The 57671-nt window shown below is 47.9% G+C and carries 56 protein-coding genes and 3 tRNA genes (1 of these 59 running past the window's edge); 48 read left to right on the top strand and 11 right to left on the bottom strand.

The window, feature by feature from the left end:
- Nucleotides 1-7 precede the first annotated feature (7 nt).
- From ACFVS2_RS02710 to ACFVS2_RS02810, 21 genes are all read left to right on the top strand, one after another.
- Nucleotides 8-84: transfer RNA gene (locus ACFVS2_RS02710), tRNA-Asp, on the top strand.
- Nucleotides 85-127: 43 nt separating this feature from the next.
- Nucleotides 128-203: transfer RNA gene (locus tag ACFVS2_RS02715), tRNA-Thr, on the top strand.
- Between the two features lie 7 nt (nt 204-210).
- A tRNA-Leu gene (locus ACFVS2_RS02720) sits at nt 211-297 on the top strand.
- 180 nt (nt 298-477) lie between these two features.
- Nucleotides 478-1524 (top strand): NAD(P)/FAD-dependent oxidoreductase, encoded by a 1047-nt coding sequence (locus ACFVS2_RS02725; protein ID WP_390230590.1) that lies wholly within the window; start codon nt 478-480, stop codon nt 1522-1524.
- Nucleotides 1525-1683: 159 nt separating this feature from the next.
- On the top strand, nt 1684-2313 hold the full coding sequence (locus ACFVS2_RS02730; protein WP_390230593.1) for a VanW family protein: 630 nt from the start codon (nt 1684-1686) through the stop codon (nt 2311-2313).
- A 133-nt stretch (nt 2314-2446) separates the two neighbouring features.
- Nucleotides 2447-2992, top strand: a complete 546-nt coding sequence (locus ACFVS2_RS02735; protein ID WP_390230596.1) for a hypothetical protein — start codon at nt 2447-2449, stop codon at nt 2990-2992.
- A gap of 59 nt (nt 2993-3051) precedes the next feature.
- On the top strand, nt 3052-3678 hold the full coding sequence (locus ACFVS2_RS02740; RefSeq protein WP_390230600.1) for a fumarylacetoacetate hydrolase family protein: 627 nt from the start codon (nt 3052-3054) through the stop codon (nt 3676-3678).
- A gap of 301 nt (nt 3679-3979) precedes the next feature.
- Nucleotides 3980-4876, top strand: a complete 897-nt coding sequence (locus ACFVS2_RS02745) for a C40 family peptidase (RefSeq protein WP_173617836.1) — start codon at nt 3980-3982, stop codon at nt 4874-4876.
- A gap of 205 nt (nt 4877-5081) precedes the next feature.
- Nucleotides 5082-5687 carry a TetR/AcrR family transcriptional regulator gene (locus tag ACFVS2_RS02750; RefSeq protein WP_173617835.1) on the top strand — a complete coding sequence of 202 codons (606 nt, stop codon included), beginning with the start codon at nt 5082-5084 and terminating at the stop codon, nt 5685-5687.
- Nucleotides 5688-5720: 33 nt separating this feature from the next.
- A complete protein-coding gene (locus ACFVS2_RS02755; protein WP_390230605.1) occupies nt 5721-7247 on the top strand; it encodes an o-succinylbenzoate--CoA ligase in 1527 nt (508 codons plus the stop codon).
- Between the two features lie 10 nt (nt 7248-7257).
- Nucleotides 7258-7674, top strand: coding sequence for a MaoC family dehydratase (locus tag ACFVS2_RS02760; protein WP_173617833.1), 417 nt, complete (start codon nt 7258-7260; stop codon nt 7672-7674).
- Entirely contained in the window at nt 7671-8717 is a 1047-nt protein-coding gene (locus ACFVS2_RS02765; protein WP_390230609.1) for a 3-oxoacyl-ACP synthase, read from the top strand. Before ACFVS2_RS02760 ends, ACFVS2_RS02765 begins: the two co-directional genes overlap by 4 nt.
- A gap of 67 nt (nt 8718-8784) precedes the next feature.
- The gene (locus ACFVS2_RS02770) at nt 8785-9954 is read left to right on the top strand and encodes a substrate-binding domain-containing protein (RefSeq protein WP_390232374.1); all 1170 of its coding nucleotides are present in this window, start codon (nt 8785-8787) and stop codon (nt 9952-9954) included.
- 12 nt (nt 9955-9966) lie between these two features.
- On the top strand, nt 9967-10737 hold the full coding sequence (locus ACFVS2_RS02775; protein ID WP_390230612.1) for an ABC transporter ATP-binding protein: 771 nt from the start codon (nt 9967-9969) through the stop codon (nt 10735-10737).
- Nucleotides 10721-11422 (top strand): ABC transporter ATP-binding protein, encoded by a 702-nt coding sequence (locus ACFVS2_RS02780; RefSeq protein WP_390230615.1) that lies wholly within the window; start codon nt 10721-10723, stop codon nt 11420-11422. Before ACFVS2_RS02775 ends, ACFVS2_RS02780 begins: the two co-directional genes overlap by 17 nt.
- A 27-nt stretch (nt 11423-11449) precedes the next feature.
- Nucleotides 11450-12310 (top strand): branched-chain amino acid ABC transporter permease, encoded by an 861-nt coding sequence (locus ACFVS2_RS02785; protein WP_173617829.1) that lies wholly within the window; start codon nt 11450-11452, stop codon nt 12308-12310.
- Between the two features lie 7 nt (nt 12311-12317).
- Entirely contained in the window at nt 12318-13316 is a 999-nt protein-coding gene (locus ACFVS2_RS02790) for a branched-chain amino acid ABC transporter permease (RefSeq protein ID WP_390230619.1), read from the top strand.
- A gap of 137 nt (nt 13317-13453) precedes the next feature.
- The gene (locus ACFVS2_RS02795) at nt 13454-15037 is read left to right on the top strand and encodes an acetate--CoA ligase (RefSeq protein WP_390230622.1); all 1584 of its coding nucleotides are present in this window, start codon (nt 13454-13456) and stop codon (nt 15035-15037) included.
- A gap of 105 nt (nt 15038-15142) precedes the next feature.
- On the top strand, nt 15143-15958 hold the full coding sequence (locus ACFVS2_RS02800; RefSeq protein ID WP_390230625.1) for a transglycosylase domain-containing protein: 816 nt from the start codon (nt 15143-15145) through the stop codon (nt 15956-15958).
- Between the two features lie 157 nt (nt 15959-16115).
- Nucleotides 16116-16364 (top strand): YuzF family protein, encoded by a 249-nt coding sequence (locus ACFVS2_RS02805; protein ID WP_390230628.1) that lies wholly within the window; start codon nt 16116-16118, stop codon nt 16362-16364.
- 70 nt (nt 16365-16434) lie between these two features.
- Nucleotides 16435-17328 (top strand): manganese catalase family protein, encoded by an 894-nt coding sequence (locus tag ACFVS2_RS02810; RefSeq protein WP_390230631.1) that lies wholly within the window; start codon nt 16435-16437, stop codon nt 17326-17328.
- A gap of 69 nt (nt 17329-17397) precedes the next feature.
- Here the strand turns inward: ACFVS2_RS02810 and xerS are convergent, their stop codons facing one another.
- Nucleotides 17398-18510, bottom strand: a complete 1113-nt coding sequence (xerS, locus tag ACFVS2_RS02815; protein ID WP_007724823.1) for a tyrosine recombinase XerS — start codon at nt 18508-18510, stop codon at nt 17398-17400.
- A 146-nt stretch (nt 18511-18656) separates the two neighbouring features.
- Here xerS and ACFVS2_RS02820 point away from each other — a divergent pair, with 146 nt between their 5' ends.
- The 5 genes from ACFVS2_RS02820 to ACFVS2_RS02840 all read left to right on the top strand — a co-directional run bounded on the left by ACFVS2_RS02820 (nt 18657) and on the right by ACFVS2_RS02840 (nt 23627).
- The gene (locus tag ACFVS2_RS02820) at nt 18657-19034 is read left to right on the top strand and encodes a (2Fe-2S) ferredoxin domain-containing protein (RefSeq protein ID WP_026043057.1); all 378 of its coding nucleotides are present in this window, start codon (nt 18657-18659) and stop codon (nt 19032-19034) included.
- Between the two features lie 293 nt (nt 19035-19327).
- Nucleotides 19328-20521, top strand: a complete 1194-nt coding sequence (locus ACFVS2_RS02825; protein WP_173617823.1) for a glycine C-acetyltransferase — start codon at nt 19328-19330, stop codon at nt 20519-20521.
- Nucleotides 20518-21480, top strand: a complete 963-nt coding sequence (locus ACFVS2_RS02830) for an L-threonine 3-dehydrogenase (protein WP_390230636.1) — start codon at nt 20518-20520, stop codon at nt 21478-21480. Before ACFVS2_RS02825 ends, ACFVS2_RS02830 begins: the two co-directional genes overlap by 4 nt.
- A 151-nt stretch (nt 21481-21631) precedes the next feature.
- Nucleotides 21632-21790 (top strand): hypothetical protein, encoded by a 159-nt coding sequence (locus ACFVS2_RS02835; protein WP_390230639.1) that lies wholly within the window; start codon nt 21632-21634, stop codon nt 21788-21790.
- An 805-nt stretch (nt 21791-22595) separates the two neighbouring features.
- The gene (locus tag ACFVS2_RS02840) at nt 22596-23627 is read left to right on the top strand and encodes a Cfr family 23S rRNA (adenine(2503)-C(8))-methyltransferase (protein WP_390230642.1); all 1032 of its coding nucleotides are present in this window, start codon (nt 22596-22598) and stop codon (nt 23625-23627) included.
- 226 nt (nt 23628-23853) lie between these two features.
- Here the strand turns inward: ACFVS2_RS02840 and ACFVS2_RS02845 are convergent, their stop codons facing one another.
- Entirely contained in the window at nt 23854-25455 is a 1602-nt protein-coding gene (locus tag ACFVS2_RS02845) for a glycosyl hydrolase family 18 protein (protein ID WP_390230645.1), read from the bottom strand.
- 149 nt (nt 25456-25604) lie between these two features.
- Between ACFVS2_RS02845 and ACFVS2_RS02850 the strand changes: the two genes are divergently transcribed.
- Entirely contained in the window at nt 25605-26582 is a 978-nt protein-coding gene (locus tag ACFVS2_RS02850) for a YpdA family putative bacillithiol disulfide reductase (protein WP_390230648.1), read from the top strand.
- Between the two features lie 10 nt (nt 26583-26592).
- Here ACFVS2_RS02850 and ACFVS2_RS02855 read toward each other — a convergent pair whose 3' ends face one another.
- Both ACFVS2_RS02855 and ACFVS2_RS02860 read right to left on the bottom strand, forming a co-directional pair.
- Nucleotides 26593-26931 (bottom strand): histidine triad nucleotide-binding protein, encoded by a 339-nt coding sequence (locus tag ACFVS2_RS02855; RefSeq protein WP_007727375.1) that lies wholly within the window; start codon nt 26929-26931, stop codon nt 26593-26595.
- 70 nt (nt 26932-27001) lie between these two features.
- The gene (locus ACFVS2_RS02860; RefSeq protein ID WP_390230652.1) at nt 27002-28291 is read right to left on the bottom strand and encodes an acyl-CoA thioesterase/bile acid-CoA:amino acid N-acyltransferase family protein; all 1290 of its coding nucleotides are present in this window, start codon (nt 28289-28291) and stop codon (nt 27002-27004) included.
- A 155-nt stretch (nt 28292-28446) separates the two neighbouring features.
- Here ACFVS2_RS02860 and ACFVS2_RS02865 point away from each other — a divergent pair, with 155 nt between their 5' ends.
- On the top strand, nt 28447-28887 hold the full coding sequence (locus ACFVS2_RS02865) for an Rrf2 family transcriptional regulator (RefSeq protein ID WP_390230655.1): 441 nt from the start codon (nt 28447-28449) through the stop codon (nt 28885-28887).
- A gap of 72 nt (nt 28888-28959) precedes the next feature.
- Here ACFVS2_RS02865 and ACFVS2_RS02870 read toward each other — a convergent pair whose 3' ends face one another.
- Both ACFVS2_RS02870 and ACFVS2_RS02875 read right to left on the bottom strand, forming a co-directional pair.
- Nucleotides 28960-30423, bottom strand: a complete 1464-nt coding sequence (locus ACFVS2_RS02870; protein ID WP_390230658.1) for an MFS transporter — start codon at nt 30421-30423, stop codon at nt 28960-28962.
- Between the two features lie 21 nt (nt 30424-30444).
- Nucleotides 30445-31539 (bottom strand): bifunctional transcriptional activator/DNA repair enzyme AdaA, encoded by a 1095-nt coding sequence (locus ACFVS2_RS02875; protein WP_390230661.1) that lies wholly within the window; start codon nt 31537-31539, stop codon nt 30445-30447.
- Between the two features lie 266 nt (nt 31540-31805).
- On the opposite strand from ACFVS2_RS02875, the gene ACFVS2_RS02880 reads away from it, so the two are divergent.
- The 15 genes from ACFVS2_RS02880 to ACFVS2_RS02950 all read left to right on the top strand — a co-directional run bounded on the left by ACFVS2_RS02880 (nt 31806) and on the right by ACFVS2_RS02950 (nt 43985).
- Entirely contained in the window at nt 31806-32180 is a 375-nt protein-coding gene (locus tag ACFVS2_RS02880) for a response regulator (RefSeq protein ID WP_007727358.1), read from the top strand.
- A 138-nt stretch (nt 32181-32318) separates the two neighbouring features.
- A complete protein-coding gene (locus ACFVS2_RS02885; protein ID WP_047069121.1) occupies nt 32319-33680 on the top strand; it encodes an ethanolamine ammonia-lyase subunit EutB in 1362 nt (453 codons plus the stop codon).
- Nucleotides 33681-33700: 20 nt separating this feature from the next.
- Nucleotides 33701-34534: an ethanolamine ammonia-lyase subunit EutC gene (gene eutC, locus ACFVS2_RS02890; protein WP_173617814.1), complete on the top strand. Its 834-nt coding sequence runs from the start codon at nt 33701-33703 to the stop codon at nt 34532-34534.
- Nucleotides 34535-34610: 76 nt separating this feature from the next.
- The gene (locus tag ACFVS2_RS02895; protein WP_007727355.1) at nt 34611-34820 is read left to right on the top strand and encodes a hypothetical protein; all 210 of its coding nucleotides are present in this window, start codon (nt 34611-34613) and stop codon (nt 34818-34820) included.
- Nucleotides 34821-35197: 377 nt separating this feature from the next.
- Complete coding sequence (locus ACFVS2_RS02900; RefSeq protein ID WP_390230666.1) at nt 35198-36127, top strand: helix-turn-helix transcriptional regulator; 930 nt, start codon at nt 35198-35200, stop codon at nt 36125-36127.
- Between the two features lie 82 nt (nt 36128-36209).
- Nucleotides 36210-36704 (top strand): GyrI-like domain-containing protein, encoded by a 495-nt coding sequence (locus ACFVS2_RS02905; RefSeq protein ID WP_390230669.1) that lies wholly within the window; start codon nt 36210-36212, stop codon nt 36702-36704.
- A gap of 2 nt (nt 36705-36706) precedes the next feature.
- On the top strand, nt 36707-36844 hold the full coding sequence (locus ACFVS2_RS02910; RefSeq protein ID WP_390230672.1) for a hypothetical protein: 138 nt from the start codon (nt 36707-36709) through the stop codon (nt 36842-36844).
- Nucleotides 36832-37416: a TVP38/TMEM64 family protein gene (locus tag ACFVS2_RS02915; protein ID WP_390230675.1), complete on the top strand. Its 585-nt coding sequence runs from the start codon at nt 36832-36834 to the stop codon at nt 37414-37416. Before ACFVS2_RS02910 ends, ACFVS2_RS02915 begins: the two co-directional genes overlap by 13 nt.
- Before the next feature lie 11 nt (nt 37417-37427).
- The gene (locus ACFVS2_RS02920; RefSeq protein WP_007727348.1) at nt 37428-38117 is read left to right on the top strand and encodes a response regulator transcription factor; all 690 of its coding nucleotides are present in this window, start codon (nt 37428-37430) and stop codon (nt 38115-38117) included.
- 7 nt (nt 38118-38124) lie between these two features.
- On the top strand, nt 38125-39471 hold the full coding sequence (locus ACFVS2_RS02925; RefSeq protein ID WP_390230678.1) for a sensor histidine kinase: 1347 nt from the start codon (nt 38125-38127) through the stop codon (nt 39469-39471).
- Nucleotides 39472-39551: 80 nt separating this feature from the next.
- Nucleotides 39552-40178 (top strand): LysE family translocator, encoded by a 627-nt coding sequence (locus ACFVS2_RS02930; protein WP_111914513.1) that lies wholly within the window; start codon nt 39552-39554, stop codon nt 40176-40178.
- 216 nt (nt 40179-40394) lie between these two features.
- Complete coding sequence (locus tag ACFVS2_RS02935; protein ID WP_390230681.1) at nt 40395-41606, top strand: MFS transporter; 1212 nt, start codon at nt 40395-40397, stop codon at nt 41604-41606.
- A gap of 78 nt (nt 41607-41684) precedes the next feature.
- The gene (locus ACFVS2_RS02940; protein WP_390230684.1) at nt 41685-42659 is read left to right on the top strand and encodes an LLM class oxidoreductase; all 975 of its coding nucleotides are present in this window, start codon (nt 41685-41687) and stop codon (nt 42657-42659) included.
- Between the two features lie 28 nt (nt 42660-42687).
- On the top strand, nt 42688-43017 hold the full coding sequence (locus ACFVS2_RS02945; RefSeq protein ID WP_173617806.1) for a winged helix-turn-helix transcriptional regulator: 330 nt from the start codon (nt 42688-42690) through the stop codon (nt 43015-43017).
- 14 nt (nt 43018-43031) lie between these two features.
- Complete coding sequence (locus ACFVS2_RS02950; protein WP_390230687.1) at nt 43032-43985, top strand: NADP-dependent oxidoreductase; 954 nt, start codon at nt 43032-43034, stop codon at nt 43983-43985.
- Nucleotides 43986-44123: 138 nt separating this feature from the next.
- Here the strand turns inward: ACFVS2_RS02950 and ACFVS2_RS02955 are convergent, their stop codons facing one another.
- Nucleotides 44124-44279, bottom strand: a complete 156-nt coding sequence (locus tag ACFVS2_RS02955) for a hypothetical protein (protein ID WP_173617804.1) — start codon at nt 44277-44279, stop codon at nt 44124-44126.
- Between the two features lie 258 nt (nt 44280-44537).
- Nucleotides 44538-45767 (bottom strand): MFS transporter, encoded by a 1230-nt coding sequence (locus ACFVS2_RS02960; RefSeq protein WP_390230690.1) that lies wholly within the window; start codon nt 45765-45767, stop codon nt 44538-44540.
- A 347-nt stretch (nt 45768-46114) separates the two neighbouring features.
- Here ACFVS2_RS02960 and ACFVS2_RS02965 point away from each other — a divergent pair, with 347 nt between their 5' ends.
- The 4 genes from ACFVS2_RS02965 to ACFVS2_RS02980 all read left to right on the top strand — a co-directional run bounded on the left by ACFVS2_RS02965 (nt 46115) and on the right by ACFVS2_RS02980 (nt 52454).
- Complete coding sequence (locus ACFVS2_RS02965; RefSeq protein ID WP_390230693.1) at nt 46115-47296, top strand: P1 family peptidase; 1182 nt, start codon at nt 46115-46117, stop codon at nt 47294-47296.
- A gap of 198 nt (nt 47297-47494) precedes the next feature.
- Nucleotides 47495-49240 carry an ABC transporter ATP-binding protein gene (locus ACFVS2_RS02970; protein WP_173617802.1) on the top strand — a complete coding sequence of 582 codons (1746 nt, stop codon included), beginning with the start codon at nt 47495-47497 and terminating at the stop codon, nt 49238-49240.
- A gap of 25 nt (nt 49241-49265) precedes the next feature.
- On the top strand, nt 49266-50048 hold the full coding sequence (locus tag ACFVS2_RS02975) for a Fe-S oxidoreductase (RefSeq protein ID WP_390232378.1): 783 nt from the start codon (nt 49266-49268) through the stop codon (nt 50046-50048).
- Nucleotides 50049-50171: 123 nt separating this feature from the next.
- The gene (locus ACFVS2_RS02980) at nt 50172-52454 is read left to right on the top strand and encodes an EAL domain-containing protein (protein WP_390230697.1); all 2283 of its coding nucleotides are present in this window, start codon (nt 50172-50174) and stop codon (nt 52452-52454) included.
- A gap of 27 nt (nt 52455-52481) precedes the next feature.
- Here ACFVS2_RS02980 and ACFVS2_RS02985 read toward each other — a convergent pair whose 3' ends face one another.
- From ACFVS2_RS02985 to ACFVS2_RS02995, 3 genes are read right to left on the bottom strand one after another with little or no spacing between them, the layout of a single operon-like run.
- Nucleotides 52482-52619: a hypothetical protein gene (locus ACFVS2_RS02985; RefSeq protein WP_007720983.1), complete on the bottom strand. Its 138-nt coding sequence runs from the start codon at nt 52617-52619 to the stop codon at nt 52482-52484.
- Between the two features lie 7 nt (nt 52620-52626).
- On the bottom strand, nt 52627-55485 hold the full coding sequence (locus tag ACFVS2_RS02990) for a DEAD/DEAH box helicase (RefSeq protein ID WP_390230700.1): 2859 nt from the start codon (nt 55483-55485) through the stop codon (nt 52627-52629).
- Nucleotides 55482-57086: an SWIM zinc finger family protein gene (locus ACFVS2_RS02995; protein ID WP_390230704.1), complete on the bottom strand. Its 1605-nt coding sequence runs from the start codon at nt 57084-57086 to the stop codon at nt 55482-55484. The genes ACFVS2_RS02990 and ACFVS2_RS02995 overlap by 4 nt, the downstream gene beginning before the upstream one ends.
- Before the next feature lie 237 nt (nt 57087-57323).
- Here ACFVS2_RS02995 and ACFVS2_RS03000 point away from each other — a divergent pair, with 237 nt between their 5' ends.
- On the top strand, nt 57324-57671 hold the beginning of the coding sequence (locus tag ACFVS2_RS03000; RefSeq protein ID WP_390230707.1) for a DMT family transporter. It continues 507 nt past the right edge of the window; 348 of the gene's 855 nt are visible here — the first part of the coding sequence; its start codon is at nt 57324-57326; its stop codon lies off the right edge, out of view.

Raw genomic sequence — 57671 nt, forward strand, 5'->3', positions numbered from 1 at the left:
ACTACATGGAGCTGTGGTGAAGTTGGAGTTCACGCCGGTCTGTCACACCGGAGGTCGCGGGTTCGAGTCCCGTCAGCTCCGCCATTCTATCTTTAGAATGTGCGAATTACATAGTTTCTCGTAATGTGCCGGTATAGCTCAATTGGTAGAGCACCTGACTTGTAATCAGGGGGTTGTGGGTTCAAGTCCTATTGCCGGCACCATTTTTATGCGGTCGTGGCGGAATTGGCAGACGCGCTAGATTCAGGTTCTAGTGGTGGCAACACCGTGGAGGTTCAAGTCCTCTCGACCGCACCATATGGTAAACAATAGGTTCGTAAATTGGCTGATGAAGCTAATTACGAGCCTTTTTATTTTTTCTTGAATGTTGAATCCTCCTCCATTTTCCATTACAATCACATTGTGATAATGAATCTCATTTTCATCATCGCTTTTGATGATTCATAAACAAACAAGCAAGACAATGGAGGGGTAGTTGTGGAAGAACAGTTGGAACTGTTTGATGTAACCATTATTGGCGGTGGCCCTGCGGGGATGTACGCTGCCTTTTATAGCGGAATGCGCGATATGAAGACGAAACTCATAGAAGCGAAAGAAGAGCTCGGTGGACGAATGTTGATCTATCCAGAAAAAATGATCTGGGATGTTGGCGGTGTACCACCACAACTATGTGAAAAGTTGGTTGCTAATCTGGTGGAGCAAGCGAAGACATTTGATCCCACCATCGTGCTGGGCGAGGCGATCATTGGACTGGAGCCACAAGAAGACGGCACGTACATACTCGTTGCAAAATCGGGGAGACGGCATTGGACCCGCACGATCATATTGGCTTTGGGCCGGGGTATTTTGAAAATGGCGAAGCTGGAGATCGAAGGAGCCGAGCGCTACGAGGTGACAAATCTTCATTATACAGTGCAGGAACTGGAGCCATTCCGTGGTAAGCACGTCCTCATCTCAGGGGGCGGGGACTCCGCGGTCGATTGGGCAAACGAACTGGTGCAAATCGCAGAGTCTGTAACTGTCGTGCATCGCCGTGATGTATTTGGTGGACATGAGCGGAATGTGAAGCGCATGAAAGAGTCATCTGCGATCGTTCGCACTCCATATGCGGTCACGCAATTGCAAAGCTCAGACAAAGAAACGATCGATAAAGTGACGATACGTCATCTGGAGACGGACGAGACGGAGCAAATCGATGTAGACGCCATCATCGTCAATCACGGATTGAAGGCCGATTTCACAGGGATTAAAGAGTGGGGCTTGGATATGGATGAGTGGAACGTGTTTGTTAGTCCTCGTCTGGTAACGAATATGCCAGGGATTTTTGCGGCAGGCGATTTTGCGAGCTTTGACAGCAAGATTACGCTGATCGCGGGAGCATTCACCGATGCTGCTGTGGCCGTAAACAGTGCCAAATTACACATAGACCCGGTAGCAGATCGGATGGCCTATGTTTCTTCCCATAACCAGCGTTTTAAAGAAAAGAACAAAGCCCTCGGGGTTATCGATGAGGATGACGAGTAGAACCTGATGTAGGACAAAAAGCCCAACATTTGCAGGTTGATTGTCGCTTTTCCCATACGGTACATTGTTAGAGGCAACGTGTAATAACAATGACCGTCAATATAAATAGGGAACTTCGCGTCAGTAAACCGATCAACAAATGTGGGAGAGGAAGTAGAAATGAAAAAAGTTCGGCATTGGCCGATCAGTATGGCGACAGTGGTCCTCGTGTTCTCGCTCGGTATGAACTACGCGCCTGAGCGTGCAATGGCGTTACAAGTGGATCCGTTATCTCCTGCTCTCGAGTTGCAGGAAAAGCTACAGGAAAAGTATGTGGAGAAGATGGACCTCAAGGAAGAGGAGGTTCTCGGCTTTTACTACTCATCGATGAAAGACAGCACAGATGCGCGTAAACATAACATCAGGCAAGCATTGAGCAAGCTTCATAATGAAAAAATCAAGCCGCAACAGGTGTTTTCTTTCAATGAAATAGTGGGAAACTCGAATTTGCCGGAGGATGGCTGGCAAAAGGCTGGGGTTATTCAGAAAGGTCAACTCGTCGATGACTATGGAGGCGGGATTTGTCAAGTTTCTAGCACGCTTTACAATGCAGCTGCTGAAGCGGGGATGATCATGATGGAACGGCATAACCACAGCAAATCAGTGGGATACGTGCCAATGGGTCAAGATGCCACAGTAGCGTATGGCTATAAGGATTTTAAATTTACCAACTTGTATGATTTTCCTGTGAAAATCAAAGCAAAATCATACGATGACGAACATGTTGTGATTGCGATCATACGTGCGTAGCTTAGAAGGAATAAAGGGGGCATCCTATGGATGAACCCTGTTTTTTTCGGTATTTTGTCAGGAAAAAAATGGATGGTCATTTAGTTTTGAGTCATGCATTCCTGACCATACTGTTTTAGAGGGAGGTGCCGTGATGTTCGTTCAGGTGACAGGTGATTCACACAATCAAGAGGTTCTCGTCATGGGAGAACGGTTAGATCGCCAGCAGGATGGTTACTATCTTTTGCCTGGGAGGCTTGTTCACGCATTGAAGCCACATGATTTGCCGGTAGGAATCCCATTCAAGCTCTCAGGTGCGCTGCCCTCTGGCTACGGGTTTTATCGGGAGGACTCTGTTATTTTTCGGCGGACGAATGATACTCCCTCCCTGTGGATTGATGTTACTTCTACATATATGGTTGCTGAATGGGATGGTTTGTTCTCGGTAGAAGCGACGGTTGAAGCCCGAAAGCATGTCGTGGAACAACAACAGCAGTTTGCGTTTGTCCTCTCCGAAGCGACAGAGCAGCAAGTGATTTTCCATTACGAATTTTCCTGGAGCACTGAGCAAGAGATGGACCTGGAGAGTGCGTTGGAATCCATTTGTGATACCGTGATTGAAGTAGAAGCAAGAGGGAATGCCCGTCTTTGGCCTGGCTATCGTAACTGCATGGAAGAAGGCGAACAAGACAAGCTGTAATACGCCGTACAGCCATGATATAGTGAAAAAAAGAGACAGCCACCAAAGGAGAGGACAAAATGGAGTCAGTCAAAAATATTTACTGTATCGGTCGCAACTATCGATTGCATGCTGCGGAGTTGGGGAACGATGTGCCAACCAAGCCAATGATCTTTGATAAACCAACACATGCGCTTGCAATGGCAAATGGCGAGGCCATTGAGCTTCCGGCATCGCGTGGAGAGCTCCATTATGAGGCAGAGCTTGTGATTCACTTAGCGAGACCGTATGAGGTTGGAGCTACACTTGACGATATGATTGACAAAATAGCACTCGGGATCGACTTTACTTTGCGGGATGTTCAAAGTGAACTGAAGAAAGCGGGGCATCCATGGCTGTTGGCAAAAGGGTTTAAAAATTCAGCAATTTTGACGTCTTTTCATCCTTTTCCTGGTATCCATGAGCTGAACCAAACCGATTTCTCCTTGCTGAAAAATGGAGAGCAAGTGCAACGCGGCAATCTCCGTGATCTGATTTTTGATTTGGAAACCATTATGGCCTATATTTCCGAATATCTAGGCCTGGATCAAGGGGATATCATTTACACGGGGACGCCAGCGGGGGTAGGACCTGTTGCGGATGGAGATGTCCTCACTCTCAACTGGGGAGAAGAGACCTGGGGGCAGTTTACGGCGAAAATGAAATAGGTACGAGTGGAGAACCATCTTCTGACAGAAACATGCAGAAGATGGTTTTTGTTTGGAGTTCGGGCCATCAATATAGCCGTTTTTTGCGACGAAAATCACCTTTGATACCGTTTTGTAACTTTTATGGTTCCATGGAACTAAGAGGTAGCAACCACCTACGTTACACCGTGTTTTCAGACTAGTCCCATGCTACCAATTCCATCATTGGAAAATTTTACGGTCTTATCCTCCTGTTTCCTCCTGCGCTATTCTGTCCATGTACCCAAGACGGGTGCCACAACATGACAAGGAGGAAAAGAAAGTGACGAAACGAGATTGGGTAATGAAGTCAACAGTAGCAGTCATGCTGAGTACGTCCCTGTTAATGGGTGGTCAAGCTGGAGTAGTGGCCGCTAAGACACAAGATTCAAAACAGTCAGAGGTTGCAAATATTGCTACTTCTTTGATCGGGAAGGATTACGAGTACAAAGCAAAGGGACCGAAGCAATTCGGATCAGCGGAGCTGGCTACGTATGCGTACAAACAAGTAGGGATTTCCATCGGGAGCACAATCTCTAGCCTGTACAAGACTGGGACGAAAGTATCCGAAAAAAGCGTGGCGCCAGGAGATTTGGTGTTCTTCGCCTCTAGCGGAAGCGGCAGCCCAACTTTTATGGGAATATACATAGGCAGTGATCAATTCGTTTATTCTTCGAAAGGGGAAGACGAGGTAGTTGTAAAAAAATATTCGAAGTACAGTGACAAATTTGTAGGGGCTCGTCGTGTTATTGATTCCTCGGGGAATACGCCTAGCAAGCCAGAACAGCCTGTAAGCAAAACTGCCGATCAGGTCATTAAAAATGGTGAAAAGTATATGGGCACAAAATACAAATACGGCTCAAGCAGCAGTACGACCAATACATTCGACTGCTCTTCCTTTACACAGCGCGTGTTTAAAGAAGCGGGCATTACATTGCCGCGCGATTCCCGCCAGCAATCTACTGTGGGGAAATCTGTTTCCAAGAGCAATCTGCAAAAAGGTGATCTGATCTTCATGAAGGCATCGGTAACCAGTTCTTCTGATCGGATTACACACGTAGCTATTTATGCAGGGGATGGGAAAATCCTGCACACTTACGGTAGTCCTGGTGTGACTTATTCCAAGTACGATGGAACGAATTGGGAAAAGCGCACAGTTCAAATCAAGCGCGTCATTTAAGCATCAAATCCATTTCAGCTCTCGTGCATTCGCATGGGAGCTTTTGTACTATATATGACGCTTGTTCTCACAGATCGTTTCGCGTCAATTTCTGCCAATATGGCAAAGGGAATCATGCCGTTCTCCGTTCGCTGAAAATGAACAACAAGAAATATGTTGTAATATTTAGAATTATACATATAATAAAAACTGAGAGGTGATTCAGGTGTCAGAAAATAGTCTGCCTACCCCTGTTTTAACCAAGAAAGGACAGGAAACCCGCAAAAAAATACTGGATGCCGCAGAGCATGTGTTTGGTGAGCTGGGCTATTATGATGCGTCCATCGTCTTGATCACACAGCATGCACAGGTATCTCAAGGAACGTTTTACAATTATTTCGAGTCGAAGAAAGCGATTTATGATGAATTGATCAGGCAGCTGAGCAGAGAGCTTCGTTCGACGATCAAAGAAGCGATCATGGCAGCAACCACGCAAGAAGAGAATCTGCGCCTAGGATTTCTGGCCTTTTTTCGTTGGATCAAACATCATCGCAACATGTACAGCATTATTCAACAGGCTGCGCTCGTCGACCAGGAGCTGTATCGCTGGTATTACGCCAAACTGGCAGCGGGGTACGTACGAAGTCTGAAGAACGCCATGAACGAAGGTGCGTTTCGAGAGATGGATCATGAGACGCTGGCTTATTGTCTCATGTCGATCGGACAATTCATCGGGATGCGTTGGGTTTACTGGGAAAATGAAGACGTACCGGAAGAGGTGTTAGAAACAGCTATGTCGATGATTATGAAAGGGATTGCTGCCAAGCCGTAACCGATCCATTTTATAGGCAAAGGAGTAGAGTTCATGAACGGAATTGCTTATTGGATTGAAAAGCGAGCCCGAATCACTCCGACGCGGATCGCAGTGATTGCCAACGATCAATCACTTACGTATCAGCAAATGAATGAACAGATCCAACGTCTTGCCAACTATTTACGACATGAGCTACAGGTCAAAAAGGGGGACAGGATCGGCATTTTGTCCCAAAATAGTTTGGAGTATGTGCTTCTGTTGTTTGCCATCGCCAAACTCGGTGCGATTGCCGTCCCCTTTAATATCCGTTTGACCCCTGCCGAATTAGACTATCAGTTTGAGGATAGTGGTATCCGCGTGTTATTTGCCCAGCCCGAGTTTGGTGCCACCATTGAATTGATTAAGGCGAAAGCCAGTGTTGCGCACATGATATGGCTGGAACCGGGAGAACTCCCGTGGAGCCAGGATGGCCCGAATGAGTCATCCCAGCACAGTAGGACCGAGGCAGATGACGGCAGTGGAGATGATCCATACATCATTTGCTATACATCAGGAACGACAGGAAAGCCCAAGGGAGCAGTGCTCACCCAAGAAAATATGTTTTGGAACGCCGTACACAATGTAGCCGCGCTTGATCTCACCTCAGAAGACTGCTCGATCGTATTATTGCCACTCTTCCATATCGGGGGAATCGGACTGTTTGCCTTCCCTACATGGCTTGCTGGCGGACGCGTCGTTGTCGCCGGGAAGTTCGACGCTGATAAAGCGATTCAATTAATTGAAACACACCGAGTCACCATCGTTATGGGTGTGCCTGCCATCCATGAAGCCATTCGTCAATGTCCCTTATTTGCTACCACATCATTCGATTCCGTCCGTTGGTTTTACAACGGCGGCGCTCCATGCCCCATGGAACTCATCCAGCATTTTCAGGAGCGAGGCCTCCCTTTTGGACAAGGATACGGCCTGACAGAAACATCCCCCACCGTGTTTATGATTGCGAAGGAAGATGCAAAAAGAAAAGCTGGCTCAATCGGCAAGCCCGTTATGTTTTGTGAAGTCCGCCTGATCTCGGATGACGGAAAAGACGTAGGGCAGGGCGAAATCGGAGAACTGCTCGTCAAAGGTCCGAATGTGATGAAGGAATACTGGAACAGACCAGAAGAAACAGCCAAGACCATCCGGGATGGGTGGCTATACACAGGGGATTTGGCATGTTTTGATGAAGAAGGGTTCGCCTATATCGTAGGCAGGCGCAAAGACATGATTATCTCAGGCGGGGAGAACATTTATCCGCTAGAGCTGGAACAGGTCATCGGCGAGCTAGATGACGTTCAGGAAGCCGCAGTCGTCGGTGTACCCGATGAAAAATGGGGAGAGGTCGCGAAGGCGTTTATCGTGGCCAAATCAGGTGTCGTCATCACCGAAGCACACATCAGAGCGCACTGTGAGCAAAGACTGGCGAAGTATAAAATCCCGAAGTCATTCGTGTTTTTAACCGAGCTGCCACGCAATGCAACCGGGAAAATCATCAAACAAGCATTGACCAGATTGAAAAGCGATTCCATTACGCAATGAGGTGATTCGCATGGCGAGATTTGCAATAGGGGAGCAAGCATCTTTTAGCAGAACGATTACGGAAACAGATATCGTCCTATTTGCGGGAATGAGTGGGGATTACAATCCAGTGCACATCGACCAACAGTACGCAAAAGACACGCGATTCGGCCAGCGTATCTCACATGGACTGTTGACGGCGAGCATGTTTTCCAGATTGCTCGGGATGCAGCTACCTGGCATCGGTTCCATTTACAAAGACCAGACCATTCAGTTTACGGCTCCGGTATTGATCGGAGATACGATCACTGCGACCGCCACCGTGCTGGAATATCAGGAAGAGCGGGGCATAATCCGATTGCTTACGGAATGCACGAATCAGCATGGAAAAGTAGTTCTGACTGGAACAGCGACGATGCTCGTACCGAAGGAAGGAGCGAAAGTATGAATCATTTTGCAGCGAATACGGTCCACGAGCAGACCATCGGAGTGGAAGCGACGTCTGTATTTTTTCCGGAGGGAGTAGAAACAGCTGAGCGATTGGCTGAAAAGACAGGAATCCCCACGCGAGTCATTATCGAAAAATTCGGTCTATACCAAAAGCATGTCGCAGATGACACCCTTCATGCATCAGACCTCGCTGTGCTCGCTGCCCAACAGCTGACCGACTCGGTGATCGATCCATCTGAGATTGACGTGATTATTTACTTCGGCAGTCCGCACAAAGATTACTATGTATGGTCCAGCGCACCGAAGATTACATACGAACTAAAAGCGACAAACGCATACGGTTTCGAGATGATGAACGTCAGCTCATGCTTTCCAATCGCCTTGAAGGTTGCCAAAGATATGCTGACGGCAGATGCATCCATTGAAAACATTTTGCTGGTTGCTGGCTGTAAAGAATCACAAATCGTCGATTACGACAATCCTCGCTCGCGCTTCATGTTTAATTTTGCAGATGGGGGGACAGCGGCTCTCGTAAAGCGTGGTGCTACAAAGAGCAGAATTCTCCACAGTTGTGTGATTACCGATGGTTCTTTTCACGATGATATAAGGGTTCCCGCAGGCGGCTCTAAGCAACAACCTAGTCATGAAACGGTGGAAAACAGACTCCACTACATCGATGTGCCGAATCCGAGCGATATGAAAGAACGACTTGATCCCATCTCGATACCGAACTTTGTCCATGTGGTAGAGCAGGCATTGGCAAAAAGCAATCGTTCCTTACGCGATTTGAAGCTGCTACTTCCTTTGCACACAAAGCGTTCGATGTTCTTAGAGCTGTTGGAACGATTGCAACTTAGCGAGGAGCAGGCCGTCTATCTCGATCATTATGGGCATTTGTCTGCACTTGATCCGTGTATTGGACTTCATGTCGCACAGCAAGAGGGACGTCTTGCCCCAGGGGATATTGTCGTAGCTGTCAGTGCTGGAACAGGATATACGTGGGCTGCAACTGTACTGGAATGGTTAGCCGAATCGCAATGAACATTTTGACTCTTAAGGAGGAACGGGTGTGAAAAAAAGAGGATGGAAAATGTTGCTCCCGCTAGCGATGTCTGTCGTGCTTGTTGTTGGTTGCAGCCAAAATGAAAGCGCTTCATCTGGTGGTGGTAATACGGTCAAGGTAGGCGTACTCGCTTCGCTCACGGGGCCATTGGAGAGCTACGGAAAGCAGACGGCGCGAGGTTTTGAGCTCGGACTCGATTATGCAACAGAGGGCAAGCGAGAGATCGCTGGCAAAAAGATCGAGTTCGTCGTGGAGGATACGGAGACGAAGCCGGATGTTGCCGTCCAAAAAGCGACGAAGCTCCTGGAGACCGACAAGGTAGATTTTCTCGTAGGCTCTTCGAGTTCAGGCGATACGCTGGCTGTCCTTCCCCTAGCAGAAGAGTACAAAAAAATCATGGTCGTAGAACCGGCTGTAGCAGATAGTATCACCGGGAAAAACTGGAACAAGTACATTTTCCGCACGGGTCGAAATTCTTCGCAGGACGCAGTTGCTGGCGCTGCGGCGATTGCTTCCAAAGGAACGAAGATCGCGACGATGGCTCAAGACAGCGCCTACGGTCGAGAAGGAATCGAAGCCTTTAAGACCGCGGCTGAAAAATTAGGGGCAGTCATTATCGAAGAACAATATGTGGACACGAACACGACTGATTTTACAGCCAACATCCAAAAAATCATTAGCGCCAAACCCGAATATGTTTTCATCACGTGGGCAGGCTCCAACTCCCCTTGGAAACAGCTTCAAGATATGCAGGTTCAGCAAAAAGGCATCAAGGTATCTACGGGAGCACCTGATATCGCTGCCTTGAAAACGATGGAGGCAATGATCGGAATGGAAGGTTTCTCGGTGTATTACCATTCGCTCCCGAAAACGAAAATGAACGACTGGCTCATCGATGAGCACAAAAAGCGTTTTAATGGCGAGATCCCAGATTTATTTACGGCAGGCGGGATGACGGCAGCCGTAGCGATTGTGGAAGCATTGAAAAAGACGAACGCCGATACAGATTCGGAGAAGCTGATTGCTGCGATGGAAGGCATGACCTTTGATACGCCGAAGGGCCAGATGCAGTTCCGGGCGGAGGACCATCAGGCACTGCAAACGTTGTACGCGATCAAGCTGGAGAAAAAAGACGGAGTCGATCATCCTGTGCCTGTACTCGTCCGGGAGATGACGATGGAAGAGACAGCACCACCTGTCAGGAACCAGAAGTAGAGGAGGTGTGTGATGAGTTACTTGTTGGAAACGGTTGACCTCAGCGTAGCATTCGGGGAGCAAACGGTCATAAACAAGGTATCGCTACGCATACCGAAGCAGCGATTTACTTCGATCATCGGACCGAATGGAGCCGGAAAGACGACGTTGTTTAACTTGTTGAGCGGGCAGCTTACTCCATCGCAAGGAACGATCCAGTACAAGGGGCAAGATATTACACACTTGCCCCCAGCAGCACGAACGAGATTGGGTATTGGTCGATCGTTTCAATTGACAAACTTATTTCCCAAGCTAACGGTGCGGGAAAATATTCGATTGGCAGTACAAGCAGCACAGGGAGTTCGGTTTCGTTTATGGATTTCCCAGGCAGATCAGATGCGACAGGCAGAGGAAGTTGAGCGATTGCTGCATCTGGTATTGCTCGAGAAAAAGGCGAATGTGCTTGCGAGCCTACTGGCGCACGGGGAGAAACGAAAGCTGGAGCTGGCCATGCTCCTTGGACTGCGTCCAGATGTTCTATTACTCGACGAACCGACGGCGGGGATTTCGTTGGAGGAAGTCCCAGCTGTATTGAAGGTGATCGAATCGATTAAGGAAAGCAATTCGTGCACGATCATCCTCATCGAACACAAGATGGACATGGTCAAATCACTCTCCGATCACATGGTCGTTCTGTTTCATGGAGAGCTATTGGCTGAGGGGACACCGGCCGACATGATGCGAAATGAACAGGTGCAGTCTGCCTACTTGGGAGGGTTGTATAAGCATGATGCTGCAACTTGATCAGATTGAAACGTACCTCGACCAGTTTCACATCTTGCAGGGTGTCTCGCTATCCGTGCAAGCCGGCAGTATTACTGTTTTGTTTGGTCGAAACGGAGCGGGAAAAACAACGACGCTTCGTTCCATCATGGGGCTTGCTCCGATCCGTCATGGCCAAATTCGCTATCTAGGAGAAGAAATCGGACATCTGCCGACCTATTCCATCGCGCGTAAGGGGATTGGCTATGTGCCCGAGAATCAAGGGATTTTTCATGATTTTACGGTAGAAGAGACATTCCGGCTCGCCATGCAAAAAAATGACGACGAACAAAAAGAAAAGCTCGCGTGGATGCTGGATCTATTCCCTGACCTGCGTCACTACTGGAAAAAGAAAAGTGGGCACTTAAGTGGAGGTCAAAAGCAAATGCTGGTCATTGCTCGAGCTTATGTGAACAGCAACGGACTCCTGTTAATTGACGAGCCGAGCAAGGGACTGGCGCCCATCATGGTTGAAAAGCTCATGTTCCACATCGAATCGATGAAGCAGAAAACGACCGTGCTTTTAGTCGAGCAAAACTTTATGATGGCGAGCATGATCGGCGAGCAGTACTACTTGATGGATGAAGGAAAAATTGTCCGCGGTGGCGCGATGCAGGAGTTGAAGGATGATGCAGATACGCGACAAAAATATTTGGGCATTGCCTGAGCGTATAACAGGGAGGGGGAGGATGAAATGGATGTCGCGATTAATTTGCTTGTAAATGGACTGGCGACAGGCATACTCATTTTCTTGCTCGCTTCCGGGCTCACGCTGATCTTTGGCTTAATGAGTGTGTTGAACTTTGCCCATGGTGGATTGTTTGCCTGGGGAGCCTTTGCTGGTGTATGGCTTTTCGGATTGACGGATAGCTTTCTTCTGGCCATTGTAGGTGCTGTCGTCATCGGGATGCTGCTCGGTTTCGTTTTAGAGCGCGTGCTGATCCGTCCCGTATACGGTGATCATATTCAGCAACTGCTCGTGACATTGGGCGGGATGCTTGTGATAAGTGAATTGCTCAAGGTGTTTTGGAGTCCCAATCCCATTCGGGCAGTATTACCGGATTATTTGCAAGGGAGCATCGAGCTTGGCGACATCATACTGATCACCTATCGCTTGTTTGTCATCGCAGTGGGAATCGTTGTGTACGTCGGGTTGCACCTGTTGTTAACCAAAACCAGACTAGGCTTGATCGTCCGAGCGGGTGTGATCGATAAGGAAATGGTGCAGGCACTCGGCATCAATATTAAACAAGTGTTTACATTCGTCTTTTTGCTGGGAGCAGGCATGGCTGCGCTCGGAGGAAGTCTGCTGGCACCGTATTCTGGGGTTATTTTTGCGGAAATGGGTATGCAGTATGCGATTCTGGCATTCATCGTCGTCATTGTTGGTGGGATGGGAAGCGTTCAAGGCTCTATGATTGCGGCGGTTTTAGTAGGGGTGCTTGGCTCGTTCATGGCTTACTTCGTTCCAGAGCTTTCACTGGCAGTGAACATGCTGCTAATGCTGGCAGTGCTGCTTATCAAACCATCCGGCCTGTTTGGAGCGAAGGGGTGATCATGCGTTGACTACATCTGGATTGTTGAACCATCGATTTATTGTGTTTGTCTTTCTAGCCTTGGCGGTTTTGCCGTTTCTTTCAGACTCGCGAAGCATGTACATCTTGTTCACCCAAATTTTTATCTTTGCGATTTTTGCGATGAGCTTTGATTTGTTGCTTGGCTATACGGGGATCGTCTCGTTCGGGCACTGTATGTTTTTCGGAATAGGTGCGTACTCCGTGTCTTTATTCCTGAAAAACTTTGACGCGACGATCAGTTATTTCTTGCTTGGCGTACTTGTTGCCATCGTGCTCTCCGGTATTCTCAGCTATTTGATCGGGATGCTGTCCTTGCGATTGAAAAGTCATTTTTATGCGATGCTGACCTTGGCGATTTCCCAGCTACTATTCGTATTGGCAGAAAAATGGCGATCGTTGACGATGGGTGGGGATGGCTTCACTTTCCCTGTGCCTGAGCTGTTTCGTGACCGTTTGTCCTTTTACTATGTATGCCTGATCCTAATGGTCATGCTGTTCGTCATCTTGCGAGCGTTTACGCACTCTCCACTCGGCAAGGTCTTGAAAGCCATCGGTCAAAATGAACAACGTGTGGAAGCGTTAGGCTATCAAATTCTTCATTATAAGGTAATCGTCAGCATTGTCGCTGGAGTGGTTGCTGCGATTAGTGGAGGCTTGTACGCAGTCATGCTACGCTTCGTGAACACCCAAGTGTTTTCGATTGAAACGACGCTAGATGCACTCTTGATGAGCATGATCGGTGGGCTGGGAACGCTATTTGGCTCCATTTGGGGGTCGGGAATCGTAGAGCTGGCGCATCACGGGCTGACTGAGTTGGCGAAGCTTCACCCGATATTCGAGAGATGGGTCATCTTCCTCGGTTTGCTCTATATTTTGGTCGTGCTCTGCTTTCCGAGCGGAATTGTCGGTAGCTTTCAAGAGTGGAGGGAAAAAAGAAAACAGCGTTCCGTTCAGGCAGCAACAATCTCGGAGCAAGTAGAGTGATAGGAATGAAAGAAGGGAGGTCAACCGATGCAAAAGGTTGGCCTTTTTTTGTCCCATTTTTGTCGAAAGAAAAAGGTGAGAATTATAGTGATGTCGAATTATTATTCATCAATCTTAGAAAAGGTGGAGATGTGCCTATGGAACTAAACATGCCAGTGAACTATAACTTCGCTGCCCAGGTGGACGAATGGGCAAAAAAACATCCGGAGAGACGAGCGGTTTGGGAGTTAGATGAACAAGGTCAGGAACATATCCTTTCGTACGGAAATTTGCGCCAATATTCAAACAAAATTGCGAATGGTTTAGGGTCCATTGGAATCGAGCATGGGGATCGGGTACTCGTCCTGGTTTCCCGAGGAACATTGGCTTATGGTCTCTATTTGGCACTGCTGAAGATGGGGGCAGTGATATTGCCAGGGTCTGAGATGCTGCGTTCCAAAGATATCGAGTACCGGATCAATCATGCAAAAGTCAAGGCTGTGGTCAGTTTCGGGGGAGCAATGAGTGAGGTTGATCTGACGAGAGGCAACTGTTCTACCTTGCAACACTACATCACGACGGGAGAAGAGAAAGAAGGCTGGATTTCGCTTGAAGGCTTGCTCCAGGGGCAGGACACAGAATTTGAGGTAGTAAACACGAAATCGGATGAGCTGGCCTTCCTGTCTTATACATCAGGTACAACTGGGGGACCAAAAGGGGTTATGCACGTTCACGGTTGGCCGTTTGCGCATTTGGCTGTGGCCGCTACGCAGTGGCTGGACGTTCGCGAAGGTGACGTGGTTTGGGCAACGGCTGGGCCTGGTTGGGCCAAGTGGATCTGGAGCCCGTTTGTCTCAACGTTAGGGCTGGGAGCGACCGCGTTTGTTTATAAAGGAAAGTTTTCTGCGGATAATTATTTGACGATTCTGCAAAATTATCCGGTTTCTGTCTTGTGTGCGACACCAACCGAGTACAGAATCATGGCAAAAGTAACGGATTTGGAACAATACAAGCTGTCCACCTTGCGCTCCGCATGTTCCGCCGGTGAACCACTCAATCGGGAAGTGATCGACACATTCCGCCGCGTGTTCCAGTTGACCGTGCGAGATGGATATGGACAGACAGAGAACACGTTGCTGGTGGGTACCTTTGTCGGCATGGAGCCAAGGCCAGGTTCAATGGGCAAGCCATCGCCAGTTGTGAGGAGCGCCATTATTGACGAAGAAGGAGCGGAGCTGCCAGTAGGCAAAGTGGGCGATATTGCCATTGATCGCCATATGGTAGCACTGTTCAAAGGCTATCTGGATGATCCCGAACGAACTGCCAGAGCGTTTCGCGGCGACTGGTACGTGACGGGTGACCAAGGTCGCATGGACGAAGATGGCTACATCTGGTTCGAAGGACGTTCGGACGACATTATCATCTCTGGCGGATATACGATTGGTCCATTTGAGGTCGAGGATGCGTTGGTGAAGCACGCGGCAGTAGCGGAATGTGCAGCGGTTGCCAGTCCAGATCCAGAGCGTGGGCATGTGGTAAAAGCCTTTGTCATCCTGAAAAAAGGGAATGAGCCATCCGAAGAGTTGATCGTGGAATTGCAAAATCATGTCAAGCAATTAACCGCTCCTTATAAATACCCGCGCAAAATTGAATTTGTACAGGAGCTGCCGAAGACGACCTCCGGTAAAATCAGACGGATCGAGCTGCGGCAGCAGGAGGTACAGCAAAATCAGCATTCGTGATAGTTTGTCTTACGAAATTGTAAGATTGCTGTAAGTGGATTCGATGGGACGAAATACGTGCATCCCCTACAATGTGAGTAGAAGCAAGGCAAGGGGGAATGCAGTATGAACCACCTTCCAATCCCATTAGGAAGAAACACCGACTTGTATGAAGCGGCGAGCATGCCTAAAAGCATCAAAAAACTTGGTGTTCGTTGGAAAAAACGACTGCGTATCTGTTTTCTCGTGATCATGATGGCAGCCATCTTGGCGCCGATCGTGCTTGCGTGGACAGGGAATATATGGATAGATGAAAAAAAGCTGGCTGCTATACAGCAATCCGACAGCTATGTAAAGCTGGACGAAATGCCTGATCATGTGTGGAAGGCGTTCGTTGCGATAGAGGATCATCGGTTTATGCAGCATCCAGGAGTAGATCCGATTGGATTGAGCCGAGCGATCTGGGTGGATATCAAGGAAGGTGCCTACGTGCAAGGCGGAAGTACGATTACCATGCAGTTGGCGCGGAACCTGTTTCTGACGAACGACAAAACGATGACCAGAAAAGTGAAGGAAATCGCGATCGCTTTGCAATTGGAACAGCGATACAGCAAAAAAGAACTGCTCGAAATGTACCTCAACGTCATTTATTTCGGGCACGGAAAATACGGGATTGGCAAGGCTGTTCCCTTTTACTTCGGAAAAAAAGCAACAGAAACTGGAGATCGAGCGGTAACACTGGGAGAAGCGGCAATGCTGGCTTCTTTACCGAAAGGACCAGAGCGTTACTCACCGGTAAAGAACTGGGACCGAGCCAAAGAACGGCAAGCGGTTGTGTTGAATCGGATGAACGAATTGGAAGTGATCGATCAGAGCGAGAGTACATTGGCAAAGAATGAGCAGATATCCGTTGTTCCTACTGCCAAACGCGCAGCTAATTAATCGAATGTGCTAGAATCCCCTGTCTGGATGGCAGGGGGTTTTTGCTATGGAACAGAACAAGCATGCAGAATGGTAAGCCACTTCCTGTGCACTCACCCATCCCAGCCCTTTTGCATAAAATACAGGGAGGAACTACAGGAAGGAGTCCAAAAACGTTATGAGTTCGTATCCTTTTCAGACACAAGCACAACCAGCGTCGAGTACCCCCTCTATGAATTCCTACATTGACCCTTATTTGTACCAGACGTTGCAAAGTGTCATACGGCGTGAAGTTGCCATTCAAACAACCCAAGGGAATGTCCGTGGAAACGTTGTCGATGTGCTACCTGACCATGTGGTACTACAGACGGGTGGTTCTACGTTTTTTGTACGCATACAACAGATCGTCTGGGTCATGCCGTTTTAAACTGGTATGAAACAACCCTTCGCCCACATAAAACAGTACAGGTAAGTGCAAAATGGGGGAGGGAAGTAGGTTGTTTACTCGTATCAATAGGTTGGCAATTGAGTTGCCAGAACCGGCTTACGGAGATGCCAACGCCGCTGCGGCCGTCCAGGAGCTATTGGGCGGTCGCTTTGGTGAGATGTCAACGCTAAACAATTATTTGTTCCAATCCTTCAACTTTCGCGGCAAGAGCAAACTAAAGCCTTTTTATGATTTGGTCGCCAGCATTACGGCGGAAGAAGTCGGGCATGTGGAGCTGGTCTCCAATGCAATCAATTTGTGCATGAAAGGCATTACACGGCCGGGGGACCCTGATACGACTCCACTGAATAACGGATTGAATAAGCGCAATACGTACCATTTTATTGCGACCGCACAAACCGCGATGCCAGGCGACTCCATGGGAAAATCATGGACAGGTGATTACGTATTTTCGAGCGGGAATCTGGTGCTTGATCTTTTGCACAACTTTTTTCTCGAGTGTGGGGCGCGTACTCATAAAATGAGGGTGTACGAAATGACGGATCATCCCACAGCTCGGGCCATGATCGGTTACTTGCTAGTCAGAGGGGGCGTCCATATCGTAGCGTACGCCAAAGCCTTGGAGATCGCTACGGGTGTGGATATGACGAAAATGCTGCCTGTTCCCAATCTGGATAACACACAATTCGATGCGACTCACCCGTATATCGAGATGGGATTGAATCGCAAGCTGTTTACATTCAGCTATCAGGACTATCAGGATATTGCCATGATTTGGCGCGGCCCGTTGCCTGATGGTGGAACAGCGGAAGTCATTCAAGGCGTCCCGGATGGCGGCCCTGTTCCGGACTTAGATGAACTGCCAGAAGAATTTGCGCCAGGTATATCGCGGGAAGACTTTATGAAAATCGCGGAGCGCTTGCAAAGGTCAGCGGGGATGTAGATGGAATGGAAAAAGCACGAAAAAAGTGACCAGTCCGCAGATTGGTCACTTGTTCTTGTTGAGGCAGTCTTACGTCGTTCGGTTCACAGCCTTACCCAGAGCATCTTCTAGTACATGGGCATACTGCATGGTCGTTTCGATTTTGGAGTGCCCCAGTTGTGCTTGGAGCTGATGGGGGTCAGGATTCAAGCGGAGAAACTGTGTAGCAAAGCTGTGACGAAGCTTATGGACAGACAAATCGGGGATGCCGAATGCTTTGGCATACTTTTTGACCAGTTTTTGGACAGACCGCACTTCAATGCGATGCCCATTCGGATTGGTCGGGGAAACAGCGAGAAAAACAGCGTCCTCTTGCGGTTCGGGATTGTATTTGTCACGTAGCTGCAAGTATTTGGCTAAGTACTCCTTGCCCCAGTCACTGAAAAAAGGAGCGTCCTCTTTCTTTCCTTTGCGGATCAATTTCAACTGGTTTTTTTCCATAATAATGTCGGATAGATCGAGACTGACGATCTCTGACACACGGAAGCCACCGGAGAGAATCATCGCGATCAAGGCAGTATCCCGGTCGCGGTTTTGCATGTGATACTGCTTCTTTTTTTCCGTATCACAATGGGCCAGATATCCGTTGTAGACAAAATCGACGAACTGATAGATTTCGTCGTCAATCAGGATTTTTGCCCGAATGGCGTGGGCGCGTGCGAGGGGAGTCAGCTCCGTGATCTCCAGTTCGATTTTGGCGAGTACATTCCGTGTCAAATACGACTCCCCATTCTCATCCTCAGCGAGGGCAGACAAGTAATGAAAAAGCGATTTCAGGCTCGATATTTTTCTGCTGATGGTGCGGTCGCTATACTCTTTTTTCGCGCTTTTGGTAGGGTTCGAGAGCAAAACGGATCGCTCATATAGATGCGACTCCTGCAAGTATAAAATATAGCTTTCTACCGTTTCCTTCTTCAAGTCATTCAAATCGCTTAACGGAATGTCCTTCATATCCGTCGCGGTACTCAATCCTTCTGTCATCATCCAGCGAAAGAAAAAAGAGAAATCGCGGAGGTATCCAAGCAAGGTGGAGGGTGAATTCTTTTTTGCTTTTTTATGCTCAATAAACTTTTCGACATACCATGGGTAGGAGCCCACTGTTTGCAAAAGCTGCAAGGCATCGCGCTGTTTAGTAACGGACATGCTTTCACCACCAAAATCTTTTTGTAAAACGTATACGAACATATATTCTATCAAAAACCAAACGTTCTGGGAATTGCAAATTGAACAAGAAACCGTCATGATGGGGAGAGTGGATGGATGTTGGACAAGAACGGAGTGGATATGTAGTGGCAACATGGGACTTATCTCAGACAAAGCATCATGTGCTGATCTGTAATGGTGGAAGCTGTATGCGCAAGGGTGGCGAAGAGGTTACGGTAGCGATACGCGAAGCGATTACCAACGCAGGTTTGGATGACTATGTACATACAACCCGCACGCGTTGCAACGGGCGATGTGAGGACGCATGCGTGATGATCGTGTACCCCGAGGGAATCTGGTATGAAAACGTGACGCCAGAAGATGCACAGCTGTTAGTGGAAGAGCATTTTCAAAACGGTAGACCAGTAGAGGCCTTGATGACGCATCGCTTCGAAACGAACGGTTTTGTGCGTACGATAGACACCAAGCCTGGTATCTTAAAATCACAAAAGGCAAAAAAATGAGGAAATGGCCACGATCTGCTCACATGAAGCAAGAGAGTGGTTTTTTCATTTTCGGGAGTCTACGAATTAGGACAAAAGGAGAAAGTAGGAGAGATGACATTATCGAAAGGAAAATGATTGAAAGCGTTAACAATATGTCTTTGTGATGTGGACGTTTTAAGTAAATGGTGGTAAAATGTCTGTAGATTAAGTTGATTTTATGCGAATTTTATCAAAATGATGTGTCCATACAGCGTGAACAATTGTTTTTGTGGAACTTACTAATCGATGGCTGAATAATGGAGGGATTCTCGTTGGCGAGCAAAACACTTGAACATTTTTTACATGAAAATCTGGCAGATTTGAAGAGCAAGGGACTGTACAACGTCATAGACCCATTGCAAAGCGCGAACGGTCCTGTCATTACGATTGCAGGAAAAGAACTGATCAACCTCTCCTCCAATAACTATCTGGGCTTGGCTACTGATCAACGTCTTGTGGACGCTGCGATTGCAGCAGCAAGCAAATACGGCGTAGGGGCAGGGGCTGTTCGTACAATTAATGGTACCTTGGACTTGCATGTGAAGCTGGAAGAAAAGCTCGCTGCCTTCAAGCACACGGAAGCCGCTATTGCCTACCAATCTGGTTTTAACTGCAACATGGCTGCGATCTCTGCTGTCATGGACAAGGACGATGCGATTCTTTCTGACGAGTTGAACCACGCCTCCATTATTGATGGATGCCGCCTGTCTCGTGCACAAATTATCCGTGTGAATCACTCCGATATCGATGACTTGCGTGCGAAAGCGAAGGAAGCGAAAGAATCTGGCAAATATAAAAAGTTGATGGTCATTACTGACGGCGTATTTTCGATGGATGGCGATGTTGCCAAGCTGCCGGAAATCGTAGAGGTAGCCGAACAATATGACTTGATTACGTATGTAGACGATGCCCACGGCTCTGGTGTTCTCGGTAAAGGGGCAGGAACGGTTAAGCATTTTGGCCTGTCTGATAAAATCGACTTCCAAATCGGAACACTTTCCAAAGCAATTGGGGTAGTCGGCGGTTATGTAGCGGGACGCCAGGATCTGATCGACTGGCTCAAAGTACGCAGCAGACCGTTCCTGTTCTCGACTTCGCTGACTCCAGCGGATGTGGCTGCTTCCATTGCGGCTATCGATATTTTGATGAACAGCACCGAGCTGCACGACAAGTTGTGGGATAACGGACATTACCTCAAAAAAGGCTTGAAAGAACTCGGCTTCAATATCGGGGAGAGCGAAACGCCTATCACTCCTTGCATTATCGGAGACGAACAGCAGACTCAAGAGTTCAGCAAGCGACTGTATGAAGAGGGCGTGTACGCGAAAGCGATCGTGTTCCCGACTGTACCAAAAGGAACCGGCCGTGTACGGAATATGCCAACAGCGGCACATAGCAAAGAAATGTTGGATCGTGCCCTTAGCATCTACGAAAAAGTTGGGAAAGAAATGGGGATCCTGAAATGAAAAAAATTCTGGTAACCGGGGCGTTAGGACAAATTGGTTCCGAACTCATCATGAAATTACGCGATATTTACGGAGCGGATCAAGTCATCGCCACAGATATCCGGAAAAACGAAGACGATCCTGTCGTGCAATCGGGTCCATTCGAAGTTCTTGATGTCACTGACGGGAACCGGATGTTTGAGCTGGCGAAGATACATGGCGTGGATACCATTATGCATTTGGCTGCCCTGTTGTCTGCAACAGCTGAAGCAAAGCCTCTCTTGGCATGGAACCTGAACATGGGCGGGCTGGTAAACGCTCTGGAAGCAGCACGTGAGTTGAACTGCCAGTTCTTTACGCCGAGCTCGATTGGTGCATTTGGTCCAACTACACCAAAGGACAACACGCCGCAGGACACGATTCAACGCCCTACGACCATGTATGGTGTAAATAAAGTATCCGGTGAGTTGCTCTGCGATTACTATTATCAAAAATTTGGGGTAGATACGCGCGGCGTACGCTTCCCAGGTCTGATCTCGTATGTAGCGCCTCCAGGTGGTGGTACGACTGACTACGCAGTAGACATTTACTACAAGGCGATCCAGCATGGAGCGTATACGTCTTACATCGGCAAAGGCACGTACATGGATATGATGTATATGCCTGATGCGCTGAATGCGATTGTTTCCCTGATGGAAGCAGATTCCTCCAAGCTCATTCACCGCAATGCGTTCAACGTGACTGCGATGAGCATTGAGCCAGAAGATGTAGCAGCAGCGATCCGTAAACACATTCCTGAGTTTACGCTCTCTTATGAAGTCGACCCTGTGCGTCAGGCGATTGCCGACAGCTGGCCGAACTCCATTGATGCTACGGCTGCCCTGCAAGAGTGGGGCTTCAAAGCGGAGTACGACTTGGACAAAATGACTGAGGACATGCTCGCAAAATTGCGGGGAAAGTTGCTCCAACAAGTCGGATAAACGAAGAGTGAAAAAGAAAACTGCCATTTCTTCTTGTACGTGATACGAGAGAGGTGGCAGTTTTTTTGTTTTCCAATCACATGCACTGTGCAAGACTTTTGAATGCCTTTCCCGTTCTACGGGCACATTACGAAAAGAGAGGGGGAGAACCATGGATTTATCTAAAAACTTGCAGGACAACCATTCGAAGCACGACGAAGAAAGACAAGTCATCCCAAATATACAAGACAGTAAAGACTCTGATAATGAGGAACGAACAATAGAAAGCTGGGGCTGGTCAAATAATACCGAGACCGTTCGAGATCGCTGACACCTTGTAACAAACAAAGCCTTCCAGAGTCCGGGAGGTTTTTCTCGTTCCCGGTTGTTATGCTTCGCACAAATGGAAAACCGTCCAAACAAGGACGGTTATTGTGGCTTACAGGAGCATTTGTTGTTGAGGCTAATAGGTGTTAATCATCGTGTTCCCTCTGAAGTTGCAATGTATAAGGGGGTATGTTAAGATCGTTCTGACACGTAACGATTGGAGTTGAAGAGGATAATGTAATATTTTTTGCCACTTTTTGAAGAATAAAGCAAAGTTTGATTTGTTCTTCATTGGCAAGAAAGTTACCTTATTCTTTTCACTCAAAAAATATACCCTTTTCATTCCCTGAACGGGGCTGGATTTGCCGTATTTTTTTGAGCTACAAGAAAGGTAACTTTCTTGTAGCTCTTTTTATTTTAACAAAAGAGGTTACCGACATATCATTGATCAAGGTAACGAACCTGACGTTTGCCTGTAATGGCAGTTACGACAACAACTTTGAGAATGCAAGCGAAAAGCCTCTGCGAGCGTGTTTATTTGCATTTGTGGAACTGAAAGAAAACCATTTCTAGGAGGATGAACGCGATGGAGATTGAGGTTGTAGATGATTGTGTGAACCGATTCCTGTTAGATGAAGCGGTTCACAAAAAAACAAATCGGTTGCCGGAGGTTTACCAATCTATCGATAGGAGCACGTAGCGACGCGTCTGCAAACGTATGCGCTTTTTCTGTATAGTTGGTTAACGACGTGTCAAAGTGCCAACTGACGGTTGCTTTTTTACGTTTTCTCCGGCGGTAAGGAGAAGACATGAGACTATCCTCGAAATATGAAACGATTCGGCGAATATTGTCCGACTTCAAACAGCCCGAGTATCGGTATGCTCAGATTATGGACGCGATTTTCAAGCAAAACATCGGCGAATACGGACGGATGACCATACTGCCCAAATTTTTGCGCGATGAGTTGACCCGGATACTTGGACCGAACGTCTGCAGCATCGTTCCGGTAAAAGAACTCACTTCGAAACAGGTCAGCAAGGTGCTGTTTGCCATTGCGGGCGACGAACGCGTGGAGGCCGTACGACTTACTTATGAACGGGGGTGGAAATCGTATTGTATTTCCACACAGTGCGGCTGCGGATTCGGGTGCAGGTTTTGCGCCACCGGTACCATTGGCTTGAAACGAAATCTGACCGCCGACGAAATTACTGACCAATTGCTGCACTTTTGCTTGAACGGCCACGCCTTGGACAGCGTCTCATTCATGGGCATGGGGGAGGCGCTTGCCAACCCGCATATATTTGATGCAATGACGATTTTGACCGACCCGCATCTCTTTGGTTTAGGACATCGACGAATTACGATTTCCACCATCGGCCTGTTGCCGGGGATTGACAAGCTCACACGGGAGTTTCCGCAGGTCAATCTAACCTTCTCACTGCATTCGCCGTTTGATGATCAGAGAAGCGGGCTGATGCCGATCAACGACCGATTCCCAGTCCGCGACGTGCTGAAGGAATTGGATCGTCATATCCGGCATACCGGGAGAAAGGTGTATATTGCGTATATTCTTCTTCGAGGAGTCAACGACTCGACGGCGCATGCGGAAGCAGTTGCCGAGTTGTTAAAGGGAAGGGGACCTGGCGAACATCTCTATCACGTTAACCTGATTCCATTCAATTCGACCGAAGTTTCGCCAGACAGCTATCGGCAATCTGATCCTAATCGGTTTAAAGCGTTTGTTCGGATCTTGAAGTCAAAGGGTATCAGCATTACGGTCCGAACTCAATTCGGATCGGACATTAACGCGGCATGCGGTCAGCTATACCGCTCCAAATAATCGATGTCGGAAACTAAATTTATTACGACGGACGCTGCGGATCTACGACTGTCTAGAACATTATTTTCAACGAACAACTGTGCCTTGTTGAATAGGGGGGAGCATTTCAATATACGGAACTTTTCGCCCTTTCACAATAGGAGCTTATTGAGAATTGCCTAGCACAACAAAAAGAAGCGCCTCTGCCACGGCTATAGCCGGACGAGGGCGCTTCTTTTCATGATTCTTACAGTTTTTCACGTGCATGTTTAAGGGCTATTGAATTGGCAATGGCTGTCCACATATCAGTTGATTCAGAGCCAACGTACCAGTACGCCAGTCCACCAATTTGCCATTGCAGACTAGCCTGAGCTTTTAGCCCAATTGAACGGCTTTCTTCCAGCCAAATCGTGTGCGTGACGCCTTGCTTTTGATACGTCGAACGGTATTGTCCAACTTTATCGTCCCATACTGTTTTTGCTCTGTATTGCGAGAGCAACTGGTAAGACTGAGGGATGCTGATATCTGTCGATTTCAATGACCCATTCGATTGGTACCAGTCACGTGTGTAAAGAGGCATTCCGGCTATCAGCTTTTGGGTCGGAACCTCGTCAAGCAGGTCGGTAATGACTTTCGTAAACCAAGGCAAGGATGCCACGGAGCCTGCTTTTGACCCGCCTACCCAATGCTCTTCATAGGCCATTACTACCAAATAATCTGCGTGCTTTGCTAATTTAGCAAAATCAAAAGGATCGCTCCAATCTGAATCACCATCAGGCGGAATATCTACTGACAGGACGGCACCTTTTGCGTGAAGAGCAGTCGCGAGCTCCTGGATAAACAAGGTGAAGTTGTTGCGATCCGCAGGGGAGAACCCTTCAAAATCGATGTTAATCCCATCTAGTTGGTACTTATCAATGAACGAAGAAAGCTTTTGCACGGCTGCTTTTCGTTTATTGGGATCGGACAGCATGGTGTGGGTAGCATCGGGATCGAATTTATTACCGAATAGCGGCCACACTTGCTTGCCATTCGCATGTGCCCAATGGACAAGTGAAGTATCCGTAGAGTCGCTGATCGTTCCGTCTTTTTGCAGGAAGTACCAGCGCGGCGACAGCGTGTTGACTCCACTTTTCTTGACTTGTGCAATGAACTCCTCTGTTGTTGATTGGTATTGCCATCCGAGAGAGACAAGAGGCTTTGCAGTAACGTTTTGCTTCTTCAGATTCTCCTGAATTCGATGCAAAATAACAGCCGTTTCTTCTCTCGATAGTGCTTGAGTCGGGCGGAAGTAGCCATTGTAGCCAACCAACCATTTTTTCTGCATGGCGTGGCTAACGGAGGCACGTGCCCAGCTCGAAATCGCATTGGCATCCTTCAAGGGCAACTGGTAAGAAGACGAAATGCTCTGTTCCAGTGCGCGTACGAGAAACGCAGCGGCCTCTTCGCGGGAGATCGTCCGCTTCGGAGCAAATGTAGAAGGACTGACGCCATTCGCGATGTTAAGTCCGGCAGCAGCTTGTACGTATCCGTATGCCCAAGAGTTTTTCGGGACATCCGAATAGGCTGCGACGTTGCTGACCACCGGGTTAATACCGAGCGTTCTTGTGAGCATCGCGACAAACTCAGCACGTGTCACCGGGCGAGTCGGGTGAAAATACCCGTTTTCATCTCCGGAGATGACACCTGCCGCCTGTAGCGAGCGGATTTGCTCTATCGCATAGCTGTTTGCGATATCTTTTAAATTTTTCGTCGATGCTGTGGATGCAGGGACTCCTATGGCAAAAGAGAGACCGTACACCAAAAAAGCAAAGGAGACTAACCAGATATGTATGTTTTGTTTTTTCATCATACATCCAGTATAAGGAGAGAGAACCATTCTTTCATTGGTCAGATATTGGTAGAAACCTTGCAGGGGTGCCCGAACTCTTTTTCTGGGAATGCGATATGATATGATGGAGGAATAAGAATAGAGAGAATGAAGCGAGGCGGAGAGAAATGGAAGACGTACTGATTGTAGGCGGTGGGCCTTGTGGACTGGCAGCGGCAATTGCCTGCAAGCGAGCCGGGCTTGATCCCATCATTATTGAAAAAGGGTCGCTTGTCCATTCGATTTATCGCTACCCGACCTACATGATTTTTCATAGCACACCTGATTTACTGGAAATTGGGGGCGTCCCTTTTGCAACGGCGAACGACAAGCCGACCAGACAGGAGGCACTCAATTACTATCGACTGGTAGTAGCGCGAGAAAAATTGCGCGTGAACGCATATGAAACGGTAACGGAAGCGAAGAAGACGCCAACTGGCTTTCAAGTCACGACAACGGACCGATTCGCCAATAAACATACGTACGAAGCGAAAAACTTGGTGATTGCCACAGGTTACTTTGATAATCCGAATCGACTGCATGTATCGGGCGAGGAGTTGCCGAAGGTTTCATCCTTCTATAAGGAAGCACATCCTTATACAGGGCTGAAAGTAGCGGTAGTAGGGGGAAACAACTCTGCCGTAGACGCGGCGATGGAACTGGAGCGGGCTGGAGCAGAAGTAACGGTGATTTGCCGCCGAACGGAGCTATCTGACAAGGTCAAGGTATGGACAAGGCCTGTTTTTGAGAGTCTGATCAAAAAAGGACGCATCCATATGCTGTTCGGTGCAACAGTCGAGAGCATTGAGGAGCGTTCCATCAAGGTGAAAACAGGGGAGGAAGTCATTACGCTTGCCAATGATCATGTGTTTTCTTTGATTGGATATCGTCCGGATCGTACATTCCTTCATTCGTTAGGGGTTATGATTGAAGAGGAAACGGGAATCCCTGCGCATCATCCCGAGACGATGGCGACGAACATTCCAGGTCTCTATATAGCAGGAGTTATTGCGGCGGGCCATCACGCAAACGCTATTTTTATTGAAAATGGAAGGTTTCACGGTGAAGGTATCGCCCGCCACATTGCCACTCAAAGGGAGCAGTAGCTGCTAGTGATTAGAACTGCCACTCCAATTGTCTGCCTCCGATGAGATGGTAGTGCAGATGGAAGACGGTTTGTTGTCCGTGTTTGCCAATGTTGGTTACGATACGGAAGCCATCCTCGTTCACGCCCATTGTTTCTGCTACTTTTTGCAGCGACAGATGGAGGTGACCGATCAGCTCCTTGTCCTCAGGCTCGATAGCTAGAACGGATTGAATATGCTTTTTCGGAATCATCAGGACGTGTACAGGAGCAACAGGATTAATGTCATGAAAAGCCAATACATGCTCGTCCTCATACACTTTTTTAGACGGAATGTCTCCGTTTACAATTTTGCAAAATAGGCAGTCCATAGGGCTATACATCCTTTCTAAAATGATAGATAAAGCCTACTTCGTCATGCGAGTAGGCTTTCCCTGTTTATTACTCTGGAAAAGTCCGTTCCAAAAACTGAAGAACCTCACGCCAAGAGTGCTCGGATGCGTAGGCGTTATTTTTGGGCGTACCACCATTGAGTTGTGTGCGGGTAGTCGGTATGTATGGAAAACGGATCCCATGTCCTGTATCCGCGTAACGCAAATGCACCACAGAATGAGCAAACTGATAGTCCTTCAGCCGTTGTACCATTTGCTCGCAATGCTCTGCTGCAGGCCACCAGTGATCGTCATCCGAGGAGAGGAAGAGGATCGGACCATTGATTTTTTCTACCGGAATTTCGGCATCTTCTAACCACTCACAAGCAGCCCATGCTTCGGCATGGATGTGATCGATACGTTGACCAGCGTCGAGCCGCACCTGCGAGACTTTTGTCTGCTCCTCTGTCCATGACACGAATGGAAGAGGCTCTCCTTGTAACGACCAAGAGGAATGTGGGGAGAACGTGTCTGAACCAGCAAATGCCCTATCCGTCCCGATCGTAACAGTAGAGCTGGGACTCGAAGCAATGACAGCATGTACATATTGATCGATTGATGCTGTGACTAATGCCAATTCTGCTCCTTTGGAACGTCCGAATAACGTAATTTTATCAGGATGTACGGAGGGCTGCTGCTGTAGCCAATGAATGGCGCGTTGAACATATTCGATCGGGATCTGGCGAATATCGTCAGGAAGATCATTGCAGTGAAAGTAAGCGAGTGCAAGCGCTGGATAGCCGTGAGAGGCGAACAAAGCAGCGAATTGTGAGCAGGAACCAATTCCACCTTCGCTTCCACCAAGTACGACAATGGCGGGTCTTTGCTCTGTGTGGGGGTTTGAAAAAAACAGACCGACTAGCCCATGGTCTGTCACTTTCTGTATCGATACGTCTCGGGAGACAAAAATACGTTTCACGACTGCTTTCGTTACGGGTTTATCGTAGACTTCTGCCGTTAATTCTATCTCGGTGGAGCGTGGGGTGAACTGAAAATTGTCCAGAGAATAAGCATGATAAAAACGCATGGTCTGTACATTCATAGACCAGAACAGCCCCATCGGATCAATTCCCTCATATGTACCAAACAAGGGGGCTTGAGAAACCAAATCGACTGAGCCATTTGCGTCCGCTTGAAAGATGGCATGTGATGATGCAGTCAAATCTCCTCCAGGCAACCCATTTTTTAGAGTAGCATGAAGGGTGATTAATTGATTCGGGACAAACCCGCTGAGTGTAATATGGACGGGAACATCTATCAAGGCTGTAGCAGGCGTAACTTCAATTTGTGGAAGCATCATTTTTGTCAACACTCCTTCCAGATTACGGGAACACTTGACACAGTCATTATAGTAGAATGAATAAAAGTTCGACGTGACGAAATGTGACGGTATGGTTAACTTGACTTCTCGCACGGGGTGTAACTATAATCATTACAACGAAAGGGTGACAACGTATGAAAATCAGCAGCCGTTTCTCCATTGCGGTCCACATCTTATCACTGCTTTCCATTGATTCTAATTCGCATTGCACTTCCGAATGGATCGCAGGTAGTGTGAATACGAATCCGGTCGTGATCCGACGTGTGCTGGGGCTGTTGAAGAAGGCTGGGCTCGTGAACGTACGTGCCGGAGCTGGCGGCGCTTCTCTCGCCAAGGAACTGGATCAAATCACGCTTCTAGAGATTTACCGTGCAGTCGATGTCGTGGAAGAAGGGCAACTTTTTCACATCCATGATCAACCGAATCCCGATTGTCCAGTGGGAGCGAATATACAATTTGTGCTAGAGTTGATTTTGACCCGTGCGCAGCATGCCATGGAGGAGATTTTGGGCGGAGTGAAAATGTCCGAGCTCGTAGATAATCTACGTCAAAAAATAACCGAAAAAGCGCAGTAAGAACAAAAATGCCCTTGCGTAAGCGAGGGCATTTTTGCGAGGAAGGAGTGCCAGCAACAATGCTTGCGCAGCTCATCCGGATGGGCGGGCTATTTTCTTCTCCTTCCAGCTGTCTTTCTTTAATTGTGGCCTCATGAGAAAAAATCCTAACACGATTGCGATAGCGAAGAAGATGGCAAAGAATCGGAAACCGTTGTTCGTTGCATAGATCAAGTCACTCTTCGATTGAGCGAGCTCTCCAGCTCCCGTTTCGGAAAATAGCGGCAAGACGGCTGAAGACTTGACGCTTAGCTGTACGACTACCAATGAAAGAGCTTGACTTATTGCTCGACACATTTCGTAGACGGTCCAGAACATGCCTGAAGCGGAGCCAGCGCGCTCTTGCGGAGCGGCAGATAGGACTGCTTTCGCGAGCGACGGCCAGGACAGACCAGTGGCGGCGGATATGATAAGAAGCGGGATAATCACAGCCATGCTCGATAACTGAGAACCAAGTTGTCCAAGTAGCAGTAGGGCTAAGCCTATTAGAAATGATCCTAACAGAATCATGCGCACGGGGCCAAAACGGTCGGCAAGTTTACCGCCAAAGGGGGCCGTGAAGAGTTGCGGAATGGATAAGGGGATCAATAACAATCCTGCTTCCAAAGGGCTTAAGCGATGTGCCCCTTGCAGATATAGCATCAGGAGAATGGTGACGGCGAAGTAACCAATGCAATAACTCATCGTAATTCCAAGACCAATCGAATAGTTTCGATAGGTGAAAAGGCTTAGAGGAAAAAGTGGATGCCGGACACGTAGCTCGATGAGTACAAATGCTATCCAAAAAAGTAGAGCGGTTGCAAATAGGCTAAGTGTAAGTACAGATGTCCAACCCCAAGACTGCCCCTCAGATAGTGCGACAAGCAGAGCGACTAACCCTGGTCCAAAGGTCAAAATGCCCGGCCAGTCAGTCGTGCCCTTTTCGATTGGGGGCGTGTTTTTGAGAACTAGGAGGCCAGCGATCAAGCCAATGACGCCAACGGGGACAGCTACAAAAAAGATGGATCGCCATCCGAAACCACCGATAAGCGCGCCTCCGATCACCGGACCGATGAGTGATCCAGTTACCCATGATAGGTTGTTAATCCCGAGAGCGATTCCGAGCTGATTGGGTGGGAATGTCCGTATGAGGATTGGTGTTGCTGATGCCATTGCCATTGCAGCACCAGTCCCCTGAAGGAGTCGTGCACCGATCAGTGTTGCGCCTGAGTTCGCAAAACCGCAAAGCGCAGTGGAAATCGTGAACAAGGCGAGCCCCCATAAAAAAATGCGCTTGGTACCGAGCATATCCGACCAACGTCCAGCTGGAAGCAAAAATAATGTGCTCATGATGTAGAAAGCGGTAATCGTCCACATACCAATGTTGATCGGAATGCGCAAATCTTCCATGATAGCAGGAAGACCGATAATCACAATCGTCGCGTCTAAGTTGGTAATGAACGAAACAAGCGTGACCACAGATAAAACAGCCCATTTATTCGATTGTACGGGTGTCAATTTGTACACTCCTTTGCTTATTCATCCATGATCCATTTGCCGGATTTTTCTCGAATCTGAGTCAAATGGGGCGGGTGTTTCTTTTTCATGATGAAGCAGCCAGCGTTTACGTGAAAGTCCTCCCCCGTACCCACCCAAATCACCATTGGAGTTGATGACACGGTGACAAGGAATGACAATCGCTAACTGATTCGCACCATTTGCTTGAGCGACAGCACGAAAGGCGCTTGGTTTCCCAATAGCTGCTGCAACATCGGAATAGGATGAAGTTTGACCGGGGGGGATCGTTTGTAAATGCTCCCAGACCATTCTTTGAAAAGGCGATCCGCCCAAGAACAAAGGCGTTGCAAATTCTGTTACCTTTCCGTCAAAATACGCCTCTAACTCACGTTCAATTGAACGGATTGGCGATGTGGAACCAGGGATAATCGCTGACTTCGTTCTTTGTCTAAGACGTTCAACTTCTCGTTCCAAGCCGCGGCGATCAATGAATTCAAGTAGATATAGCACTTCTTCATCTGCGATAGCTATCATGGGACCGAGTCGCGTATCCAGCCACGATGCCTTTAAGACATGATGATCTCCAAGAAGAGTAGGGGCTGCCCCCATAATTCGTGAAAATGCGTCTCGAAAACCACTGCTGGACTCGTACCCGGTGGATAGTTGGGCATCGATGATTGCTTTTCCTTCTCTGATTTCTTTTAGCGCAATCCCCATCCGTCGCGCCCTTGCATATTCGACGAACGTCATGCCAAAGCGCTTTTTGAATTGGCGGCGCGCTGTTGCAGCGTCCACGGATAATCTTTGAAAGTCTTTTTCCGTCCAGCGCTGCTCGGGGTTTTCTTCTACAGCGTTTACTAGCAGACGCACAAGTTCTGAAACATGATTGGGATGTGAAAGCGGACGGCAGCGCTGGCAGGGCCGGAATGAGGCCAGAAGTGCTTGTTTGGCATGATCAAAAAACTCACAATTAACAAACTTAGGCTTTCTTGCTGGACATGTCGGGCGACAGAATACGCCGGTTGTCTTGACTCCAACAAAAAAGACACCTTCGTATTCCGAATTTTTATCCAGTAACGCCTGATAATACTCGGACTTCATCTCGGCCGTTATCATTCGTTTCCCCCTCCATTTTTATGTTTTCATTTTATCGCTCACCAAAAATGGCTGCAGCCGAAAATCGTACATTGATTTTTTTCTCGTTCCTTCACTATAAAGTAACGAGGGCGAAGGGTGGGCTGGATTTAAGCTGGAATTAGCCTGAAAATATAGATATAATAAACGTATTCAGAAATATGCGATAAACCGACAACGGCGTCGGTTGCGTATGGAAATGATGAGTAGTTGGCACGTCCGTTCACTGGTGATCGGGAGGTGGAGTATTGCGTCAGCATTATCGAGTCATCATCATAGACGACGACCCCATAACGCGTATGGACCTGGTCGAGATGTTGCAAGAGCAGGGATATAACGTCGTAGCTGAAGGAAAAAACGGCAAAGAGGCCGTTCGATTGACGCAAATGTGGAACCCGCATCTCATTATTATGGATGTTAAAATGCCAATTATGGACGGTTTGACAGCGACTGGGATTATCCGAGAGCATTCGGACGCGGCTATCCTTCTCTTGACTGCATACAGTCAAAAGGACATGGTCATGCAAGCCAAAGCGAAAGGGATATGTGCCTATCTGGTCAAACCCGTCATGGAAGAAGAACTGCTACCGGCAGTGGAGTTCGTGCTTACGGGTAAACAATGAACGCAAAAAAGTGAATCGTATGAAGAGCAACGGCGCTTGGACCAAGGCGAGCATTTCGTCTTATGTTTCGAAGCGCTTTTTTACGTTCCATGAGATAGAGTTTAGGGAAAGTTCAAAAGAAAGTGAGTGAAGCTAGAGATGAAATTGGCTTGCGTTGTACGTAAACAACATTACCAGTTTACTTCGGTTCGTGATGTATTGGCTAAAGCGAGTGAAGAAAAGTCTGGCGATCACATGAGTAAACTAGCTGCCAATTCCGCACTGGAGCGGATGGCGGCGAAAGTCGTATTAAGCGAAATGCAACTTCGTGATATATATGAAAATCCAGTCATTCCGTACGAAAAAGACGAAGTGACACGGATCATTTATGATGATATCAATCTCTCTATTTACGATGAGATTAAAAATTGGACGGTAGGGGAGCTACGGGAGTACATCTTGTCGTTTTCCACAGGAATGCCAGAACTCACAAGAATTAGCCGTGGACTTACTAGCGAGATGATTTCCGCTACGGCCAAGCTGATGTCCAGCATTGATCTAGTCATGGCTTCACAAAAAATGAAGCATCAAGCGTACTGCAACACACTGATTGGTGAGCCGGGAAGACTGGCGTTCCGTTGCCAGCCGAATCACCCCATCGATGATCCCGATGGCATTTTGGCCTCAATGAAGGAAGGCTTGTCATATGGATCAGGCGACGCTGTCATTGGAATTAACCCCAATAATGACTCCGTTGAAAGCGTTACCAAGCTCTTGAAAATGACACATGATTTCATGCAAAAGTGGGAAATCCCTACGCAAAACTGCGTACTGGCCCACATCACGACACAGATGCAGGCTCTTCGCGGCGGAGCGCCCATTTCTCTGATGTTCCAAAGTCTGGCAGGTTCACAACGAGCGAATGATGCGTTTGGCGTGAACAAGGAGATTTTGGATGAGGCAATGGATTTGATGCTTCGAAAAGGCACTGCGTCGGGACCAAACGTCATGTATTTTGAGACAGGACAAGGCTCCGAAGTGTCGCTGGACTCCCATGAAGGCGTCGATATGCAGACGCTGGAAGCGCGTACGTACGGTTTTTGCCGTCACTGGAAGCCGTTCATGGTCAATAACGTCTCTGGCTTTATCGGACCAGAAACCCTTTATGATGGCAGACAGATGATTCGGGCCGATCTGGAGGACTTGTTCATGGGCAAGCTGCATGGTTTGCCGATGGGAATCGCTCCGACTTACACGAATCACATGTATGCGGATCAGAATGACCAAGAGATTGCGGGGATGCTGACGACCTTGGCAGGGGCGAATTTTTATATGGGCGTACCAGGTGGGGACGATGTTATGCTCAGTTACCAAGACACGAGCTACCACGATGACGCCAGCTACCGCGAGCTCTTGGGACTGCGACCTCTCCGGGAATTCGAGAAATGGTTGGAAAAAATGGGCATTATGGAAAATGGTCGTTTGACAGAGCGTGCAGGCGATTTAACCATTTTTGACTAACGAGTGGGGAGGGAAGCAAGATGAAACAGATCAATATGGACGATTTGGTCCAGCGCGTAATGGATGAGCTGTCCAAAATAGGGCAGGGCGTGATTGATTTTCCTGAGCAAAAGCAATGCGGGGTAAAGAACCCTAACAATCCAGAAGCATTGGAGCAAGCGATGAAGCGAACGCCGGCTCGTATCGGAATCGGACGGGCGGGTACCCGAATGAAGACGGGTAGCTATCTGCAATTTCGCATAGATCAGGCAGCGGCTCGCGATGCGGTCATGAAAACAATCAGTCCGGAACTGATCGAGAGCTTGCAGCTTCCTGTTCTCCATTCAAGAGCGACGAGCATGGAGGAGTATTTAATGAACCTCGACTCGGGCCGGATGTTATCGGATGAATCCGCTCGTTGGCTGGAGCAGAATGGAGATAAAGGAAAAGACGTTCAAATCGTTATCTCGGACGGACTCAGCACCTCGGCGTGTGAGGCGACGATTCCAGACTTGCTGCCTGCGTTAATCCAAGGTCTTTCCATGAGAAACATCAGTGTAGGAAAGCCAGTGTTCATTAACAAAGGTCGCGTCTGGATTCAAGATCAGGTCGCGTCTATCGTAAAATGCAAGGTCGTCATTTCCTTGATCGGGGAAAGACCTGGGCTTGCAACGGCAGAAAGTCTCAGTGCTTACATGATTTACAAACCGGATGCCAATACGGTAGAATCAGATCGTACGGTTATTTCTAATATTCATAAGGGTGGCACGCTACCGATTGAGGCAGGTGCGTACCTTGCAGAGCTTTTGGAGGAAATTTTGAAGTACCAGGCGAGCGGTGTAAAATTATCACAGCTTCGGGCGAATAACGGGTAGATTCCCACTGGCGCTTCCTCCTGTCTTGCACTAGAATACATAGAAGATAACCAATTTCTATGAGGAGTTGCTACGCATGACGGAGCCAAACCAAAACGAAAAAGAAACCACTGAGCAAAAGCCTGGGAAGATCAGCCTGCAAGAGGCGATGAAGCGCAAAATGGCGGAGAAAAAACAAGCGCAAGCACAAGCCAATAATCCGTTGAATCAAAAGGCGCAAAATCAGAGCATGAAAAGCCAGCTCACCAAAAAACCAAACAATCAACGCAGACGTATGGGCGTATAGTTTCGAATGAGCAAGGCAAAAAGGGAATGTGCAGCAAATTTAGGCTGCAGATTCCTTTTTTGTATGATCATTCATACGGAATAATCTTCAAGTTTTTAAAAGTTATCGATAAACCAACTAAGCTAGTGAGAAGAAAAAGCACAGGGCTCGTAGACCTTGACAACGCCTACCCAGTCGGAACTCCAAAAAGGGGACCACGCTCGTCGAACACTTCTCCTTTGAGAAACTTCCGCCCGTAGGGTGGCTTTGGCTCGACGGTCCCCTTTTTGAAGTGGAGACGAACAGTCAATCCCCCCTGCTGGCGTGTCAGAGTCGAAGAGAACTTTGCTTTTTCTTCTCCTCCACTATGTTGCCTAAAAAGAAAAGTGAGGGCGATCATGAAGGTAGAACGGCTACTCGCTATTGTTATCATGCTGTTGAATAAGCGCCGTGTGAGCGCTCGTGAACTATCCGACCACTTCGAAGTATCCTTGCGTACGGTCTATCGGGATTTAGAAACGATTAACGCAGCCGGAATTCCGATCGTAGCGTACCCTGGGGCAAGCGGTGGATACGAGATCATGGAGAATTTTACGATCGATCGGCAATACTTATCCTTGGACGAGCTGGTTGCGGTTATTGCTGCGCTAAAAGGGGTTCATTCTTCCACAGACGATAAGCAAATCGGACAGCTTCTCGAAAAAATAAAAGCGTTGCTCACCACTGCACCATCCTCTCTGCAAGGAAGTGCACATCCCGTTGTTTATGACTTTAATCCGTGGGGCAGTACACCCGCGATCGCCGAAAAAGTAAACAAGCTGCGGGAAGCCATCGAGAAGAGGCTTCGTGTGCGGATCACCTATACGAAAATACAAGGCGATGCGACAGAGCGCACCATTGAGCCTGTAACACTGATTATCAAGGGGTATGTGTGGTACGTGTATGGCTTTTGTTTACAGCGCCAGGAGGATCGTCTGTTTCGCTTGTCACGGATTGCAGACATGTCTGTACTGACAGAGGAGTTTTCTCCTCGCCCGTATCAGGTAGAGAAACTGGAATGGCTCGAAGAATGGGATACAGCGGAGCGCATTTCTCTTGTCCTCGAATTTGCGCCGCGTGTACATGTAAGGGTACGAGATATGTTTGCGCCAGAAGAGATAGAGACCATGCAGGATGGATCGTTGCTGGTACGAACGAAGATGACAGACGATGAGTGGTTATCTGGTATGCTGCTTAGCTTTGGTGATGCCTTGTGTGTACATGAGCCTGCATATGTGAGGCAGAGAATTGGGGATACGATAAAAAAAATGGCGAAACTTTATGAATAAACGTTGGAACGTTGACAGATAGTTGTCAGGGTATGGTCGTTATACTAAGTCATGTAATCAAACCCTTACAGGAGCGTGGTTAATGATGAACCCAACAATTGTCAAACTGGATGAAATGCGTGTAGCAGGCTTGCAAATTCGTACAACCAATGAGGCGGAATGCGGACCGAATGCGAAAATTGGGGAGCTGTGGCAGCGCTATTATCAAGAAGAGCGTCCCTTCAAAACTCCCCATCAAAAAGAGCCGGGTGTTGTTCTGGGTGTGTATTCCGACTACGATAGTGACGAGACAGGCGAGTACTCTTTGTTAGTAGGAACCGTTGTAGAAAAAAACGGTGAGCTTCCTTCTGAACTCACGGTCAAGACTCTGCCGGCTTCTACCTATGCCGTATTTACGACTCGTGTAGGCCCGATGGTAGAGGTTGTGATGGAAGCATGGGCAAAGGTGTGGGAGTGGTCCCATCAACCGGGGAACCAGCGGACGTTTACCGGAGATTTCGAGCGATATGACGGAGTGCGCTGCGCTGATCCCAACAACGCACAAGTGGATTTGTACATCGCGATTTCAGAAGAATAATGATGCAGCAAATCATACAAGCAGTCGTAGTCGATCAGGCTACGGCTGTTTTGCTTTTTTTCATGATTTCTTCACAAGTTTCGTTTACTCTAGAGAGAGAAGTGGCAGAGGGGAGTCATACAGACGGATGGATTGGATAACGAATATAGAAGCTCTGGCAGAGTGGATTCGCTCTTTGGGGATGCTGGGGATTATCGGTAGTATTTTATTGAACATCGTGATCAGTGTGGCAGGTGTATTGCCGTCCATTTTTTTATCGGGTGCGAATGCGGTCGTGTTTGGCTTGTACGGAGGGTTCTTGATTTCTTTGACGGGAGAGGTGGTTGGTGCTTGCATTGCCTTCTTCCTTTACCGCTTCACGATCAATAAAGCAGATCGGCGCGAAAAGCTAAAATCGTTCAAATGGGTACATGCCATCAATGGAACGACGAGTTTTCGCAAATGTCTGGCCATCGTTTTGCTCCGGTTAAATCCAATGATGCCTTCCGGTGTGATCAATTTAGGTGCGGCTTTGACGAATATCACCTTCGTGCAATTTTTAGTAGCGACCCTGATTGGAAAAGTGCCGTCGATGGTTTTTGAAACATTCGTCGGTCATGATCTGATTACTTTTAGTGAAAACAAGTTTCGCTTGCTCTTTGCCTTGTTGGCTGGTGCTCTCGTCTTTTTGCTTTTCTGGAAAAAAGGAAAGGATCAAACACAAGAGGAGTAGGGAGGATTTACATGTCTACCATTTTGCTAGTCGATGATGAGCCGCAAATCTTAGAAATATTGTCCTCCTATCTGCAAAAGGAAGGCTATCATGTTCTGACCGCCCAAACAGGCAAGGAAGCAGTGGAAATGGCCACGACAATTTCATTGACCTGTATCATTTTGGACTTGATGCTTCCTGATCTGAGCGGGGAAGAAGTCTGCGTCCAAATTCGCAAAGAGTCTCGTGTCCCGATTTTGATGCTAACGGCGAAAAGTGGAGAGGCGGATCGGATTCGTGGGCTTACGATAGGCGCTGATGATTATTTGATCAAGCCCTTTAGCCCGAGAGAACTCGTAGCACGTGTTCGGGCCGTCATGCGTCGTGCGGGCGATTATTCAACACTCTCCGATTTCATCGAGGTGGGAGACTTGACCATATCGATGAATGAGAAGAGAGTTACGAAAAATGGAGTCGCTTTGGAGGTTACGCCAAATGAATACCGCTTGCTCACAACGCTTGTCCGTTATCCGGGGAGAACGTGGGGCAGGGAGGAGCTCGTGCGTGAGGTCATGGGCTTTGATTTCGAAGGATACGACCGAACCATTGATACGCATATCAAAAATCTTCGCCAAAAGATAGAGGTAGACCCGAAGCAACCGGAGTATATCAAGACGGTGTATGGATTGGGCTATCGCTTTGACGATCCCATGAAGAAGTGAGGCCAAGATGAAGCATATTTGGGTAAAGCTCGCCTTTGTGATCATGACAGTCGGCGCATGCGCTGTTCTTTTTTCCTCGTTGTTGTCCGTAAATGAAATGGATGTTCATTTTTCCATGTATGCCAATGAAGTGAGAAATCAGCATAACCAAGAAATATCGCGTGTCGCACTCCAGGCGTATCAGGACAATCAAGGCTGGGGAGCGGAAGCCTATCATAAACTTGAAGCGGTTTCTGAGGTCTTGGGATTGCACATCACTCTCCTCGATCAACAGCGACAAGTGAAAAACGAGTGGGGGAAGTGGCCAGTCCATACGAGCAATTACAGTGTAGACAAGATTCCCCTTGTCAGTAAGGGGGTCATGCTCGGGCAACTGGTGATTAGTCACGATGACCGGAGTGCGTATATGACCTTGGAAAGTCATTTCCAATGGGCGCATAAAAACACGACGTTGTGGACGATGGTTGTGCTGCTCATCCTAGTCATTATCATCAGCATACCGCTCGCCCGGACCATGGTGCGTCCAGTCGTACAAGTGAGCACCGCAGCGCAACGTGTCGCGCGAGGTGATCTGTCCATACGTGTACCGGAGCCTCGTGGCAAGGATGAAGTTACGTCATTGGTCGCTGCTTTTAACAACCTGGTCCAAAGTCTTGAGCATCAGGAGGAGCTGCGCAAGCGACTGACCTCCGATATTGCCCATGAATTGCGAACACCATTAAACACCTTACTTGCCCAAGTAGAGGGGATGATTGACGGCATATGGGAAGCAACTCCCAAAAATCTCGAAAGCACAAGGTCTGAGGTACTGCGTTTGAGCCGTCTCGTCCGCGATTTAGATCAGGTGATTCAGGTGGAGTCGGGTTCCTTGCAAATGCGCAGTGAAGAAGTGGAACTGCGTGAGGTTGTCAAAGAAGTCACCGAGTCAATGAGTGCTACGTTTGCCCGTGCGCAAGTGAATTTTCACTTCAAAGGAGATCACGCTGCCTGGATCATAGGGGACAGGCAGAGACTGGCGCAAATCGTGGCCAATTTGTTGACGAATGCCTGCAAGCATACGCCAGCCGGAGGAGAAGTCGTAGTCACGGTAGACAAACCGAGTACGATGGTCCGTTTGCAAGTGAAGGACAGTGGCACGGGCATCGATCAAAAGGACCTCTCGTACGTCTTTGAGCGTTTTTATCGGGGAGATCGCTCGCGAGCAAGGGAACGTGGCGGAGCAGGATTGGGGTTGACGATTGTGAAAGGGATAGTGGAGGCACACAAGGGAATCATCACGTTGGAAAGCAGAGTGGGTGAGGGAACGACCATCACGATTTTGTTTCCGCCACAAGCCCATGAAGCCGAAAAGTAAGCCGAAGGCGTATCGTTCTCGCTGCACATCGTTTATGATAGAAAGAGAATTTGAATATTCGATACAAAGAGGGAGAGCACATGTTTGATTGGACTACCATGGGAGCATTTTTGGCTGTTGTGATCGGCCTCTTTTTAATTCCGGGACCGGCTGTCCTGTTAACTGCGACGCGTACCGTACAGGGAGGCCGTAAAGCTGGGATCATGGCTGGGCTGGGCATTGCCACAGGCGACTTCATTCATACGATTTTTGCTGCAGTCGGTTTATCCGCGATTTTGATGACATCTGCATGGGCATTCAATCTCGTAAAATTTGTGGGAGCCGCTTACTTGGTCTATTTAGGGGTTCGGGCCATGCTTGAAAAACCGGTTGACCCAGAGCTGCCAAAAGTAACACCGTTGCCACCGCTGCAATCGTATGGGCAAGCCATCCTCGCAGAAGTTCTGAATCCGAAGACGGCGCTGTTCTTTCTAGCGTTTCTGCCGCAATTCGTACATCCGGAGCGTGGGGGAGCCATTTTCCAATTCCTTGTCTTAGGACTGATTTTCGCCATTCTGGGGTTCTTTTACACCGCGTTGATTGCGATCAGTATCAGACCATTGGGGCATCTGGTGAAACGAATTTCCTGGCTGGGCCGCTGGAGTGGCAAGATCGTAGGTTCTGTTTACATCTTATTAGGATTAAAAGTAGCGCTGCAAGAGAGATAAGGTAATGAGTCGGGGAGACAGTCTTCCCGGCTTTTTTTATTGCTTGGTTACTGATGTAAGGTACTTTTTAGTGCCTATGATACTCGAAAGTACGTACTTCCTATCAAGTGAGGCATGAGACATAATAGCATTCAGAACCAACATATTCGCCAATCATGATAAGTAAGGGCCCTGCTTTGTGAATGGCAAGAAAAATTAAGGGAGGATACAACTCAGATGAGCACTATTACATCCAATGTGAAGCAGCAAGCAACTGGTGCGAAAAACTCCACTCTTGCTTTACTTGCTCTCGCAATCAGCGCATTTGGTATCGGGACTACTGAATTTGTTATCGTCGGTTTGTTGTCTACAGTCGCACAGGATTTGAAAGTAACCATCACCTTAGCAGGACTTCTTATTTCTGGATATGCATTAGGGGTAGCTATTGGAGCACCGATTATTACTGCACTTACAAGTCGAATTCCACGCAAAATGCTACTCATGCTTTTGATGATTGTCTTTGTTGTCGGAAACAGTGCGGCAGCCTTGTCGAGTAGTTTTACACTTTTAATCATTGCCCGTTTCTTTACCGCGTTTTCTCATGGGGTATTTTTCTCCATCGGTTCGACGATTGCAGCCGATCTGGTGCCAGAAAACAAGCGTGCCAGTGCGATTGCGACGATGTTTACGGGTCTGACTGTTGCAACCGTTACAGGCGTACCTTTGGGAACGTTTATTGGACAAATGTTTGGTTGGAGAGCGACTTTTTGGGGAGTTGCCATTCTTGGAGTGATTGCACTTATCTCGACAGCGATTCTGGTACCAAGCAATTTGAAAAAATCTAAGCCTGCTTCCATTAAAGATCAAGTGAAAATAATTACAAATTTGCCACTGTTGCTTGTCTTTGCGATTACAGCACTTGGCTACGGTGGTACCTTCGTAACCTTTACGTTCTTAGGTCCGATTCTGGAAGAAATCACAGGTTATAAGGCGAGTGCGGTCAGTCTGATTCTTCTCGTCTATGGGATTGCGGTAGCGATTGGAAATACGGTCGGAGGAAAAGCGGCTGACAAGAATCCGTTAAAAGCGCTGCGTTGGATGTTTATTATTCAGGCGATCATTCTGATCATCTTGACATTTACTGCTCCTTTCAAATGGGTGGGAACCCTGACGATTATGCTGATGGGCCTCTTGGCTTTTATGAACGTACCGGGCTTACAGGTATATGTCGTGCAATTGGCTGAAAAATACGTGCCAAGTGCTGTTGATGTAGCATCTGCCATTAACATTGCGGCATTCAATCTCGGCATTGCGATTGGAGCCTTCGTGGGAGGAATCATCGTCGATACCATTGGACTGATTCATACACCATGGGTCGGAGGAGTGATGGTGTTAGGTGCAGCATTACTCACGGTCATCAGCAGCAAGCTGGAAAAAGCTCGTCGTTAATCGTACTAAGACGGCGGATGGATGAAAGCATGTGTCCGCCGTTAGTTTCCAAATACATCAGGTGAGGAGAGGGCATCGATGAGCAAATTCAACGGTCATTATGGTTTTCAGCGCATGTTCCAAGAAGGAAAGATGACCTTGGGATTTCACATTCCGCTGGAGGCATACGAATGGGAAGCACCGACAATGGAGCGCCAGGTTGAACTCGTCCAAGCGGCAGAAGACTATGGCTTTACCGGAATCTGGCTGCGTGATGTCATTTTGCAGGACCCCGCTTTTGGTGACCCTGCAACCGGGCAAATTTATGACATGATGATTTATTTAACCTATTTGGCTGCGCAAACCAAAAAAATCGCTTTTGGTACCTCGAGTATCGTGCTTCCACTGCGGCATCCGCTGCGCGTGGCAAAAGAGACAGCGACCATTGAAAATTTGTTTCCCCAACGTTTGATGATGGGTATTTCTTCTGGGGACAGACGGGCTGATTTTCATGGGTTGAATGTGCCACATGAACAGCGTGCGGAGCTGTTTCGCGATGGCTACGACTACTTGCAGAAGGTCATGGCAGAGGATTTCCCAAAAATCAACTCTCCATACGGCATGATTGATGGAGCGAATCTGGTGCCAAAATCAACCGCGCCCATTCCTACCTTTATCACGGGGTATAGTCAACAAACGATGGACTGGTTTGCGCAAAACGGAGATGGCTGGATTTATTACCCGCGTGATCCATTCAATCAAGCAAATGCCATCCAAGAATGGAGAGAGCTGGTCCAGATATATCATCCAGGTGTATTCAAGCCGTTTATTCAGCCTCTTCACTTGGATCTTGCGGAAAATCCGGATGAGTCGGTCACGCCGATTCGATTAGGGTACCGAGTCGGTAGAAAAATGCTTTTAGAACTGCTGGCCATGTATCAAGAGGTCGGCGTGAATCATTTGTTCTTCGCCCTGTTCCCTAGCAAGCGTCCCATTGACGAGGTCATCGATGAGCTTGGGCAAGAGGTGTTGCCTTATTTCCCGGCCCATATCGATTCACCGGAGCGAGTTTGACTACAGCTTCATATGAGGAGGGGAGGACATGGAAAAATACAATATCCCTGTAGAGGCAACATTGGAGGTCATTGGAGGGAAATGGAAAGTGGTGATCCTCTGCTTGTTGGCAAAAGGGACGAAGCGGACAAGCGAACTGAAACGATCAATGCCTGCCATCACGCAAAAAATGTTAACGCAGCAACTGCGCGAATTGGAAGCGGACAACATCATCACCCGCAATGTGTATCAGCAGGTTCCCCCACGCGTCGAGTATGACTTGACTGAGTACGGCAAGACACTGTCGAAGGTCCTGGATGTCATGTGTGAATGGGGAGAGAGTCACATCGAAACCCAATTGCGAAAAATAGTCGAATGAAAAGGGGAAGTTCGATGAGAGGAATTGGCATTAAGCAATACGGCGACATCCAACAGTTAACAGAAATTGAACTGCCAACAAAGCCAATCGGGTCGGACGATTTGCTCGTTGAAATAAAAGCGAGCGGGGTAAATCCCGTGGATTGGAAGGTACGGGAAGGACTGTTGCAAGCAGATTTTCCTTTTGAACTGCCACTTATTTTAGGATGGGATGCAGCGGGCACAGTAACAGCTGTCGGTACGAATGTGCAGGATTTTCAAATCGGAGATGATGTCTTCTTTCGTCCAGAACTGGAAAGAGAAGGGACATACGCAGATGAAATTGTCGTTCCGGCGAAAATCGTAGCCCCGATACCACGTGGTTTGTCGTATGCTGAAGCGGCTTCGCTTCCGCTGGTCGGATTAACGGTTTGGCAGGCATTGGTGGAGGTTGGGAAGGTACAAGCAGGAGATAAAGTCCTGGTGTTGGGGGGAAGCGGCGGGATTGGTTCCATGGCGATCCAGCTAGCAAAAGCGCTAGGTGCTTATGTGGCGACGACAACCAGCTCCAAAAACAGCGATTATGTCCGAGAGCTGGGAGCAGATGAAGTCATCGTATATGATCAGGGATCACTTCATACCTCTACAGAATTTACATTCATGCTGGACACGCTGGGTGGAGTAGCATACGGAGAAGCTATAAAATTTATGAAACAGCAAGGAAGAGTGGCAACCATTATCAGCGAGCGTGATGCCAAAAAACCTTCGTTCGCTGATGCGGTTGAGAAAGAACGAGAGCTGGATGTTACTTTTGTGTTTACGCGTCCAGATGGGGGAAACATGAATCATATCCGTGAGCTAGTAGAAGCCAAACACGTAAAGCCTTTCTTGACAAAGGTATATCCATTGACTATTGAAGGCGTTCGAGATGCGCATCTCTTTAGTCAAACGGGTAGAGTGCGTGGCAAGATTGTGCTCGTCCATTCATGAGGGGGAGACAGAGCACGAGTAAGTTGCGCGAATGTAACAGCGGCGGGCTAGGATTGGATTTTTCAACCGAGCCCGCTACTGTTTTCATGAAAAAGCCAGCTTGACGTTGTAGATCGCCTTCGCTGGTAACCGCCAGCTTCACCTCTTGCGAATCACGGCTCCCTGCAGGACAAAGGTAATTCCTAAGATTCCTACGATAGCAAGCAGGCGAATGAAACCGTTGGAGACAAACAGATTGACACAGATCAGCCCAATAATGATCAGAACAAGCAAGATCACCGTTTTCCCCGACATGTACGTGTTCCCCTTTCCCCAAACAAAATGAGTGGTCTCGTCAAATCGGAATATGCGGGTTGTTCCATGGCGTATGTAATTTGACTTCGTGGTAGTCAGAATCTTCTGTTCATCCTTTGGATACGTACTATTGTAGCGAATTCAATCGTGGAAGAAAAGGCGGGATAACGTGAAAAAACTCCCTTCTGTCATCGCCAGGTGTTCACCTGTACGCTTGAGAGGGAGTTTTTGCTTTGTGATCTGATCGTGCTACTCTCGTTACTTCGTCGCTAGCTGACGCTCCGGTGTCTGCTGCTTCAACGACTGTCCGGCTAATTGTGATCGTTTGGATCGAATCATGATGGCAGTAATCAGCAGCGCAATGCCATTGATGATAAAGACGAAGCGAATCGGGATAAGTCCCCCGAGAAAGCCGCCAATGATTGGCCCCATCATCGTCGCGAGCTGCGTCGAGGATTGGTTCAAGCTAAACGCTCTGCCGCGAAATTCTGGTTCCGTGACTTTTACAATCATGGCGTTGATCGACGGATAAACAGCGGCAAAAAACAGTCCGTACGCAAATCGCAAAATGCCAAATCCATACAGATTGGTGAAGAAAAATTGTAGTAAATTTCCGATCGCTCCACCCATTAAGCCGATGAACAAGATTTTGGAATAACCGACCTTTGTCCCGAGCTTTCCCCACTGTGGAGCAGCAATGACCGTCGCGATACCTACTGCCGCAAAAATGATGCCGGAGCTGAGGGAAGCGTCTTGCTGCGAAGCGCCCAATTGCATGACATACACGGTTAATAAAGGTTCAAGAAGCATAACGGAAATCGTGACCATCAGGCTCATACCCAGAATGGACATCAACGGGCGGTTTGCCAGCGCAGCGCGCAAATCTTCGCGTACACTCGAGCGGCTGCCGGAGCGGTTCAAGTTCGTTTCCTTCACAAAGAAAGTGGCGATCAGCGCTGCTACGAGCACGACAAATCCTGAAAAAATGAAAGCTTCCGCGTTTCCCCATACATGACTGACGACACCGCCAACCAACGGACCGATGATTCCTCCTGTTGCACCCGAAGTCGCCATAATCCCCAGTGCGTACCCGACGTTTTTTTCTGGTGTATTCGTCGCTACCAGTGCAATAGCGGCAGGTACGTAGCCGGCTAGCAACCCCTGGAAGATCCGTAACACAAGAAACAAATAAGGGTCTGTAATCAAATAAGTCAAAAAGTACAACAAAGCGAGGCTAAATCCAGAGCGGATCAACATAGGTTTTCGTCCATATTTGTCCGCAAGAGAGCCCCAAAATGGCGAGATGAGCGCACTTGCTAAAAACGTGATGCCAAACGAAATGCCGGACCAGGCTTCCAGATGCTCATTGACCCCCAGTGAAGTATGGAGGAAGATGGGCAGGAAAGGGATGGAGATGGAGTAGGCGGTGCTACAGAAAAATACCCCAATCCATAACACAATCAAATTACGTTTCCATGAAAATTCCATCTTTCTGTCACAACCTTTGCAGTTAAAAAGCAGGAATATTGTTACTGATCATTCTAGCACTGCAATTTACTGCTGACCAATTCGGAAATATGATCGGACTATTGCAAAAAAGAAATAAGAGGAAGCCTTGACTTCATTCGGACTAAGAAAATCCCCTAACGACAAAAGACGAAGATCTTGTATCCGTTAGGGGATTTCCATGTAAAAGGCAAAAAGATATACGACTTTCCGACCAAAAGTGCAGGGGGGAATTGAGTGGGTCAGTGAAACAAGTTATGATGAAAATGAGTCTGAAATTTCCGAAAATAAACGCATCTTAACTTTTATGATGAAGGGTGGATACGACGATGGCCAAGGATTGGAAGAATGCAAAGCAAGGACAAGAGAAGCATGAAGAACTGCTAGTGAAACCGTCCGTAACCAGACGAAAATTCCTCCAAAAAACAGCCATGCTAGGATTGGCAGCAGCTGTACCTGCTTCTCTTCTGACGCTTGGAACTGCAATTGGACAGGAGTCAGCTGGAGAAGCAGGAAGCTTGTCAAAGAACGGTTCACCCCGAATGCCAAAGCTCGCAAGTGGTACAATCGTCGATGTTCCTGGGGTCAAAGTCGGACAAGTCCAAAATGAGGAAGCCTTGACTGGCTGTACAGTCATTGTGCTGGAAAAAGGATCAGCATGCGGGGTAGATGTACGAGGTTCTGCACCTGGGACGCGAGAAACGGATTTGTTGAATCCGATCAATTCTGTCCAGGAGGTCAATGCTATCGTTTTAACAGGGGGCAGTGCCTATGGCTTGGATGCGGCAAGTGGTGTCATGCGTTATATGGAAGAACAGGGCCAAGGCTACAATGTCGGGGTGGGCGTCGTCCCCATCATTCCAGCTGCGGTTATTTTTGATTTATCAATTGGCAGTGCCAAAATCCGTCCGGATCAACAAATGGGCTACGAGGCTGCGCGACTTGCCAGCAAACTGCCAGTCCAGCAAGGAAATGTCGGGGCAGGGACGGGTGCGACAGTTGGAAAAATGGCAGGGATGAAGCGAGCGATGAAGGGTGGGCTTGGAACAGCATCTCGCCGCCTGCCAAATGGTCTCGTCGTAGGTGCAATCGTAGCGGTGAATGCCGTCGGAGAAGTGCGGTTACCCTCCACAGGAGAAATTTTGGCAGGAGCGAGGGGAGAGGATGGCAATATCCGCGATAGCCTGTCTTGGATGATCGATGCGGCAACTCCCCCGGTTCCAGCAGGGACGAACACTACCATCGCAGTTGTTGCGAGCAACGCGAATTTGAATAAAGTACAGGCGAATAAAGTCGCGCAAATGGCGCATAATGGACTCGCAAAGACGATTCATCCGGTTCACACGATGAGTGATGGAGACACGATTTTTGCCATCGCAACAGGGGGCGTGGATGCTTCGGTCAATCTCGTCGGGACGCTGAGTGTAGAAGTGCTGGCGGAAGCGGTCGTCAATGCGATTCTTTCTGCCAAAGGGGCGGGTGGGGTGCCTGCTTATCAAGATTTACGCTGAGTGAAATTCCGGTTCGAGCCTCTCATTCCTTGATGGATAAGGAGGTTCGAACCGTTTTTTTTCTGTCAATGTGCTCCGCGAAGAAAAAAATTCCAATAAATCATCGATATAAAAGACAAATCCATATATAATGAAAATGATTTTCAAAATCAAATACTTGATTGATGTTGTTCTTGAGAGAGAGGAGTTGCTGCTTCAATGCTTCGCAGATTTTTTTCTTACTATCGGCCTTATCGTGGATTATTCATCCTCGACTTCGCGTGTGCAGTATTCGTTGCCTTGCTGGAGTTGGGATTTCCGCTTGCAGTGAACATGGTTGTCGATCAACTACTTCCAAGCAAGGATTGGAACATGATCGTGTGGGCGTGCATTGGACTTTTGGCTTTGTATGGTCTTAACTCCGGTATGAACTATGTCGTTACGTACTGGGGACATATGCTTGGGATTAATATCGAGACGGATATGCGGAAGAAGCTGTACGACCATATTCAAAAGCTCTCTTTCCGCTTTTTCGATAATACCAAGACGGGGCATCTGCTATCTCGCCTAACGAATGACTTGATGGAGATCGGGGAGGTCGCTCACCACGGTCCGGAAGATTTGTTTATCGCAGTGATGACGCTGATCGGTGCTTTTCTTTTGATGTTCAATATTAATGAAGAAATGGCGCTACTTACGTTCTTGGTGATTCCGATCTTGATATTCTTCGTTGTTCACTTCAACGGTAAAATGACGAGAGCGTTCCATCGTTTGTACGGCGACATGGCGGATTTCAACGCACGTGTTGAGGACAACGTAGGCGGAATGCGTGTCGTACAAGCTTTTGCCAACGAGCAATTTGAAAACAAAAGATTCGCAGAGAACAACCAGCGTTTTCGGATTACCAAGCTGTTGTCCTACAAAATCATGGCCCAAAATATTTCCGTCAGTTATGTGCTGATGCGTTTAGTCAATTTGTTTGTCCTGATTTGCGGTAGCTGGTTTGTTATTCAAGGTGCACTGACTTACGGTGAATTTGTCGCTTTCTTGCTGTTAACGAATGTATTTTTCCGTCCATTGGAGAAAATTAATGCGATTATTGAGAGCTATCCAAAAGGGATTGCTGGCTTCAAGCGCTACATCGAAATCATGGACACAGCACCGGATATTGCGGATGCTCCAGATGCGATCCAGGTAGAGTCGTTGAAGGGCGATATCTCGTACAAGAATGTTTCGTTTAGCTACGACCAAGAGTCTTCTGTTTTGCAAAACATTGATTTGAACATCCGGGCGGGCGAGACCATTGCGTTTGTAGGCCCGTCTGGAGCAGGAAAAACCACGTTGTGCAGCCTCTTGCCGAGATTTTATGAGATCGACGGGGGCAGCATCACCATTGACGGAATGGATATTCGCGATATCACGTTAGCGTCATTGCGCAGCCAAATCGGGATCGTTCAGCAAGATGTGTTCCTCTTTTCAGGGACAATTCGCGAAAATATCGTGTACGGAAAACTAAACGCTTCTGAGGAAGAGATCTGGGAGGCAGCGCGTCTGGCTAAACTAGAAGAGTTTATCCGTTCTCAGCCTGCTGGTCTGGAGACGATCATTGGTGAACGCGGAGTCAAATTGTCTGGTGGTCAAAAACAAAGACTGGCGATTGCGCGCATGTTCTTGAAAAACCCGCCGATCCTGATTTTGGATGAAGCTACCTCTGCACTCGATACCGAAACGGAGGCGGCAATCCAGCAGTCCTTGCAGGAATTGTCCAAAGGCCGTACGACATTGGTGATCGCCCACAGATTGGCTACCATTAAAAATGCAGATCGAATTATCGTTGTAACGGAACAAGGCATTACGGAGCAAGGTAGTCATGATCAGCTCTTGGCTCGTGAAGGCATCTATAGCAGATTGCATAAAGCACAGTTTGGCACGTACCTCGACCAGTCAAACAGCGTTTTTTCTTGATAATGAGTAGAGAGGTGAGATCGTGATGCAAGAATGGGATGACGATTTTATCGCACAACGGTTTGATATTTCTTCAAAACCGAGACCCAATGCCTTATTTTCGATGAAGGCAAGAGATTTGGTAGACCCGACACATATGAATGAGCTCGTACAAATCTATGCTCCGCTAATCAAGGCACATGAGCTGACTGCTGCTGGTACTTACATCAGCAGTTGGCTCACGAGCCCTTCTCTCGGTCTTTCGTACATGATTTCTGTCTGGAACCGTGCACTAACCATGGCGCTGGATAATATGACGATTGAATTGTTTTACGAGGATGATTACCCGCAATTCGTCTTTGTGATCCCAGCGTATGAGATCGTAGAAGCGCCTAGCAGCGAAGCAGAGCGCGCAATCTGGCTGAAGGAATGCTATCGTGCGTATTTCCAAGACTTCCTGCACCCATTGCTCACGACTCTTGCAAAGGTAACAGGAAACCCCGAAGCGATGCTCTGGGGACAGTTCCCGACCAAGTTCAATTACTATACGGATGCTTTTGTGGCGTTGGTAGAACAGGATAGCATCAAGCAACAAGTGAAGGCTGATTACGATGTCCTCTGTAATCAGCTGGAAGGCGAGAGCTTTGGATTGCAAAAAAATCCATTTCGTGTCAAAGTGCGCTGGATCGAGGATATGCGTGATCCCCAAGCGAAAGTGCGCATCAAGAATCAATGCTGTTTGTACTATAAGACGGGGGAGCAAAAGTATTGCTATACCTGTCCGCGGATAAAAGAAGAAGAGCGCGCTCTGATGAGAATTCGCGCGTAGCTGACCCTCCCTTTGTGGAGGGTTTTTTCTATACACCGTAGACGTATGGACATGTGCTAGCCTCTTCCTATAAAGTAGAGTCAGGGGTAAAGTTGGAAAAATCAGAATGATTTCCAGGAAGGCGTGGTTCGTATACAGACAATGAACCAAAAGGAACTGGATCGCTACGTTCGAGATTTTCATCAAGCGGTTGTCAATCAACAGCTTAGCCTGTATTATCAACCACTCTACGACCTGAGAACAGGCAAAATAAACGGAGCAGAAGCTCTGGTAAGATGGAACCATCAGCAAAGAGGGCTACTGCCCCCGGATTGGATATTTTTGTTAGCAGAAAAAAGCGGGTTGATTCTTTTGGTAGAGGAATGGGTGATCAGAACGGCTTGCAAGCAGAACAAAGCTTGGCAGGACGCCGGACTACCACCTCTTGTGACATGCGTGAATCTGTCATCCTATACCTTGGAATCGGACCAGTTGGGTAGCAGGATTCAAGCGATCTTAGACGAAACGAACCTGCAGCCTCACTATTTGGAGCTGGAATTTACCGAGGATTCTGCCAGAGATGGGGAACGTACCATCGAGATTTTAGCAGAACTAAAAAGAATCGGGGTAAAAATCAGCTTGGATGATTTTGGGAAGGGCTATAGCAGCATTCAACATCTATCCCGCTTTGCTATGAACAAACTAAAAATCGATCAATCCTGTGTAAGGGAATGCATGAGCGATGTTACACAGGCGACCGTCATCAAAACCGTCATGGCGATGGCACGAAGTCTGGGCGTGCAAGTAACGGCAGAAGGTGTAGAGACGCAAGAGCAACTGGATTTTCTTTGGCAGCTTGGTTGTGATTCTGCTCAAGGATTTTGGTTTAGTGAGCCCATGCCTGCCGATGATTTTGCTCGTGTGTTGAAGCGTGAGGAAAGGTTTAGGAACAGTGCATTTTTACTACTCAATGGTGAACAGCACCGAGCTTTTGATACATACGAAGTGGATCAAAGTGAGCGAGGGGACGTTCTTCGCAAGCAACAAGGAATGACATTTGCTTTTCGGAAACAGGGAGATGCATTCATTCATACGCTGTGCGAAGGAGAGATGCTTTTTCGCATGGGGATGACACCGGAACAAGTGATTGGACAAGATTTGCTGAATATGATCCCGGCTGAAGAGATTCCACGCAAAATGGAATCGTATGAGCGAGCGTGGAGCGGGGAGCAAAACGTGTTTTACGAAGGCAGTGTCAATGGGATTCGCTATCTGGCTGCTTTTCGTCCGATCTTTTCCGATGGTCGTGTGAAGGAAGTCATTGCTTCTTGTGTCGACATTACTGAGCTGAAAAAAGCACAAGAAGCAGAACGTGTGAGCGAATCGCCCTATCGATTGATTGCAGAAAACTTGTCTGATATTATCGTGATCATCAATAGTCAGGGGATCATTACGTATATTTCACCATCCGTTCAATCCGTTCTGGAGATCGCTCCTGATGAAGTTGTGAATCGTCACCTACTAGCTGTCCTGCCCCTGGAAACGGGTAGGCTTGTTATGCAGACGATTCGTCAGATCACGGTGGAGAAGCAGCCTCGTCTCATTACATTTACTTGCCCGGACCGGAATGGCAAAAAGATCACGCTGGAGGCAAAAGGCACCCCGGTGATTCATGAAGAACATGAGCCGAATCAAGTCATATTTATCATTCGAAATCACACGAAGCACGTGAAAACAGAAGAGTTTTTACAAAAGATAGACAAGCTATCCGTCATTGGGCAAATGGCGGCCGGGGTTGCGCACGAAATACGAAACCCGGTAACTTCCATCAAAGGCTTCGTACAATTGCTCCGTCGAGACCAATGGAAGAGGGAATACTTTGATATTATGCAGGCTGAATTTCATCAATTAGAGAGTGTCCTGCGAGAATACGTCTTTCTATCAAGAGAATGCACAGAACCGTGCGAACCAAAAAATCTAGTGAATTTGCTGCGAGAGGTTACACGATTGATGCAAGTAAAGCTAGAGCGTCATCATCTGGTGCTGGATGTCAAGGAAGTGGAAGGGACCACGATTTTGTGCGATCAGAATCAAATTCAGCAGCTTTTCATGAATCTTCTGTCAAACGCTGTTGACTCGATGCAAGATGGTGGGACGATTCAAATCGTGGCTTGGCGTAAAGAAAACGAGCAAGTGATGATAAGAATCATTGATCAAGGCTGCGGTATGGCGGAAGAACGGTTGAAACGATTAGGGGAGCCTTTTTATAGCACGAAAGAGAAGGGGACTGGGCTAGGACTCATGATTTGTTATAAAATCATTCAAGCACACGATGGGTATATCCATTTTTCGAGTACCCCGAATAAAGGGACGACAGTGGAGGTTTCCTTTCCACTAGAAAAATCAAACCCAAGGCTAGATCCATAACGTGATCAGGCCTTGGGTTTTTCATACTTACTCTTTCTTTGGTTGGTTATCGGAAAATTGTTCTTGAACAGCTTCCAAAAAACGCAGCCATGCCTCGGGCAGCTTGGGCTCTTCTGTAGGGCGGCGCATAGTGGAATTGCTGTCGTTTTGTTGCACTGGCTCCATTCTCCATCTATCCTTTCGTGTCTAGCCAATCATGGCGCAGGGTGAACAAGTCCCGCAGCTCCTCCGTTGATAGCTCCGTGATCCAGCTTTCGCCCGTCCCGACAATTTGCTGGCTCAACGATAGCTTTCTCTCCATCATTTCATCAATGCGTTCCTCAATTGTCCCGAGCGAGATGAATTTGTAGACGTGAACATTGCGCTGCTGTCCTATGCGATGAGCACGGTCAGTGGCCTGATTTTCTACTGCAGGATTCCACCAGCGATCTACGTGAATGACGTGGTTGGCTTCCGTCAAGTTCAAGCCAGTTCCACCCGCGCGCAAGGAAAGAATGAAGACGGCCCCGCGTTCATGGTCTGGAAGTGTAGAATCTTGAAAACGAGCAATCATCTCATCGCGTTTTTCTTTCTTCGTGGACCCATTTAGGAAGTAGACAGGTCCATAGCCTTCTCGCGTCAGCACCCGTTGGAGCAAATTGCCCATTTCGATGTATTGGGTAAATATCAGACAACGTTCTTTCTTTTGGCGAATATCCTCCACCAATTCCAGCAGCCTTTCCAATTTGTGCGAGCGACTGGCTTCATCTGCTGTTGAGATTTCCTTCAAAATGAGGGCAGGGTGGTCACACAATTGTTTGAGACGTGTCAATGTCGTCAGAATCAGACCGCGCCGCTCCATAGGAGAGGCTTTTTCCATTCGATCAAACATATCTTGAATCGCTGTCTCATAAAGTGCGCCTTGCTCGGTAGTCAGCGGTACATATTCCTTGCTCTCATTCTTGTCTGGCAAGTCGAGCTGAATGTTCGGATCGGTTTTCACGCGACGGAGCAGGAAAGGCTGAATGAGTCGTTGCACCTGATTGATGAGGTGCTGGTCTTGGTCGCGTTCGATGGGATGGACAAAACGCTGGGTAAATTCCCCGAGACTTCCCAAGTAGCCAGGATTCAAGAAATCAAAAATGGACCAGAGCTCACTCAGACGATTTTCGATCGGAGTGCCTGTAAGAGCGATCCGGTGCCATGCTTTCAAATCGCGCACAGCAGATGCTTGCTTTGTATAGGCGTTTTTAATATTTTGCGCCTCGTCAAGACAAATCGTATCCCATGTAACCATTCCTAGCTCCTGCTCATCCAAATGGGACAGGGCATAGGAGGTAATCACGAGATCTGCTCCTTTGATCGCTGGCAAGAACGCCTCCTTCTTTTGACGATCATTGCCATAGTGAATCATTACTTGAAGAGAGGGGGCGAAGCGCTTCAGCTCTTTTTGCCAGTTGCCTATGACGGAGGTCGGACAGATTAATAGAGAAGGAGTACTGGCTGGGCCATGTTGTTTGACATGAAGCAGGTACGTAATAAATTGAACCGTTTTCCCCAATCCCATGTCATCGGCCAGACAAGCTCCCAACCCAAAGCGGCGTAAAAAGAACAGCCACGAACTGCCCTCCAGCTGATAATTTCGCAACGTCCCGTGAAAAGGAGATGGCTGCTCCATAATCGGGATGCGCTTCGTTTCTTGCAATTGATTCAACAACTCTCGCAAATGTTGGTTTAGCTGAACTTCAACCGTTAGAGAAGTGTCGAAATCGAACTCATCATCGGGTAGCTCCTCAACTTCCACAGGAGGGGCGATGTGCATTCTCATGACGTCACGTAGGGACATGCCGTTTTTCGCTTGGTTTTTCTTGAGCGCTTCCTGCAGCTGTAAGAATAGATCGGGCGTCAATTGTACCCAATGCCCACGAATTTTCAGTAGACGCTGCTTTTGTTTAATGAGTTCCTCAAATTCCTCTTCGCTGAGCTCCACAGGTCCCAAGGCGAGCTTCCATTCAAAATCCATGAGCTGGGAGACACCTAGGAAGGACTGTCTGCTAGCCCCGACAGAGGTTGTAATTTTGGCTTTTAGCTTCGGTTTTACCCGGCGTACTTGTTCCCACCATGCTGGCAGAAAGACGTGAATACCGGCTTGCACCAACTGCAAACTGCTCGACGTCAAAAAGATCCATGCTTGCTCGTTCGTCAATCGGGTGAGAAAACGGCTTTGATTCTCCCGAGTATCTTTTTGCCACGGGAGAATCTCTTTACATTTGGCTAGGTCCGTGAGAAAGCGATTCCAGTGCTCACGCCAGTCAGCAGGGATGCGAGCGGTGGCTACTCCCTCAGCCGTCAACTGGTGTGGCTCAATGAGAAATAACTGATCTGGCTCTTCACGATTCTGCAAATACACTTGGAGTTGCCAGTCATTGGGATGCTCCTCGGCCTCGACGATTTGCAAGCATGTGCGAAACGGTGTCGTATCTGGCAGCCAGCCTATCGATTGCAACCATTCCTGTTCCTGAAGGTGTGGAGAAAGCTCGGCGCCCATGACGTACAGAGCCGGGTATTGCGTCAATAGCTGCTCCCACTTTCGTCCAATCTCACCAGTGCCTTGTGAGGATTCCTCCACGACGAGCGAAAGCCACTTGTGTCCGTACTCCGGAAAATCGCCGGGAGTATGCAGGGCTTTCCAGCCTATTTGTCCTTTTTTCCAGGAAGAAAAATCAGGGGCAATGGAGCCTTGTGCGAGCGTATCCCGGATTATTTTCGCTACATGCGTAAATTGTTCAAATGGCGTGCTGGATGAATAGATCCGATGCAAAAGCCACTGGGGGGAGACGAAAAAGGAGAGGGCCTTGGCAGGACTGAGCAGTACGCCTTGCTCGTTTTTGTCCAGGAAGGTTCCGTAATAGGATGACTCATCCCACGCAAACAGTGTTCCTGCCAATTCTTCTGGATCGACCACTGCTCCTTGCGTGTCTTTGCCAGTAATCAAGAATTGTCCGTCTGCCAAAAGCTCTCCGTCTAGAACCAATGTAGTGACGGTATTCATAAGTTGAAATTTCCTCTCCTTAGCTCTTCTTGAAAAGCACGTAATCGATTATGTTTGGCAGATAATTGATCCACGTATCGTTCCCAGCGCGTATCTTGGTTTGCTCTGTTGTAAATCGTCCTTACCTTTTTCATGAGTTTGATCGCTTCTTTGTAGGCCGTTCGGTTACGTTCCGCAATGAGTCTGTTCACCTCACGCAAATAAAAAGGGAAGAGCAGAGTTGGCTCGGCTTCCTCGATTTCTTTCACCTGCACGATCGAAATATCTGCCATGGGCACTTGAAACGACATTTGCAAATCAATCCATTGCTGAAACTGTCGTTCTTCATATAAATAGGCGGCATATTCGTGATAACTGCTCGGTAAGAACTGCTTCAACTTGGCGCCGCACTCGGCTGATCGTCCCACTTGCTCCATCGCTTCCTGCCAAATGGCGATAACGAGTCGGTATTGCTGTGTCTCGGCTTGACCGATTAAGGACGTCAATGAAGCAGTCCAATCGAGAAATCGCTGCCAGTCTCCATCGCGAGCGAATGATTTCATATAGGACAAGTAGAAGGAGAGGTTCAAACGGCTCATTCTTTTCCAGATTTGTAGAGCAGCTTCGTCCTCCTTTTCCATCACATGAAAGTGGGCACGGAGTAGCAGCCCTTTTTCCTTTTCGGCGGCAGAGATGTTTTCATCGTTGATAAGCTGATCCAGCACATGGATCTCCTCATGCATCCACTCCGGCTTCTTCAATAGCATCCACCACAACATTTGATAGGCGAATATCCAGTAGAGGGAAGTGGCTTCGTTTTCTTTCAATTCCTTTGTCAGTTGAAGTGTATCTACGATGGCATCCTGATGGTGAGTCAAGAGAGCAGGGATATCTGCGAAGTACAACGTCCCTTCTAATTGATCCAATAGCCGCTCGGCTGTCTGAACCAAATCCAGGAACCAGTATGATTGGCGGTACGTTTTGACGTATTGTGTAAGCTTCATGAGATGAAACAGATTAGCATGAATGACAAAGAGTTGTGCCCGATCCTTCGGCCACGAGGCAGCAACACTCAGCACATTTTGATAGCTCGATAATAACTCAGAGGAAGCTCGATACGATTCCATGGCCGCAAACAGGTTGCGTGTCCAGCTCTCAAAAAATGCCCACCATTCTTTGACGGAGCTGTTCGCGGTAAGCGGAGAGGAAACAGACGCTGTATCCTGCTGAGCAAGAGCGATATGGCTATATTTATAAGCAGGAATCAGCAGATGAGGAGAAAAAGTAGCTCGTCTTGGTTGTTGGGAGCGGGTCAAATATGTACGAGGATTCTCGAACACACTGTACATCTGAAAAAAAGTAGCCGCAATATGCTTACAAATGCGCGAATAAGGGCAGGTACAGGTACTGTTTTGAACCGTTTCCATATCGAGGCGAACATGATACACCTCGGAACCTTGAACATCACTCGTCAAATATTGGCCTTGTTCTACGCGTGTATTGAAGACGACGCCATCAGAAAAGTACGTATAGCCCCGTTCAATGATGTGTCCTTCGACGGCAATTAGGATTTGCTCGCCTACCTGTATCGCTTGTTCCCGAGTCAACTCTCTTTGCAACATGTAGTCAGATCCTCCGAACGAAGTGTCATCCCTCCATTATAACCCAAAATGCGGAGAATGGAAAAAGATGCGTGTGTTCGCAGCATCAATAAAATGGTTTGGGCCATAAGCAGAAACAATGCTTAATTTTTGTGGGGACTGGGTGTATACTGTACACGTCGAATGAAAAGCAACTAAACGCAATGTGTTTTATTGTCTTTAGTTGTATTTGTACAACAAGAGAGAGAAGGGGCACACATGCTATCGATTTCGATTCTGCTCGTACTATCGTCTGGCCTTGCGCACGCAGTCTGGAACCTGTTCACGAAAAAAAGTGAGAACAAAATGGCGTTTCTTTGGTTGATTACATTGCCAACAACCGTGATCCTCTTGCCTGTTCTCATTTGGGAATTGATGCGCGTACAACTGACATGGTCTTTGGTTCTTTTTCTGTTTATGTCCTTTTTCTTTCAAGGATGCTATACCTTATTGATTTCAAAGGCGTATACATACGGGGATATCTCGCAGGTTTACCCCATCATGAGGGGGACGGGGACGCTTCTCATTCCGTTTTTTAGCGCGATTTTCTTTCAAGAGTATTTATCT

It is taken from the genome of Brevibacillus sp. NPDC058079 (assembly GCF_042885155.1).
Classification (GTDB): Bacteria; Bacillota; Bacilli; order Brevibacillales; family Brevibacillaceae; genus Brevibacillus.

Excerpts from the sequence above, each read along its gene's own strand:
- ACFVS2_RS02860 (WP_390230652.1), bottom strand. The coding sequence starts at position 28,291 with ATGATGCTTCCACAAATTGAAGTTACGCCTGCTACAGCCTTGATAGAT.
- ACFVS2_RS02940 (WP_390230684.1), top strand. The coding sequence starts at position 41,685 with ATGAGCAAATTCAACGGTCATTATGGTTTTCAGCGCATGTTCCAAGAA.
- ACFVS2_RS02835 (WP_390230639.1), top strand. The coding sequence starts at position 21,632 with ATGGATTTATCTAAAAACTTGCAGGACAACCATTCGAAGCACGACGAA.
- ACFVS2_RS02955 (WP_173617804.1), bottom strand. The coding sequence starts at position 44,279 with ATGTCGGGGAAAACGGTGATCTTGCTTGTTCTGATCATTATTGGGCTG.
- ACFVS2_RS02965 (WP_390230693.1), top strand. The coding sequence starts at position 46,115 with ATGGCCAAGGATTGGAAGAATGCAAAGCAAGGACAAGAGAAGCATGAA.
- ACFVS2_RS02865 (WP_390230655.1), top strand. The coding sequence starts at position 28,447 with ATGAAAATCAGCAGCCGTTTCTCCATTGCGGTCCACATCTTATCACTG.
- ACFVS2_RS02950 (WP_390230687.1), top strand. The coding sequence starts at position 43,032 with ATGAGAGGAATTGGCATTAAGCAATACGGCGACATCCAACAGTTAACA.
- ACFVS2_RS02990 (WP_390230700.1), bottom strand. The coding sequence starts at position 55,485 with ATGAATACCGTCACTACATTGGTTCTAGACGGAGAGCTTTTGGCAGAC.
- ACFVS2_RS02840 (WP_390230642.1), top strand. The coding sequence starts at position 22,596 with ATGAGACTATCCTCGAAATATGAAACGATTCGGCGAATATTGTCCGAC.
- ACFVS2_RS02760 (WP_173617833.1), top strand. The coding sequence starts at position 7,258 with ATGGCGAGATTTGCAATAGGGGAGCAAGCATCTTTTAGCAGAACGATT.
- ACFVS2_RS02765 (WP_390230609.1), top strand. The coding sequence starts at position 7,671 with ATGAATCATTTTGCAGCGAATACGGTCCACGAGCAGACCATCGGAGTG.
- ACFVS2_RS02845 (WP_390230645.1), bottom strand. The coding sequence starts at position 25,455 with ATGAAAAAACAAAACATACATATCTGGTTAGTCTCCTTTGCTTTTTTG.
- ACFVS2_RS02800 (WP_390230625.1), top strand. The coding sequence starts at position 15,143 with ATGAACCACCTTCCAATCCCATTAGGAAGAAACACCGACTTGTATGAA.
- ACFVS2_RS02785 (WP_173617829.1), top strand. The coding sequence starts at position 11,450 with ATGGATGTCGCGATTAATTTGCTTGTAAATGGACTGGCGACAGGCATA.
- ACFVS2_RS02755 (WP_390230605.1), top strand. The coding sequence starts at position 5,721 with ATGAACGGAATTGCTTATTGGATTGAAAAGCGAGCCCGAATCACTCCG.
- ACFVS2_RS02895 (WP_007727355.1), top strand. The coding sequence starts at position 34,611 with ATGACGGAGCCAAACCAAAACGAAAAAGAAACCACTGAGCAAAAGCCT.
- ACFVS2_RS02875 (WP_390230661.1), bottom strand. The coding sequence starts at position 31,539 with ATGATAACGGCCGAGATGAAGTCCGAGTATTATCAGGCGTTACTGGAT.
- ACFVS2_RS02850 (WP_390230648.1), top strand. The coding sequence starts at position 25,605 with ATGGAAGACGTACTGATTGTAGGCGGTGGGCCTTGTGGACTGGCAGCG.
- ACFVS2_RS02830 (WP_390230636.1), top strand. The coding sequence starts at position 20,518 with ATGAAAAAAATTCTGGTAACCGGGGCGTTAGGACAAATTGGTTCCGAA.
- ACFVS2_RS02920 (WP_007727348.1), top strand. The coding sequence starts at position 37,428 with ATGTCTACCATTTTGCTAGTCGATGATGAGCCGCAAATCTTAGAAATA.
- ACFVS2_RS02905 (WP_390230669.1), top strand. The coding sequence starts at position 36,210 with ATGATGAACCCAACAATTGTCAAACTGGATGAAATGCGTGTAGCAGGC.
- ACFVS2_RS02885 (WP_047069121.1), top strand. The coding sequence starts at position 32,319 with ATGAAATTGGCTTGCGTTGTACGTAAACAACATTACCAGTTTACTTCG.
- ACFVS2_RS02995 (WP_390230704.1), bottom strand. The coding sequence starts at position 57,086 with ATGTTGCAAAGAGAGTTGACTCGGGAACAAGCGATACAGGTAGGCGAG.
- ACFVS2_RS02855 (WP_007727375.1), bottom strand. The coding sequence starts at position 26,931 with ATGGACTGCCTATTTTGCAAAATTGTAAACGGAGACATTCCGTCTAAA.
- ACFVS2_RS02740 (WP_390230600.1), top strand. The coding sequence starts at position 3,052 with ATGGAGTCAGTCAAAAATATTTACTGTATCGGTCGCAACTATCGATTG.
- ACFVS2_RS02735 (WP_390230596.1), top strand. The coding sequence starts at position 2,447 with ATGTTCGTTCAGGTGACAGGTGATTCACACAATCAAGAGGTTCTCGTC.
- ACFVS2_RS02915 (WP_390230675.1), top strand. The coding sequence starts at position 36,832 with ATGGATTGGATAACGAATATAGAAGCTCTGGCAGAGTGGATTCGCTCT.
- ACFVS2_RS02970 (WP_173617802.1), top strand. The coding sequence starts at position 47,495 with ATGCTTCGCAGATTTTTTTCTTACTATCGGCCTTATCGTGGATTATTC.
- ACFVS2_RS02930 (WP_111914513.1), top strand. The coding sequence starts at position 39,552 with ATGTTTGATTGGACTACCATGGGAGCATTTTTGGCTGTTGTGATCGGC.
- ACFVS2_RS02975 (WP_390232378.1), top strand. The coding sequence starts at position 49,266 with ATGCAAGAATGGGATGACGATTTTATCGCACAACGGTTTGATATTTCT.
- ACFVS2_RS02945 (WP_173617806.1), top strand. The coding sequence starts at position 42,688 with ATGGAAAAATACAATATCCCTGTAGAGGCAACATTGGAGGTCATTGGA.
- xerS (WP_007724823.1), bottom strand. The coding sequence starts at position 18,510 with ATGTCCGTTACTAAACAGCGCGATGCCTTGCAGCTTTTGCAAACAGTG.
- ACFVS2_RS02770 (WP_390232374.1), top strand. The coding sequence starts at position 8,785 with ATGTCTGTCGTGCTTGTTGTTGGTTGCAGCCAAAATGAAAGCGCTTCA.
- ACFVS2_RS02805 (WP_390230628.1), top strand. The coding sequence starts at position 16,116 with ATGAGTTCGTATCCTTTTCAGACACAAGCACAACCAGCGTCGAGTACC.
- ACFVS2_RS02985 (WP_007720983.1), bottom strand. The coding sequence starts at position 52,619 with ATGGAGCCAGTGCAACAAAACGACAGCAATTCCACTATGCGCCGCCCT.
- ACFVS2_RS02775 (WP_390230612.1), top strand. The coding sequence starts at position 9,967 with ATGAGTTACTTGTTGGAAACGGTTGACCTCAGCGTAGCATTCGGGGAG.
- ACFVS2_RS02910 (WP_390230672.1), top strand. The coding sequence starts at position 36,707 with ATGCAGCAAATCATACAAGCAGTCGTAGTCGATCAGGCTACGGCTGTT.
- eutC (WP_173617814.1), top strand. The coding sequence starts at position 33,701 with ATGAAACAGATCAATATGGACGATTTGGTCCAGCGCGTAATGGATGAG.
- ACFVS2_RS02925 (WP_390230678.1), top strand. The coding sequence starts at position 38,125 with ATGAAGCATATTTGGGTAAAGCTCGCCTTTGTGATCATGACAGTCGGC.
- ACFVS2_RS02730 (WP_390230593.1), top strand. The coding sequence starts at position 1,684 with ATGAAAAAAGTTCGGCATTGGCCGATCAGTATGGCGACAGTGGTCCTC.
- ACFVS2_RS02935 (WP_390230681.1), top strand. The coding sequence starts at position 40,395 with ATGAGCACTATTACATCCAATGTGAAGCAGCAAGCAACTGGTGCGAAA.
- ACFVS2_RS02960 (WP_390230690.1), bottom strand. The coding sequence starts at position 45,767 with ATGGAATTTTCATGGAAACGTAATTTGATTGTGTTATGGATTGGGGTA.
- ACFVS2_RS02900 (WP_390230666.1), top strand. The coding sequence starts at position 35,198 with ATGAAGGTAGAACGGCTACTCGCTATTGTTATCATGCTGTTGAATAAG.
- ACFVS2_RS02795 (WP_390230622.1), top strand. The coding sequence starts at position 13,454 with ATGGAACTAAACATGCCAGTGAACTATAACTTCGCTGCCCAGGTGGAC.
- ACFVS2_RS02780 (WP_390230615.1), top strand. The coding sequence starts at position 10,721 with ATGATGCTGCAACTTGATCAGATTGAAACGTACCTCGACCAGTTTCAC.